The 57,671-nt window shown below is 47.9% G+C and carries 48 protein-coding genes, 7 tRNA genes and 3 rRNA genes (2 of these 58 running past the window's edge); 41 read left to right on the plus strand and 17 right to left on the minus strand.

Features of this window, described 5'->3' with window-relative positions; translation table 11 throughout:
• From DCC85_RS06910 to DCC85_RS06945, 8 genes are all read left to right on the plus strand, one after another.
• Positions 1–114 carry the 3' portion of a 4-hydroxy-3-methylbut-2-enyl diphosphate reductase gene (locus tag DCC85_RS06910; protein ID WP_108467764.1) on the plus strand. Its footprint begins 846 nt before the window's first position, so the window shows 114 of its 960 coding nt (coding positions 847–960); its start codon lies beyond the left edge, outside the window; its stop codon occupies positions 112–114.
• A 199-nt stretch (positions 115–313) separates the two neighbouring features.
• Positions 314–1,375, plus strand: coding sequence for a cobalamin B12-binding domain-containing protein (locus tag DCC85_RS06915; protein WP_108464917.1), 1,062 nt, complete (start codon positions 314–316; stop codon positions 1,373–1,375).
• A 48-nt stretch (positions 1,376–1,423) separates the two neighbouring features.
• The gene (locus tag DCC85_RS06920) at positions 1,424–3,178 is read left to right on the plus strand and encodes an ATP-binding protein (protein WP_108464918.1); all 1,755 of its coding nucleotides are present in this window, start codon (positions 1,424–1,426) and stop codon (positions 3,176–3,178) included.
• A 232-nt stretch (positions 3,179–3,410) separates the two neighbouring features.
• Positions 3,411–4,454: a 3-deoxy-7-phosphoheptulonate synthase gene (gene aroF, locus DCC85_RS06925; protein ID WP_108464919.1), complete on the plus strand. Its 1,044-nt coding sequence runs from the start codon at positions 3,411–3,413 to the stop codon at positions 4,452–4,454.
• A gap of 261 nt (positions 4,455–4,715) precedes the next feature.
• Positions 4,716–6,140, plus strand: coding sequence for a type I glutamate--ammonia ligase (gene glnA, locus DCC85_RS06930; protein WP_108464920.1), 1,425 nt, complete (start codon positions 4,716–4,718; stop codon positions 6,138–6,140).
• 418 nt (positions 6,141–6,558) lie between these two features.
• Positions 6,559–7,650 (plus strand): 3-phosphoserine/phosphohydroxythreonine transaminase, encoded by a 1,092-nt coding sequence (gene serC, locus DCC85_RS06935; protein ID WP_108464921.1) that lies wholly within the window; start codon positions 6,559–6,561, stop codon positions 7,648–7,650.
• A gap of 118 nt (positions 7,651–7,768) precedes the next feature.
• Positions 7,769–8,233: a tRNA (uridine(34)/cytosine(34)/5-carboxymethylaminomethyluridine(34)-2'-O)-methyltransferase TrmL gene (gene trmL, locus DCC85_RS06940; protein ID WP_108464922.1), complete on the plus strand. Its 465-nt coding sequence runs from the start codon at positions 7,769–7,771 to the stop codon at positions 8,231–8,233.
• A gap of 121 nt (positions 8,234–8,354) precedes the next feature.
• A complete protein-coding gene (locus DCC85_RS06945; RefSeq protein WP_108464923.1) occupies positions 8,355–8,609 on the plus strand; it encodes an AbrB/MazE/SpoVT family DNA-binding domain-containing protein in 255 nt (84 codons plus the stop codon).
• A 90-nt stretch (positions 8,610–8,699) separates the two neighbouring features.
• Here the strand turns inward: DCC85_RS06945 and DCC85_RS06950 are convergent, their stop codons facing one another.
• Entirely contained in the window at positions 8,700–9,767 is a 1,068-nt protein-coding gene (locus DCC85_RS06950) for a phosphodiester glycosidase family protein (protein ID WP_108464924.1), read from the minus strand.
• On the minus strand, positions 9,764–10,174 hold the full coding sequence (locus DCC85_RS06955; RefSeq protein WP_108464925.1) for a hypothetical protein: 411 nt from the start codon (positions 10,172–10,174) through the stop codon (positions 9,764–9,766). The genes DCC85_RS06950 and DCC85_RS06955 overlap by 4 nt, the downstream gene beginning before the upstream one ends.
• Before the next feature lie 215 nt (positions 10,175–10,389).
• On the opposite strand from DCC85_RS06955, the gene DCC85_RS06960 reads away from it, so the two are divergent.
• On the plus strand, positions 10,390–11,553 hold the full coding sequence (locus DCC85_RS06960) for an aminotransferase-like domain-containing protein (protein ID WP_108464926.1): 1,164 nt from the start codon (positions 10,390–10,392) through the stop codon (positions 11,551–11,553).
• A 6-nt stretch (positions 11,554–11,559) separates the two neighbouring features.
• Here DCC85_RS06960 and DCC85_RS06965 read toward each other — a convergent pair whose 3' ends face one another.
• Positions 11,560–12,312 (minus strand): DUF2161 family putative PD-(D/E)XK-type phosphodiesterase, encoded by a 753-nt coding sequence (locus DCC85_RS06965; protein ID WP_108464927.1) that lies wholly within the window; start codon positions 12,310–12,312, stop codon positions 11,560–11,562.
• 255 nt (positions 12,313–12,567) lie between these two features.
• Here DCC85_RS06965 and DCC85_RS06970 point away from each other — a divergent pair, with 255 nt between their 5' ends.
• A complete protein-coding gene (locus DCC85_RS06970) occupies positions 12,568–14,463 on the plus strand; it encodes a PrkA family serine protein kinase (RefSeq protein WP_108464928.1) in 1,896 nt (631 codons plus the stop codon).
• A 92-nt stretch (positions 14,464–14,555) separates the two neighbouring features.
• On the opposite strand, the gene mntA is transcribed toward DCC85_RS06970, so the two are convergent.
• Positions 14,556–14,918, minus strand: a complete 363-nt coding sequence (gene mntA, locus DCC85_RS06975) for a type VII toxin-antitoxin system MntA family adenylyltransferase antitoxin (RefSeq protein WP_108464929.1) — start codon at positions 14,916–14,918, stop codon at positions 14,556–14,558.
• Between the two features lie 333 nt (positions 14,919–15,251).
• Here mntA and DCC85_RS23630 point away from each other — a divergent pair, with 333 nt between their 5' ends.
• Both DCC85_RS23630 and DCC85_RS06985 read left to right on the plus strand, forming a co-directional pair.
• Positions 15,252–16,256 carry a globin-coupled sensor protein gene (locus DCC85_RS23630; protein WP_108464930.1) on the plus strand — a complete coding sequence of 335 codons (1,005 nt, stop codon included), beginning with the start codon at positions 15,252–15,254 and terminating at the stop codon, positions 16,254–16,256.
• A gap of 343 nt (positions 16,257–16,599) precedes the next feature.
• A complete protein-coding gene (locus DCC85_RS06985; RefSeq protein WP_108464931.1) occupies positions 16,600–17,397 on the plus strand; it encodes a glycosyltransferase family 2 protein in 798 nt (265 codons plus the stop codon).
• 180 nt (positions 17,398–17,577) lie between these two features.
• Here DCC85_RS06985 and DCC85_RS06990 read toward each other — a convergent pair whose 3' ends face one another.
• Both DCC85_RS06990 and DCC85_RS06995 read right to left on the minus strand, forming a co-directional pair.
• Positions 17,578–18,642, minus strand: coding sequence for a HEAT repeat domain-containing protein (locus tag DCC85_RS06990; RefSeq protein ID WP_108464932.1), 1,065 nt, complete (start codon positions 18,640–18,642; stop codon positions 17,578–17,580).
• Between the two features lie 135 nt (positions 18,643–18,777).
• Complete coding sequence (locus DCC85_RS06995; RefSeq protein ID WP_108464933.1) at positions 18,778–20,238, minus strand: SpoVR family protein; 1,461 nt, start codon at positions 20,236–20,238, stop codon at positions 18,778–18,780.
• A gap of 104 nt (positions 20,239–20,342) precedes the next feature.
• Between DCC85_RS06995 and DCC85_RS07000 the strand changes: the two genes are divergently transcribed.
• Positions 20,343–20,861: an acyl-CoA thioesterase gene (locus DCC85_RS07000; protein ID WP_108464934.1), complete on the plus strand. Its 519-nt coding sequence runs from the start codon at positions 20,343–20,345 to the stop codon at positions 20,859–20,861.
• 6 nt (positions 20,862–20,867) lie between these two features.
• On the opposite strand, the gene yhbH is transcribed toward DCC85_RS07000, so the two are convergent.
• Positions 20,868–22,022 (minus strand): sporulation protein YhbH, encoded by a 1,155-nt coding sequence (gene yhbH, locus DCC85_RS07005; protein ID WP_108464935.1) that lies wholly within the window; start codon positions 22,020–22,022, stop codon positions 20,868–20,870.
• Between the two features lie 274 nt (positions 22,023–22,296).
• Between yhbH and DCC85_RS07010 the strand changes: the two genes are divergently transcribed.
• The 13 genes from DCC85_RS07010 to DCC85_RS07070 all read left to right on the plus strand — a co-directional run bounded on the left by DCC85_RS07010 (position 22,297) and on the right by DCC85_RS07070 (position 31,869).
• Complete coding sequence (locus DCC85_RS07010) at positions 22,297–23,901, plus strand: amidohydrolase (protein WP_108464936.1); 1,605 nt, start codon at positions 22,297–22,299, stop codon at positions 23,899–23,901.
• Between the two features lie 45 nt (positions 23,902–23,946).
• Positions 23,947–24,639: an L-serine ammonia-lyase, iron-sulfur-dependent subunit beta gene (gene sdaAB / locus DCC85_RS07015; RefSeq protein ID WP_108464937.1), complete on the plus strand. Its 693-nt coding sequence runs from the start codon at positions 23,947–23,949 to the stop codon at positions 24,637–24,639.
• Positions 24,640–24,666: 27 nt separating this feature from the next.
• Positions 24,667–25,533, plus strand: a complete 867-nt coding sequence (gene sdaAA, locus DCC85_RS07020) for an L-serine ammonia-lyase, iron-sulfur-dependent, subunit alpha (RefSeq protein WP_108464938.1) — start codon at positions 24,667–24,669, stop codon at positions 25,531–25,533.
• A gap of 358 nt (positions 25,534–25,891) precedes the next feature.
• Positions 25,892–27,448 (plus strand): 16S ribosomal RNA (locus DCC85_RS07025).
• Between the two features lie 394 nt (positions 27,449–27,842).
• Positions 27,843–30,772, plus strand: a 23S ribosomal RNA gene (locus DCC85_RS07030).
• A 231-nt stretch (positions 30,773–31,003) separates the two neighbouring features.
• Positions 31,004–31,120: ribosomal RNA gene (gene rrf / locus DCC85_RS07035) — 5S ribosomal RNA — on the plus strand.
• Together the 16S, 23S and 5S rRNA genes with 7 tRNA genes alongside form the textbook arrangement of a ribosomal RNA operon.
• Before the next feature lie 51 nt (positions 31,121–31,171).
• Positions 31,172–31,248, plus strand: a tRNA-Ile gene (locus DCC85_RS07040).
• Positions 31,249–31,339: 91 nt separating this feature from the next.
• A tRNA-Ala gene (locus tag DCC85_RS07045) sits at positions 31,340–31,415 on the plus strand.
• 40 nt (positions 31,416–31,455) lie between these two features.
• A tRNA-Met gene (locus tag DCC85_RS07050) sits at positions 31,456–31,529 on the plus strand.
• A gap of 9 nt (positions 31,530–31,538) precedes the next feature.
• Positions 31,539–31,611 (plus strand) — tRNA-His (locus DCC85_RS07055).
• Positions 31,612–31,627: 16 nt separating this feature from the next.
• Positions 31,628–31,702 (plus strand) — tRNA-Gln (locus DCC85_RS07060).
• Positions 31,703–31,706: 4 nt separating this feature from the next.
• A tRNA-Lys gene (locus DCC85_RS07065) sits at positions 31,707–31,779 on the plus strand.
• 15 nt (positions 31,780–31,794) lie between these two features.
• Positions 31,795–31,869, plus strand: a tRNA-Gly gene (locus DCC85_RS07070).
• A gap of 128 nt (positions 31,870–31,997) precedes the next feature.
• On the opposite strand, the gene DCC85_RS07075 is transcribed toward DCC85_RS07070, so the two are convergent.
• The gene (locus DCC85_RS07075; RefSeq protein WP_108464939.1) at positions 31,998–33,080 is read right to left on the minus strand and encodes a permease; all 1,083 of its coding nucleotides are present in this window, start codon (positions 33,078–33,080) and stop codon (positions 31,998–32,000) included.
• A 178-nt stretch (positions 33,081–33,258) separates the two neighbouring features.
• Here DCC85_RS07075 and selD point away from each other — a divergent pair, with 178 nt between their 5' ends.
• The gene (gene selD / locus DCC85_RS07080; protein ID WP_108464940.1) at positions 33,259–34,308 is read left to right on the plus strand and encodes a selenide, water dikinase SelD; all 1,050 of its coding nucleotides are present in this window, start codon (positions 33,259–33,261) and stop codon (positions 34,306–34,308) included.
• A gap of 77 nt (positions 34,309–34,385) precedes the next feature.
• Positions 34,386–35,435, plus strand: coding sequence for a tRNA 2-selenouridine(34) synthase MnmH (gene mnmH, locus DCC85_RS07085; RefSeq protein ID WP_108464941.1), 1,050 nt, complete (start codon positions 34,386–34,388; stop codon positions 35,433–35,435).
• Between the two features lie 53 nt (positions 35,436–35,488).
• Here mnmH and DCC85_RS07090 read toward each other — a convergent pair whose 3' ends face one another.
• Positions 35,489–37,183 carry a M3 family oligoendopeptidase gene (locus tag DCC85_RS07090; protein ID WP_108464942.1) on the minus strand — a complete coding sequence of 565 codons (1,695 nt, stop codon included), beginning with the start codon at positions 37,181–37,183 and terminating at the stop codon, positions 35,489–35,491.
• A 173-nt stretch (positions 37,184–37,356) separates the two neighbouring features.
• Between DCC85_RS07090 and DCC85_RS07095 the strand changes: the two genes are divergently transcribed.
• From DCC85_RS07095 to DCC85_RS07115, 5 genes are all read left to right on the plus strand, one after another.
• Complete coding sequence (locus DCC85_RS07095; RefSeq protein ID WP_108467765.1) at positions 37,357–37,977, plus strand: TVP38/TMEM64 family protein; 621 nt, start codon at positions 37,357–37,359, stop codon at positions 37,975–37,977.
• Positions 37,978–38,078: 101 nt separating this feature from the next.
• Positions 38,079–38,642 (plus strand): DUF420 domain-containing protein, encoded by a 564-nt coding sequence (locus DCC85_RS07100; RefSeq protein WP_108464943.1) that lies wholly within the window; start codon positions 38,079–38,081, stop codon positions 38,640–38,642.
• 148 nt (positions 38,643–38,790) lie between these two features.
• The gene (locus tag DCC85_RS07105; protein ID WP_108467766.1) at positions 38,791–40,434 is read left to right on the plus strand and encodes a sensor histidine kinase; all 1,644 of its coding nucleotides are present in this window, start codon (positions 38,791–38,793) and stop codon (positions 40,432–40,434) included.
• Positions 40,431–41,186, plus strand: a complete 756-nt coding sequence (locus tag DCC85_RS07110; RefSeq protein WP_108464944.1) for a LytR/AlgR family response regulator transcription factor — start codon at positions 40,431–40,433, stop codon at positions 41,184–41,186. The genes DCC85_RS07105 and DCC85_RS07110 overlap by 4 nt, the downstream gene beginning before the upstream one ends.
• 134 nt (positions 41,187–41,320) lie before the next feature.
• On the plus strand, positions 41,321–42,559 hold the full coding sequence (locus DCC85_RS07115) for an L-lactate MFS transporter (RefSeq protein WP_108464945.1): 1,239 nt from the start codon (positions 41,321–41,323) through the stop codon (positions 42,557–42,559).
• Between the two features lie 65 nt (positions 42,560–42,624).
• Here DCC85_RS07115 and DCC85_RS07120 read toward each other — a convergent pair whose 3' ends face one another.
• The 3 genes from DCC85_RS07120 to DCC85_RS07130 all read right to left on the minus strand — a co-directional run bounded on the left by DCC85_RS07120 (position 42,625) and on the right by DCC85_RS07130 (position 44,953).
• Entirely contained in the window at positions 42,625–43,344 is a 720-nt protein-coding gene (locus DCC85_RS07120) for a 3-ketoacyl-ACP reductase (RefSeq protein WP_108464946.1), read from the minus strand.
• Positions 43,345–43,637: 293 nt separating this feature from the next.
• Positions 43,638–44,486, minus strand: a complete 849-nt coding sequence (locus tag DCC85_RS07125; RefSeq protein WP_108464947.1) for a DegV family protein — start codon at positions 44,484–44,486, stop codon at positions 43,638–43,640.
• 32 nt (positions 44,487–44,518) lie between these two features.
• The gene (locus tag DCC85_RS07130; RefSeq protein ID WP_108464948.1) at positions 44,519–44,953 is read right to left on the minus strand and encodes a hypothetical protein; all 435 of its coding nucleotides are present in this window, start codon (positions 44,951–44,953) and stop codon (positions 44,519–44,521) included.
• Between the two features lie 175 nt (positions 44,954–45,128).
• Between DCC85_RS07130 and DCC85_RS07135 the strand changes: the two genes are divergently transcribed.
• Entirely contained in the window at positions 45,129–45,503 is a 375-nt protein-coding gene (locus tag DCC85_RS07135) for a DUF423 domain-containing protein (protein WP_108464949.1), read from the plus strand.
• 71 nt (positions 45,504–45,574) lie between these two features.
• Here the strand turns inward: DCC85_RS07135 and DCC85_RS07140 are convergent, their stop codons facing one another.
• The 3 genes from DCC85_RS07140 to mtnK all read right to left on the minus strand — a co-directional run bounded on the left by DCC85_RS07140 (position 45,575) and on the right by mtnK (position 48,531).
• Positions 45,575–46,099 carry a hypothetical protein gene (locus tag DCC85_RS07140; protein WP_108464950.1) on the minus strand — a complete coding sequence of 175 codons (525 nt, stop codon included), beginning with the start codon at positions 46,097–46,099 and terminating at the stop codon, positions 45,575–45,577.
• A 153-nt stretch (positions 46,100–46,252) separates the two neighbouring features.
• On the minus strand, positions 46,253–47,311 hold the full coding sequence (gene mtnA, locus DCC85_RS07145) for an S-methyl-5-thioribose-1-phosphate isomerase (protein WP_108464951.1): 1,059 nt from the start codon (positions 47,309–47,311) through the stop codon (positions 46,253–46,255).
• Entirely contained in the window at positions 47,311–48,531 is a 1,221-nt protein-coding gene (gene mtnK, locus DCC85_RS07150; RefSeq protein ID WP_108464952.1) for an S-methyl-5-thioribose kinase, read from the minus strand. The genes mtnA and mtnK overlap by 1 nt, the downstream gene beginning before the upstream one ends.
• A gap of 202 nt (positions 48,532–48,733) precedes the next feature.
• Between mtnK and DCC85_RS07155 the strand changes: the two genes are divergently transcribed.
• From DCC85_RS07155 to DCC85_RS07185, 7 genes are all read left to right on the plus strand, one after another.
• Positions 48,734–49,210: a Dps family protein gene (locus tag DCC85_RS07155; protein ID WP_108464953.1), complete on the plus strand. Its 477-nt coding sequence runs from the start codon at positions 48,734–48,736 to the stop codon at positions 49,208–49,210.
• Positions 49,211–49,539: 329 nt separating this feature from the next.
• Positions 49,540–50,328, plus strand: a complete 789-nt coding sequence (gene sufC, locus DCC85_RS07160; RefSeq protein ID WP_108464954.1) for a Fe-S cluster assembly ATPase SufC — start codon at positions 49,540–49,542, stop codon at positions 50,326–50,328.
• 18 nt (positions 50,329–50,346) lie between these two features.
• Positions 50,347–51,654, plus strand: coding sequence for a Fe-S cluster assembly protein SufD (gene sufD / locus DCC85_RS07165; RefSeq protein WP_108464955.1), 1,308 nt, complete (start codon positions 50,347–50,349; stop codon positions 51,652–51,654).
• Positions 51,651–52,865 carry a cysteine desulfurase gene (locus DCC85_RS07170; RefSeq protein ID WP_108464956.1) on the plus strand — a complete coding sequence of 405 codons (1,215 nt, stop codon included), beginning with the start codon at positions 51,651–51,653 and terminating at the stop codon, positions 52,863–52,865. Before sufD ends, DCC85_RS07170 begins: the two co-directional genes overlap by 4 nt.
• Positions 52,865–53,278 carry a Fe-S cluster assembly sulfur transfer protein SufU gene (sufU, locus tag DCC85_RS07175; protein ID WP_108464957.1) on the plus strand — a complete coding sequence of 138 codons (414 nt, stop codon included), beginning with the start codon at positions 52,865–52,867 and terminating at the stop codon, positions 53,276–53,278. Before DCC85_RS07170 ends, sufU begins: the two co-directional genes overlap by 1 nt.
• 14 nt (positions 53,279–53,292) lie before the next feature.
• A complete protein-coding gene (gene sufB / locus DCC85_RS07180; protein ID WP_108464958.1) occupies positions 53,293–54,690 on the plus strand; it encodes a Fe-S cluster assembly protein SufB in 1,398 nt (465 codons plus the stop codon).
• A 456-nt stretch (positions 54,691–55,146) separates the two neighbouring features.
• Positions 55,147–56,013 (plus strand): fibronectin type III domain-containing protein, encoded by an 867-nt coding sequence (locus tag DCC85_RS07185; protein WP_108464959.1) that lies wholly within the window; start codon positions 55,147–55,149, stop codon positions 56,011–56,013.
• 432 nt (positions 56,014–56,445) lie between these two features.
• Here DCC85_RS07185 and DCC85_RS07195 read toward each other — a convergent pair whose 3' ends face one another.
• Complete coding sequence (locus DCC85_RS07195; protein ID WP_108464960.1) at positions 56,446–56,553, minus strand: sporulation protein YjcZ; 108 nt, start codon at positions 56,551–56,553, stop codon at positions 56,446–56,448.
• An 83-nt stretch (positions 56,554–56,636) separates the two neighbouring features.
• On the minus strand, positions 56,637–57,671 hold the 3' portion of the coding sequence (locus DCC85_RS07200) for an HD-GYP domain-containing protein (RefSeq protein WP_108464961.1). It continues 9 nt past the right edge of the window; 1,035 of the gene's 1,044 nt are visible here — the last part of the coding sequence; the start codon falls outside the window, past its right edge — the gene reads right to left on this strand; its stop codon occupies positions 56,637–56,639.

The raw sequence follows: 57,671 nt of genomic DNA on the forward strand, positions 1-57,671 counted from the left end.
TATTTAGAGCAGTATGACCCTGCTGATCCGGATACGTGGGAGAAGCGGAGAACGGTTAATATGAAGAAGCTATTGCCGCCGGTTAAGGTGAAGACTACGAATACACCGCAATGAATTTAGACTGGATACAAGACATCATTCGCATTAAATTAACATTTTTATGTAAAATCTCCTATGGTCTAATAAAGTAATGTATAATGATAGGGAACGCCTGGAAATACAGGTGTCCCTTTTTGTTTTTATATAAGATATCAATTGGGTTATCAATGAATATAGAGATAGACCTCGGAGAATCAGGGGGCTTGTGAGCAAAATGGAGATGACAGACACTTCTGTAGGAGACAAGCTGCTTGAGCAGGCTGAAGATTTAGCCGTGAAGATTTCTGACAGGCAGTATGAGCTTAATCCTGAGCTGCAGGACCGCTTTGGACAAATGGGCAAAATACGTACGATTCAAGATTCGCTATACAGTCTAAGGTATCTCGCTGAGAGTGTGTTGATGAACAGTCCTGCACTATTTCTGCATTATATCTCCTGGCTTAAGATTCTGTTAAAGGGATATAAGGTGTCAGATGAGGATCTTAGCTTGAACCTAAGGATTATGCACGATGTGTTGAAGAAGCACTTCTATCATTCGGATAAATCCCTGATCCTGCATCATTTAGAGATTGGAATGAGCCAATTGGAGGCAGTGGAGGACCTGCCAACCTATCTGCTGGAAGACAACCCGCTGTTGGCCGAAGCTCATGCTTATTTGCAGGCACTGCTGAATGGCGATCGCAATAGGGCATGGGAAAAGATAGAGAAGCTAGTCAAGGACGAGGTCCCTGTTCAATCCATCTATATGTTCATATTTCAGCCCACTCAGTACGAAATCGGACGGCTGTGGCAGCTCGGTACGATTAACGTGGCTCAGGAGCACTTTTGCACCGCTGTTACGCAGTCGATTGTGTCCAGGCTGTATCCTTATTGGATACAAGGCAAGGCAGGAAAAAAGTATAGCATGGTAGCTGCTTGTGTGGGGAATGAGCTTCACGAGATTGGGCTTCGTATGCTCACAGATTTTTTTGAGATGGAAGGGTGGAATACCTATTATCTTGGAGCCAACGTTCCGAGCCGCAGTCTCGTTCAGACTATTGGTCAGCAGAAGGCAGGCTTGGTAGCGATATCGGCAACGATGACCTATCATGTGCATCTGGTACGTGACTTGATTGCTGAGATCAGGCGTGACCCGGCTTGTCAGAATGTGAAAATCATCGTAGGCGGTTTACCGTTCAATATAGACCCGAGTTTATGGATGGAGGTAGGGGCAGACGGTTATGCACCAAATGCGGAGGAAGCGCTGGAGACGGCTAACCGTCTTGTCTCTGCTTGAGGGTGAATTGCAGTTCCTCTAAAGACGCCAAAAAAAGGAGGCGTAACGATGAAAGAGGCACGTGAACCCATAGGAGAGGTTTTGGTATTAAGAAAGACGATTGAACATCTCTCGGATGAAATTATTCGCAGCAAGGAATATGAAGAAAGAGTTCTTTCGGAATTTTCATCCATGAATAATGAATTGGTCACACTACAGCGAATGCTTGCCAAGAGCAATGCTGAGCTGGCGGAGGCGCGGAAGGAAGCGGACCTTGCGAATTTGCAGAAAAGTTCATTTATAGCTTCCATGAGCCATGAGCTGCGAACACCCATGAATGGGATCATTGGAATGGCGGAGCTGCTATCCCTTACGGAGCTTGACGCGGATCAGCACAGGTCGCTGGATATCATTCGGAATTCGACTCTGCTCTTGCTGCACTTAATTAATAACATACTGGATCTATCCAAAATTGAAGCCGGGCAAATGAAGCTGGAGATGGGTCAGGTTCATCTCCCATCCGTTCTTCGGCAAGTGTTTGGCCTGCTTGAATTTAGGGCAACTCATAATAAGAATAAGCTGGTCATGAGGCTGGATCCTTCTCTCCATCTGCTTCAAGGAGATTCCCAAAGGCTTACTCAGGTATTGCTTAACCTTACCGGAAATGCAGTAAAATTCACCCAAGGTGGAAAGGTAGAGGTCAGCATTACAGTGCTTCAGGATATGGAAGAGGCCCAGCAGCTGCGCATAGAGGTGCAGGATACGGGAATTGGTATCTCGGCAGAGAATCAGTCTAAGCTGTTCAAGCCATTCGTCCAAGCCGAGATTGCCTCGCGTGGACAATATGAAGGAACGGGTTTAGGGCTGTCCATCTGTAAATCTATGATTGAACTTATGGCTGGAGCCATCGGTGTGAATAGTATAGAAGGAGCAGGGTCTACTTTCTGGGTGGAGATTACGCTCCTGAAGGATAATTCAAAGACCCATAGTGCAGTGGAAGAATCCGAAGTTGTGGAGGGGGAAGAGCAGCAAGAGGAGCTTGTAGCTACCGATGACTCTGCACAAATCGCTAGACAGCCAGGATTGTTACCCGGCGGGCAGAAGCTGCTGCTGGCCGAGGATAATCCGATCAACCGTCAGGTCATCCTTTTGCAGCTGAAGAAGCTTGGAATTGAGCAAGTGACCGTTGCGGAGAATGGCAGGGAAGCTATAGCTGCAAGATTTGAAGGTGAACACCGATTGATTCTGATGGATAATCAGATGCCGGAGATAGATGGATTGGAAGCGACTCGGGAGATCAGAAGGCGGGAGCAGGAGGAAGGCAAGTCTCGGATTCCCATTATAGCGATGACAGCGAATGCTATGGTGGGCGATCGGCAGAAATGTCTGGATGCCGGTATGGACGATTATATTGCGAAGCCGGTGACGCTCGAAGCTCTTCATCATATGCTTGCAAGCTGGATGGCGACGAACAAAGACGCAAGCAGTCTTCTTAACCTGCAAACGGTGAGTGAATTGCTGGACCTGAGCGACCATGGGGACGCTTCGATTCTGCAGACCCTATTGGAGCTGTTCAGAGAGGAAACTCCCCAGAAGCTGGCTGAGCTAAAGAGATTAAGCGGCTCATACGATTATACGGCACTGGCATCAACGGCTCACAGCTTGAAATCGGGCAGCCTAAGTATGGGAATGGCCTATCTTGCCTCGCTCTTTGAAGAGATTGAACGGCAAGCGAAGCGAGAGAATGTAGCAGATCCCTTTTTGATGAAGCAGATTGAGCAAATTTATGAAGACTCCTGCACGGCATTAGAGGAGTATTTATAACAAGCTTAAGTGGAAGTGTTAATAAATATACCTGCAGAGCGAAAATCCTCCTATTTTAGTGATTAAGCTAAAAGAAGGGGAACGGAGCACTGCAGGTATATTTGCGCTTGACGAGAGAAGGGCAATTTGGTATAGTTGCTTTATTGGATAAAAGCATAAAAGCTTAAAAGCGTTTAAGTGTAATAGATATTAGCCTAAATATATTCTGTCATTATAGAAAGGAAGTAGAATTATGATCGTGATTACATCATCCAAGGTGTCGGAAGACAGAATTCAAGAGATCGTTCAAGTGATTGAGCGGGAAGGAGTTCAAACCCATGTCTCCCGGGGCAGTGACCGGACGGTAATTGGATTAATCGGCAGGATTGAACCTAAGCTTGCGGAGCATCTAAGACAACTGAAGGATGTAGAGCAGGTTGTCAAAATTTCAAAGTCTTATAAACTGGCTAGCCGGGACTTTCATCCGGAGAATACGGTGATTCGGGTAGGAGATGTAGAAATTGGCGGCGATCAGCTGGTTGTCATGGGCGGTCCCTGTGCGGTGGAGTCACCGGAACAGATTGATGAAATAGCACGGTTGGTGAAAGCGGCTGGCGGGCAGATATTACGCGGGGGGGCTTTTAAGCCGAGAACCGGACCTTACAGCTTCCAGGGCGTAGGTGTAGAAGGGCTTATTATGATGGCTGAAGCAGGCAAGAAGCACGGCTTGCTGACGATTACAGAGGTTATGACACCCGAATATGTAGACATTTGCGCAGAGTATGCCGATATTCTGCAAGTAGGCACACGGAACATGCAGAATTTTGACCTCCTCCGTAAGCTGGGAAGCTGTGGCCGTCCTGTGCTGCTTAAACGGGGATTTAGTGCGACCTATGACGAGCTGCTTAATGCTGCCGAATATATTCTTGCCGGGGGCAATCCGGATGTGATGCTATGTGAGCGGGGGATTCGCACTTTTGAAACTTATACCCGCAATACGCTCGATCTTTCGGCCATTCCTGCTCTTCAGCAGCTGAGCCATCTTCCGGTTATCTCCGATCCAAGTCACGGGACGGGACGCAGAGAGCTGGTAGAGCCTATGTCCAAAGCATCTGTGGCTGCTGGTGCAGACGGCTTAATCATTGAAATGCATACGGACCCGGATAATTCTATGACTGGGGATGGTGTTCAATCTTTATTCCCTGATCAGTTTGCCAGACTGCTCAAGGATTTGGAGAAGCTGGCACCTATTGTAGGGCGTCGCTTTGATTCCCCAAGCTTGGTTCTGGAAAGTTAATCCTTACGGCAGCAGCTTGTTCACTACTACAATCCTAGAGAGCATCTATTAACCCTTCCAGCGGGGCTGGAAGGGTATATTGGCTTTCTGGAAAAACCTTGTACATAATGTGATAATACCTAACATTGCATTATAAAAATACCTTACATAACTATTGACGATAGCAGGAACATGGATTTATAATGACGACAACATAAAATTAAAGTATGAACGTTAATCGTAGCAAGACGCTTTAATGTTCGTGATTGGGAGGAAATGAGGATGTCGGCACAGCAGGTTTTGAAAATGATTCAAGAACAACAAATTGAGTGGGTGGACTTCCGTTTTGTCGACTTGAGCGGTCGTTCCCATCATATTACTCTGCCTGCCAAAGAGGTGGATGAGGAGACTTTTGTGAATGGGGTAGCCTTTGACGGTTCGTCGATTCCAGGATTCCGTGGAATTGAAGAATCCGATATGGTAATGATGCCAGATCATGGCTCCGTTTTCGTTGATCCGTTTACGGCTCATCCAACACTTAACGTCCTTTGCGACATCTATACACCTGAAGGTGAACGTTATGAACGCGATCCGCGCAGCATTGCAGCTCGTGCTGAGAAATATCTGCAAGATAGCGGTGTGGGTACTCATGCGAACTTCGCACCTGAATCGGAATTCTTCATTTTTGACGATGTCCGCTTCGAGAGCGGTATGAACCGTTCTTTCTATTCTGTGAATTCGGATGAAGCGAGCTGGAACTCCGGCCGTGACGAAGACGGTGCCAATCTTGGATTTAAGGTCCCTGTGAAGGGCGGCTATGTGCCGGTTGCGCCTACGGATAAAGGTCAGGATCTAAGAAGTGAAATGTGCCGTTTGCTTGAAGAAGTGGGTCTTCGCGTTGAACGTCACCATCACGAGGTAGCTACTGCAGGACAAGCGGAAATCAACTTCCGTTTTGATACATTAGTGAAGACAGCCGATAACTTGATGGTTTACAAATATATCGTTCAGAACACAGCACAGAAGTATGGCAAGACAGCAACCTTTATGCCTAAGCCTTTGTTCGGAGATAACGGCAGCGGCATGCACGTTCACCAGTCCATTTTTAACGGGGACACGCCTCTGTTCTATGAGAAAGGTGCCTATGCTAACCTAAGCGAAATGGCGCTGCATTATATCGGCGGCATTCTGTATCATGCCCCTGCACTGATCGCATTTACGAATCCGAGCACGAACTCATTCAAACGTCTTGTACCTGGCTATGAAGCGCCAGTAAACCTGGTATACTCCAAAGGGAACCGTTCTGCAGCAGTTCGAATTCCAGTCGCTGCAGTAACACCAAAAGGATGCCGGATCGAGTTCCGTACACCGGATTCCACAGCTAATCCGTACCTTGCATTCTCTGCAATGCTGATGGCCGGCCTTGACGGCATTAAGCGCAAGATTGATCCTACCAAAGAAGGCTACGGACCGTTTGACAAGAATATCTATGAATTGTCTGATGAAGAGAAGAAGAACATCCGCAGCGTACCTGGATCTCTGGAAGAGGCTTTGGACGCTCTCGAAGCAGACTGTGGCTTCCTGACTGAAGGCGGCGTATTTACAGAATCTTTCATTAAGAACTTCATCGAATTCAAGCGCAATGAAGCTAGATCGGTATCTACAAGAGTTCATCCGCATGAATACAGCCTGTACTTTGATCTGTAAGATCAAAGGTTAAGTCCAAAGGACGTTCTTTTATAATTCATGTATCGCACCTCTTATGAGATTGGAATACCCCTTTTTTGGGGTTATCCGATCATTTCAGTAAGAGGTGCTTCCTTTTACGGGATCACTTGCTCACAATAAAGCATTAATGTGTCAATTCTGCAAAATGTTAATTGAACTACTTAAATCAACTTGCTGGATTTGAGGTTTGTTGCTATGATTAAGCCTAACTATTAGGGTCTATCGAAGCCCGGTTGTTCAATTTGCAGCAGTGCAGTTCTGTTAATCTGCATAGATTGAACTAAAGTTATGTGTTTACCTTCCTGTATAACGGCGCAATAAGGCCTATGGCATTCATTTCTTTAGTTCATTCTATATAATTTGCTAAAATTTGCGTGAGAGAGGATGGGAGAAACACTTGAGTAAGAGAGCTTATAACTTTAATGCAGGTCCTGCGGCGCTGCCCTTAGAGGTGTTGGAGCGCGCACAGGCAGAGTTCGTGGATTTCAAAGGGACAGGGATGTCCATTATGGAAATGTCTCATCGCGGCAAGGTTTACGAAGAGGTTCATCATGAGGCTCAGGCCCGCTTGCTCAGTTTGTTTGGCAATCCTCAGGGGTACAAGGTGTTATTTCTGCAAGGCGGTGCCTCGACACAATTCGCTATGATTCCATTGAATCTCCTGACCGAAGGCAAGACGGCCGGATATGTCCGAACAGGCAGTTGGGCGAATAAAGCGCTAAAAGAAGCGAAGCTCGTAGGCAGCACTTTTGTGGCCGCATCGTCAGAAGAACAGAAGTATATGTCGGTACCGGATCTCAGCCGGCTGGAACTGCCCGATAATGCTGCATATCTCCATGTAACATCTAATGAGACGATTGAGGGCACCCAGTTTAAGAGCTTTCCTGATACAGGGAAGGTTCCGCTTATTGCAGATATGTCCAGTGATATCTTGTCCCGTCCTTTTGATTTGACCCAGTTCGGCATGATATATGCGGGCGCGCAGAAGAATCTTGGACCATCGGGCGTGACCGTAGTGATCGCAAGGGAGGAGCTGGTGTCATCTTCTCCAGAGCATCTGCCAACTATCTTCCGGTATGACACGCATGCCAGTAATAACTCCCTATACAACACACCGCCTTCCTTCTCCATTTATATGGTGAATGAAGTGCTGAAATGGATTGAGGAGCAGGGGAACTTAAGCGGCGTGCAGCAGAAGAATCATGAGAAGGCTCAGCTGCTCTATGATACTATTGATGATAGTGAGGGCTTCTTCCGGGGCTGCGTAGATCAAGCTAGCCGTTCAGAAATGAACGTTACTTTCCGTCTGGCGTCTGAGGAACTTGAGAAGGAGTTCATCAAAGCGGCGGAACAAGAGGGCTTTGTCGGTCTTAAAGGTCACCGCAGCGTTGGAGGACTTCGTGCTTCGATTTATAATGCGGTTCCTCTTGCAAGCATCCAAGCACTGGTTGACTTTATGAAGCATTTTCACGGTAAATACAGCAAATAAGGTAGAAATCATAGCCCTTCCACGATCAGTGGGAGGGTTTTATCTGCTTTTTCAGGATAAGCTGATATAATAGAAAAGCGCAGCTTAGCCGCTAACTTAATGAAGAGGTGTTAAGAATATGGCATTGCATATTGTTTTGGTTGAACCTGAGATTCCGGCGAATACCGGAAATATTGCACGTACTTGTGCTGCCACGGGAACTCATCTGCATTTGGTAAGACCGCTTGGCTTCCGGACAGATGATGCGACATTAAAACGGGCTGGCTTGGATTACTGGTACGCTGTTCATATTGAATACCATGACTCTTTTGCAGAATTGCAGGAGTTGTATCCTGAAGGACGTTATTTTTATGCTACGACAAAAGCCGACAAATACTATCATGATTTTCAGTTCCAAGATGGGGATTTTCTTGTATTCGGAAAAGAAACGAAGGGATTGCCGCCTGAATTGATTGCTGCTAACCGGGAAACCGCCATGAAGATGCCTATGACTGACAAGGTACGCTCCTTGAATTTGTCTAATTCGGCAGCAATTGTCGTATATGAAGCGCTCCGGCAGCTTAATTTTCCGAATATGACTTAATTATTCTGAAAGTTTACAAAAAATATTAAAATCCGGCAGGATTCGAGACATTTATCGCGAAATATATAAATTAAAGTATTTCCGCTTTTTGCTAACTTTTTTGGGAGAGGTGTCTTTTATCATGAAACCTGCTGGTGTGGTCCGCAAAGTGGATCAACTGGGTAGAATTGTATTGCCCAAGTCGCTTCGCAAGCGATATCAAATGAACGAGGGGGATCCTGTCGAAATTTTGGTTCAGGGGGACCACATTATTTTGGAACGTTATCGGCCAAAATGTGTATTTTGCGGATCCATGGAAGAAGTAAATGAATTTAAAGAACGTATGATTTGCAAACAATGTTTATCAGAAATGACTCAGCTACCCCAATACGGTTAATTACAGCCGACAAACTGTGAACCTACATACTGGTCGTTAAGGAGATAAACCAAGAGCACCCTCATGTGGGGTGCTCTTTCTTTAGTTCTATTATTTATAGAATAAAAAGTGCGTTGGAACGGGGCGAAGGGCGCCATCGGAAGGATGATTTACGACTCTACCATTAAGGATCAACGATGTAGAGCCTCCTCCATCTAAATTATAAGCATCCACTACCCCCATATTCACCATTTTGTTCTGCAGCTCTTCAAGTGTTGCTCCGGATGTTCCGCCTTCATTGTAGCCATCCACCACCAGAATAATTAGCTGATCATCCTTATAGTTCCCGATAACCGTTCTTGGAGCACGGTAGGGGGATTGCTTCCATTTGTCGGGAATGACAGTCTTGCTGCCGTTCTTAAGCAGGACGGGCACAAAACTTGCTCCAAAGGCGGGCTTATACCGGTCGAGATCCTGCTTGCTGTAAAATTTACCGCCAATAAGTTTGCCGCTCTCACTAATCCCCACAAAGCTTAAGTCCTTATAGCTGGGTTCAAAGCCCACTACATACTTACCGTTCATCACAGTGGTGCTGAGCGGGTACCTGCTGCCTCCCGCATCCGCAAAGCCGCCGGCGTTAATCCCGGCCACGGCTCCGTGGCGTTTGACGGCCGCAAGCGTAGTCTCCGCACCGCCCAGCTTGTCCTTGCCCAGGACCATCTTCATGGCTTTAGGATTCTTCAGTTTAACTTTCATGGCATAGCCGCGGTACGTTCCCGGGTTCATCTTATACAGCTCAATGCGGATATTATCGGACTGAACATACTCTACAGGAACGCCTAATTTGGAGGTAATACGCTTGTTATAAATAGTCTCCGGTCTAGCGGCTTGTGCCGCTGTGGTCTTCACAATGTCACTCATAGCCTTTGTGGTCTGCATGTAAAGAGCTGTAGTTTTGCGTATGGAAGAAACCGCCTGCTTGGCCGTTTGCTCCGCCTGAGACAGTCCTTCTGTCACCATGCGAGTGCGTTCCTTAATGTCTACATCAGGCACAACTTTAGGAGCTGCGCTGTTCCAGTTAAGCTGACTGCTGCTGATCCAGAGCACCAGGAGAAGACCGAAGAAAGGAGCGGTCGCGAGCAAGAAGAACCGGTTTACTTGTTTGACTTGTAGGTTCATTTTAACAAATCCATCTTCTTCTGCAGCTCCGCCAGCTGCTTCTTCACTTCACTTAGCTGTGTATAGAGTTTGTTGCTGTTATCGGTCTTATTGCTTGCATTATCCTTCGTAAAGGTTAGCAGCTCATTCAAAGAATCCACCTTGCTCTGCAGGAGGGCAACATCTTCATTCAAGGCGGAGAGCTGGGCCCCGTAATCGGCTCTCATAGCAGCTGCTTGAGCCTGCCACTTCACATCAAGCTCATGTAGCATGGACTTCTTCATATGCTGGCTGTAACCATAAGCGGCAGCAATACCGGCGCAAATCAGCAGTACCCATAAGACAAGGAAAGCTTTCACGGAAGGACGGCGATTTCTCTCGTTGCGAGGAGCCGAAGCTGCAGGAACAGGCTCCGTATCGTAAGGCATATTATCACCTCGGTCATTCCTAATTTTTTACCAGACTACATTCTATCATGCGTCTATTTATTTCGCAAAAAAGCGACATGGTTCTCATAGCGCGTGCATATATAGGGTTTGCCTGCAATAGAATGAGAGAGAGGTTAGAACTAAGCTCTTATCTGAAGAAATAATACAAATCTAGAAGGAAAACATAGAAGCTTTGATAGGAAGGGGAATCGAACATGAATCAAGACGAATTTAGCGAGAGACTTAGAAGCATTACTTCCAGTGGGCCACAGCTAATCTCTCTGGCGGAGGAGTGCCCTGATCCGGAGCTTGTTCCTTGGGAGCCGCTGAGAGCAGCAGCGGCTGAAGCTTTACGCCCGGCGAATCCTCACAGCTGGCCTGAGCTCCCGCTTGGCGGCGGGCCGCTGCGAGAATGGCTTGCGGCTGCGCTGAAGGGACCGGCTGGCGATGAGATCAGCCCCGGGCAGCTTCTCCTTGCCGGGAGCGGGCTGGCCGCGCTGAACCTGGCGCTGCACCTCTGGGCCGCGCCAGGCGGGGCGGCGGCGGTGCAGCTGCCGGCCGAGCCAGCGATGCTGAGGCTGCTTGCCCAGCATCGCCTTCATCCCGTCGCTGTTCCAGCGGACAGCGACGGCATCGAGCCGGCGGCGCTTCGCCGGGCCGCCGCCAGCGTGAAGCCCGCGCTGATCCTGGTCACGCCGCCAAGCGGCGGGTGGACAGTGGCGCGGGGAGAAGCGGTGCTCCGGGTAGCCCGTGAGCACCGGGTGCCGGTCCTTGAAGCTCGAGGACCGGGGATAACCAGGTGGCGCGCCGTAGGGCCGTCGCTGGTCGAGCTCAGCAGGCTGGACGGAGGTGGCGGCGTGATCGAGTTCGGCTCGCTGGAGCCGCATCTGCCGCCGCTTGGCTGGCTGCGGGCTGCTCCAGAGACCATTGCTGCGCTGAGTGCAGCTGTCCCGTCGTTTAGCCCGGAGGGATTCAGCCTGAACGAGCTGGTGCTGAAGCGGCTGGTCACGGCTTCAGCCAGTTCATTCTCATTGGCTGAGTATGAAGCCAGTGTGTACCGCGAGTATGAAGCGCGCAGCTTCATGCTTCATTCGCTGCTGAATGAAGCAAGCTGGCAGGGGGTTCAGGTTGTTCAAGACAATGGGCGTTCACTCTGGGTGAAGCTTGCGGCAGGGATGGATGCAGAGGCGCTGCTAAGGGCCTCGCTTCGGGAAGGGGCACAGTTCGAGTCAGGGAAGGAGAGCTGGCTTCAGGGCCGGGAGGAACTTGAGCGAATGATTCAGCTGGTGTATACATCGAACAGCCAAGCTAGGTTGGTTCAGGCTGTAAGCAGAATTAAAGGTGCCTATCTGGACTTTCAGGGGAGGTTGTCCAACTAACGGATGCTAATTATCGCATTCCGGTGCTAATCCAGCCGCCGCAAGCTTCCGGCTCTCCAGCAGCTCTGCATACTCAATCAGTGCCTGACGGCCCTCTTCGGTCAGGATGTACCTTCCCCGGGAGATGCGGCGGAACCATCCATAGAAGTTACGCTGCAATATAGAAGCCGCATTTCCGACACCGCTGTGGGCTTTAATTTCACGAGGGGATAAATCAATGCCGCCGCGGAGAGCATCGGCCACCAGCAGAGTCTTCTCTCGGTAGGCTGTGACAAGCTTCCGCCCATTGCTTCCGCCTACGTTGTAGTCACCGCTGCGCTCCCTGAATTCATGGGCTAAGCGGTTGACGCGATGCTTGATGGGCTTGGGTAGAGGAGTGCCATCAGCGGGTTCAGCCGGGCTGCACAGCACTTCAACAAAGGCGGGCTTTGTCTTATATACAGTGATGGTAATCAGCCCAAGTCCCAGTCTCGTACATAGCTGAGCGATTTCCCGCCATCGCTGGTTATGTGCCCCTTTCTTGGCCCGGTTTCGCTCGACAGCCAGATAGACTTGGGAAGTCAGACGCTGGCGCTGCTGCCCTTGCAGGAGTAGAGCCAGATTGAAGGTTTTCTTAATTTCTACAACGAGCGGCTCGTCTGCCCCCGGCTTGAATCCCACGAGATCACAATGCTTGACCTCCCCTTTAATCTCATACCCGCGACGTTCAAAAAATTGCTTGAGCGGCAAATATAACTCGGTCTCATGCTGAACTGCCATGCTGAGTTCTCCTTTGATTTTCCTAGTGATCATCCATCTTTTATCTTAACATATTTGCCCTGGATCTGACCCTTCTTCACATATCGCTTCATGGAAATCCCTTCAATGCTGGTATGGATTTTCGGCAATTTCTTGCGCCTTCTCGCATAGTTATGTAATACCCTTTTTACAATTTATCTTTAAGAAACAGCACTTTGCAGGCTTATAGCGGCAGGTAGGATGCGAATACAAAGAGAAGCACAGGAGGTACCGAGCATGGATATTTTCGAACGCATTTCGGCTTATCGGGCGGAGAACGATGCGCTGGCATGGAGTGGCACGTTCAAGGATTATGTTGAACTGCTCCGAAAGGATCCCGCACCTGCCATGACCGCACATGCCCGGGTGTATGAGATGATTCGGTCCTATGGGGTTGAAGAGGTGGCCGGTCACAAGAAATACAAGTTTTTCGAGCAGGAGATATACGGTCTTGATCTTGCACTGGAGAAGCTGGTCGAGGAGTATTTCCATTCGGCGGCCAAAAGGCTTGATGTGCGCAAGCGGATTCTCCTGTTAATGGGTCCTGTCAGCGGGGGGAAGTCTACCTTGGTGACCTTGCTGAAGCGCGGGCTTGAGAAGTTCTCGCGGACTCCAGCTGGAGCCGTATACGCCATTGAAGGTTGCCCGATGCATGAAGATCCGCTTCATCTGATTCCTCATGAGCTGCGTCCGGCCTTCGAGGAAGAATTCGGCATCCGGATCGAGGGCGAGCTTTGCCCGGTCTGCCAGTTGAAGTTAAGAACCGACTATGCGGGAAATATTGAGCGGGTTCGTGTCGAGCGCGTCCTGTTCTCCGAGGCGAATCGTGTCGGCATCGGCACGTTCAGCCCCTCTGATCCGAAATCCCAGGATATTGCCGACCTTACCGGAAGTATTGATTTCTCAACGATTACGGAATACGGCTCTGAGTCTGATCCGCGGGCATATCGGTTTGACGGCGAGCTTAATAAGGCTAACCGGGGGCTTATGGAGTTCCAAGAAATGCTGAAATGTGATGAGAAATTCCTGTGGAACCTGCTCTCCCTGACCCAGGAAGGCAATTTTAAAGCCGGGCGATTCGCGCTGATTAGTGCGGATGAGCTTATCGTTGCGCATACGAATGAGGCGGAGTATAAGACCTTCATTGCGAATAAGAAAAATGAGGCCCTTCAGTCCAGAATGATCATCATGCCGATCCCCTATAATCTCAAGGTATCAGAGGAAGAAAAGATTTATGCCAAATTGATTGCCCAGAGTGATATGAGTCATATTCACATTGCTCCGCACGCCCTGCGGGCCGCAGCGATTTTCTCGATCTTAACCCGCTTGAAGGAGACGAAGAAGCAGGGAGTGGATTTGGTTAAGAAGATGAGGCTCTATAACGGGCAGGAAGTTGAAGGTTTCAAGGATGCGGATCTGAAGGAGCTGCAGCATGAATATCTGGACGAGGGAATGTCAGGGGTTGATCCAAGATATGTCATTAACCGGATTTCCAGTGCGCTTATTAAGCAGGATCTAGCCTGCATCAATGCGCTTGATATTTTGCGGGCGATCAAGGACGGGCTTGACCAACATGCCTCAATTACAAAGGAAGAACGGGAACGTTACTTGAACTTTGTCGCCATCGCCAGGAAGGAATATGATGAGCTCGCTAAGAAGGAAGTGCAGAAGGCGTTCGTATACTCTTTTGAAGAGTCGGCCAAGACCTTGTTTGAGAACTACCTGGACAATATTGAAGCATACTGCAGCTGGACGAAAATTCGCGATCCTCTAACCGATGAAGAGATGGACCCAGATGAGCGGCTGATGAGATCCATTGAAGAGCAGATCGGCATTTCGGAGAACGCCAAAAAGGCGTTCCGTGAAGAAATTTTGATCCGGATTTCCGCATACTCAAGAAAAGGTAAGAAATTTCAGTACCACCATCATGACCGTCTGCGTGAAGCAATTGAGAAGAAGCTGTTTGCTGATCTTAAGGATATTGTAAAAATCACCACATCCACCAAAACCCCGGATGAGAATCAGCTGAAGCGGATCAACGAGGTAAGTAAACGCCTGATGGATGAGCACGGCTATTGCCCCGTATGCGCGAATGAACTGCTGCGCTATGTCGGCAGCTTGCTGAACCGCTAATTCTAATCAAAGGCCCTATGGTTTCCCGTATGAAGCGGGCAATCCCATAGGGCCTGATCTGGCTATATTCGATGTAAGGAAGTTTAAACGGCTTAGCCTTGAGCCTGCAATACATAATCTTTGAGTGCCTTTTTTAGTATATATTGGCGGTCTAAGGGCCTTTGATCATAAAGCAGCTTGCCTCCGCTGACAATTTGGGTCTTATAGAAGGGAGCGGCTTGAGCGAAGTTCACCAGGGCAACCTCGCGGCACAGCAGTTGCTCCAGCTCTTTTTTAACCGATGTATGAATTTCAGGAGCAGGGGAACTGTCAGTCAGATAGGCGATGTCAACATTGCTGTCTTGTCTTAGGGATGCTTGGGCGGCGGAACCGAACAGAATAATAGAATATGCGCGGAAATGGCGGACAAGGTAACGGACAATATGCGTCTTTTCCTCGGGGGTTAACCCATTCACTAGAATCCTCTCCTTTTGGATGAGTATTAATCGTCACGGAATGACGTTTCTTTTCTATACATTATATAAATTTCAAGAAAATGTAAACTAAAATAACATCAAATTACAATTCAATATTTGTTCCAGGTTTGAAAAACAATTTTTATGGAGGGCTGTTGGGCTGTTCAACTAAGGAAGTGAAGCTATTTTAGCTTGTGATTTAAATAACTTAACATGTATACGTTTTTATATATGACATTAGTTCTTTATACCCATTACCCGGGAAGGGGATATCTCTATAATGATAAATGTTCTTGAATTTACCAAATTTTAAAGATAGAAGGGGACGACATCATGATTCAGCTCTCAAAGGCAAGGCAGAAGCAAATTGATTTTATGGGGATTACCGAACAGGACTTGGGTTTACTTCAGGAGCATCGGACGGTTTTTCAAGAAGTTGTCGAAAAGGTGGTTGATCAATTCTACATTCATTTAGAACATCAACCTGAACTTATGGAGATCATTAATAAGCATTCAACGATAGACCGATTGAAGGAAACGCAGCGAGATTACTGGATGTCCATTACGGAAGGGCAGCTTGATGATGCATTTCTTGAACAGCGTCTTAAAATCGGGCTTATCCACTCGCATATCGGTCTGTCTACTGACTATTATTTAGGCAGCTATATGGTGTATCTTGATATTGCAACCCAGCTGCTGCAGTCGGCAATGCCGGATGGCTGGTATCCGGTTGTTCATGCCCTAAGCAAGATGTTTAATCTCGACTCCCAGCTTGTGCTTGAAGCCTACAATAAGAAAGAGAAAGGCATACTGAAAGACCTGGCTGATGAGCAAGAGCATATGCTGCAGGCTGTCACGGGGGCTGCACAGGAACTAACCGGAATGATTGTGGAACTGAGCAGCAGCGCTCAAGCCATTGCGGAAACTGCGGAGACGGCGGCCCAATCGCAGGAGACCTCCCACGCCCTAATCGAGGAACTGAATGGAGATGTCGAGGAAATTGTAAAGATGAACACGCTGATCCGTAACATTTCAGAGCAAACCCAGCTGCTGGGGCTTAATGCGGCAATTGAAGCGGCGCGGGCTGGGGAAGCCGGAAGAGGGTTTGATGTGGTAGCCAAGGAGGTTCGCAAGCTGGCCGAGAACTCCAAGGGGGCAATGTCCCAGATTCAATCTCGTGTCGACGGGATTATAGCCAGATTACATAGAGTACAGCTTGAGTCCGAACGAACCAATGAAGGTGCTAGAAGACAAGCCATACGTTCCAAAGAGCTCTCTTCTTTTGTGGGTATGATGGAGAAGGTGGCAGCCGAGCTGAAGGAAATGCAGCATAATTAGTTGGAAGTCAATCACTCATAAATGAAATTAAAGGCCTCGCTTATTTTGTTAAGCGAGGCTTTTTTATTGCCTTTCGTTTGGCAAAAAGGGCTGTGCAGCTATGGGATCAGACTATACTTCTACTGCGACTCTATGAATATAGTAAATAGAATTCTGGAGAGTCAGATATTTAAGAGAGGAGGAGATCATACCGCTGAGCCAAGACCTGCCAGGCAAACGTTGACATCACAGAAATCTGTGAAGCCATATTCTGCACCCACAGCAGGGGAATTGGGACTGGGCCGTGTGCAGGTCCTGGAACCGCTCGGGGAACGAGCCCGGGAACCTAAAGGAGGATGCAGGAATGGAGAAGGTGACAATCGTTATTCCTACCTATAATAATGCGCCTTATATCCAATTAGCACTACAGTCGATATATCGCCAAACTTATAAACATTGGAAGCTGCTGATTATTGATGACGGGTCTACTGACGGAACAGTTGCTAGGATCAAACCGCTAGTAGACCTTTCACGAACACGTGTGAAAATACTCAAACAAAACTCTGGCATCTGTCGTGTTCTTAACTATGCTTTACAGCAAATTGATACCGAGTATTTCTTGCAGGTTGATGGAGATGACTGGATTGAGCCGGAAACTTTAGAGATAATGGTTCATGCAATGGAACGCAGTTCGTCTAGTACGGCGCTGGTTTATGCCAATACAATGCATTGGTATGAAAAAGCGGGAAAGCTTAGATTCCATAAAGTTGTGAAGCCTCGCAAGTTTCACAGTCGCTATGAATTTGCTATGTATGACCCGATGGTTCATCCCCGGTTTTATAGGACTTCCTGTGTGAAAAAGGTTGGGGGATGGGAAATCGATACGCTGACCTGGGGGAGGATGATGGAAGGACGACGCCTATTGCTCCGGCTGCTTGATCGGTATTCGTTCGGCTATATTGATTGTAATTTATATCATTTTCGTTATCATCAAACCAATCTTAGCCTAGACCAGAATGCGCCTATATACAATCAATTGAGGAAGCTGTATACCGATAAAGCTCTGCAACGTTGGGGTAATCTGTATACCGCTGAAATGGTGGGGCCAACTCAGTCATGGCAATCGCTTCGCCTGATACCTAAAATTCCAAGAAAGGGGTGAATATGAATATGCAGCAGCAGCATGGGGGTGATCACTTAATACACAAGGAGCCTACCTGATAGTTTTTTATGGGTAACTTGTGGTATATAAACGGCCGAATCAGAGCATGGGGAGTGATTCCTATCGTGCCCGGTTCGGCCGTTTGGTTCTGCGCAGGAAAAGGTAAAGTTGCTTATTTAGTCAAACATGCCGCCGGGCGTCTTTATGTTCGATTTCTTTGCGCCAACGGGAAAGCTCAGGAATTTCCACCTGATTCATGATGCAGTTAATGTATAAAGCTTCTCTAAGATCAAGATACTCATCATCGAATCCCATCTCAATCATTTTAGCCACAACAGGAACGCTTTGTGCGGAGCCTAAGCGGCACAATCCGCTGGCAAGCTTGGTAGCATGAGTCAAGTTCCGCTCTTTCTGCAGCAGCTGGAGCAGGGACGATTCTGCGGATGATGCAGACATGCGGCCAAGCGCTTCAGCGGCATACAATTTGAAATAATCATCAGCTTCCTGCTCATAACGCGAGGTCAACCGGGCGATGACTTCATCGCCTCCAATGCGTACTAAGGCATCAAGGGATTGCTCTACGAGAAGATCGTTCTCGCTTGTTAAGAATTCAATCAGCAGGGGGACGGCGGATTCCAGCTTCATTCGTCCGGCTGCTTGAGCGTAGTAAGCCGTTGTATAATCCTCAAGGTCCTCCCGATTGTGATCCTTCAGCTTGCCGATGACCTGCAGTTCAGCCAGGGCGCCAGTTTGCACCATTTGCGTGATGAGATAGTCTAAGTAGTCATACTCTAAGTCCCCGTAATCTAATCCGCGGCTGGCTTCAAGCATCTGCTCAAAGGCTGCTGTAAGCTCTTCGGCAGATAAAGAAGCGATACCCATATGTACCTGTGCTTTGGTGCGAATCTCCTCTGGCAGATGCTCCAGCTCGGATGATACCTGTTCAAGCAGACGGGGAGAGCTGCTGAGCAAGATTTGACTCAGGAGATCTTTTTGCATATCTTTGAGGTCATCGGAAAGAAGCAGCTTTACGATCTCTGCAACCGTTTGAGAGCTTTGGGGGAAATGAATGGCCCAATGAAGATATACTGAACCGGGATTTTCCGTGCGGCGAAGCTTGTCCAGTACTAGCTCCATAATTCCATCTGTATATTGATAGCTCTCTGCAAAATATTGAATGGCTCCGTTGCTTACTAGTGCATCGGGATGCAGCAAGAACGGTTTAACCTGCTCGGGTGTAAACATGAGTAGAAGTCATCCTCCCTCTAATGAATTGACTGCTATGTAGATAGGTGTCTTATTATAACATAGGTGACCGGAAGTCAAACATAAGGCTGCTCTATTGGACTGTTCTGCGGTCCGTTAGGGCAGCCCCTATGCTCAAATCATTTTCCGGTAATGTTTTTTTCCGTCATAAGTGAATCGAGCTCTTTGCCCTTCAATGACTGTCTCCAGATGAACGGAGTGTCCCCAAAGGGAATATACGTAGGGCAGCGTGCGCTCCAGATATTTCAGGTCCAATTCAATACCTTCATATTGATGCTTCATAAGCAGTTCCCCGGCATGGTTGAAATCACCGTTAACGATCACAATATAAGGAGAGCCTCCATTTACGCGGGAATAGACGAGTTGATCTCTAACATTCTCCCAGGCTTTATCCGTGATCGTCCATTCATGACCCTGCTTCTCAAATACATAGAGGTCCAAATCCCGGACCAAGTCTTTGTTCAGATAATTGCGGAGGAAAGAGGTATCCATATCAAATTCACGCACCTCGAAGATCTTCTCTCTGCCCTTGCCGGGTTCTCTTCCGAGTCTCTTCTTCTCCTCATCTGTAGGATGGTCCCAGCGATGCTCAATGTTCTCAAAAATCTTCAGGCCCAGGTAATAGGGGTTCAGACTCTGTGTGGACGGTTGGACCACCGAAGCGTTCAGCTTGGCGAACTCAATGGTGTCCTCACTCGTCAGATCCAGCTCGCGAATAATGCGCTGGTGCCAGTACGAAGCCCAGCCTTCGTTCATGATCTTGGTCTCCATCTGTGGCCAGAAATACAGCATCTCATCACGCAGCATGCTCATAATATCGCGCTGCCAGTCTTCGAGCACCTCCGAATATTCCTGGATGAACCACATCATATCCTTCTCGGGCTCAGGAGGGAAGGAGATGCGGTCATGCATGCTGCCTGCGTCTTCGCTGCTGTTCTCTTCCTCTGAAGCTGGCCTTGCGTCCAGACCCCAGAGGTCGCTATATTCACCCTCAGGCTTGGGATTTCGCCGCTGCTGCTTGGCCTGCCGTGTTCTCTCTTCCGTCCATCGGCGCTTATCCGAAGAGCGGGACCGGATCACATGAGGATCTACATGCTCCTGGATGGACAGGACGGCATCGATGAACTCCTCAACAGCTTTCGTACCATGGATGAGCTCATATTCGGCAATCCGCTCGGCGGTAGCAGACATGCTCTCTACCATATTCCGATTGGAGGTGGAGAAGCGAACATTGTTTTTGAAAAAATCACAGTGGGCAAGCACATGAGCGACAATCAGCTTGTTCTGGATGAGTGAATTGCCCTCCAGTAAAAAGGCATAGCAAGGATTGGAGTTAATGACAAGCTCGTAAATTTTGCTGAGCCCCAGATCATATTGAAGCTTCATTTTGTTGAAGGATTTCCCGAAGCTCCAGTGTTTAAACCGGGTTGGCATCCCGTATGCCCCGAAGGTATAGATAATGTCCGCCGGACAAATCTCATAGCGCATGGGGTAATAGTCGAGGCCAAAGCCGTCTGCAATTTCGGAGATTTCGGAGATAGCTCGTTCTAACGCAAGAAGTTCGTCATGATTCATAGCGTTCCTCCTGGATAATTTCTAAGGGCCGGTAGTATACTTGAACCAAATTCGGAGAAATTTGTTGAATGAAGTCAAATAACTTGGAAAGAAGGCATGAAGGCATGGAGAAGAAATATGTGAGAGAAACCCGCTGTTTTAAAACGGCCCGGGTATTTCCGACAGATGTTAATAATCACAACACCTTATTTGGGGGCAAGCTGATGTCCTATATTGATGATATTGCCTCGATTGCGGCCTCCAAATGCTGCCGGGTCAATACGGTAACGGCCTCAACAGATTCGGTGGACTTTCTCCATCCGATTAATCCAAGTGATTCCGTAAATTTGGAGGCTTTTGTTACCTGGACAGGACGCAGCTCGATGGAGATCTTTGTTAAGGTCATCCGCGAGAATCTGGTGACAGGGGAGAAGCTGATTGCCGCTACCTCCTTCCTGACCTTTGTGGCTATAGATGAGAAGGGTCAAAAAGTCATGGTGCCTGAGATCATTCCTGAGACGGCAGAGGAGCTGAAGCTGCACGAGACGGCTGCATCAAGGGCGGAAGTCCGGCGCCACCGCAGGGAAGAGAGCCGTAAGCTCGCGGCCTATCTGACCACGGATTACCCTTGGGAAATGTCCTGATTCGTCCTAGGCTGTCCCCTGTCTTTTTTGAAAGAAATGCTTCAAGGCCGTATAGACCTCAGCGCGTTCCTTGATCACATAATGCATGAACTCAGGTCTCTTAATGTTGCGGTAAGCAGACATCAGGGTGCTCCCCCGGTTATACTGATTGATCTCCCCATAGCCGAAAATGTTGCACCGCTGCAGCAGCTCGTCAATGAGCTTCACACATCTCTCATTATCCGAGGTTAAGTTATCACCGTCCGAGAAGTGAAAGGGATAAATGTTGTAGCTTGAAGGGGGATAGCGGGCATCGATGATTTCCAGGGCTTTCTGGTATGCTGAAGAGCAGATCGTACCTCCGCTTTCTCCGCGGTTAAAGAAATCCTCCTCAGAAACCTCTTTAGCTTCCGTATGATGGGCAATAAAGATGATCTCTACCTTCTCATATTGGCGGCGGAGAAACCGGGTCATCCAGAAGAAAAAACTTCTTGCACAATATTTTTCAAAAGATCCCATGGATCCCGAAGTGTCCATCATGGCGATAATCACAGCGCTGGAATGGGGGATCTTGATCTCCTCCCAGGTCTTGTATCTTAGATCATCCGGTGAAATTCCATGTACTCCAGGAGCGCCTTGTCTGGCATTTCGCCGCAAATTCTCAAGGATTGTTCGTTTTTTGTCAATGTTGGACATGATCCCTTTTTTACGTATGTCGTTGAAACGGATCGAATCTGTCTCCAGCTGCTCATTGTCCTTCTCCTTCATATATGGGAGCTCAAGCTCTGTAAACAATATATCCTCCAGCTCATCAATGCGAACCTCGGCCTCAGTTACATCAGCTCCCGGCTGGTTCCCGGCTTCTCCGCCTTGGCCAGGCTTGGTAGGGCGTTCTCTAGCCAACACGTCGCCTACCTGGGAATCCCCGTCTCCTTGCCCTACATGCTTTTGTTTATTGAAATTATGGACGAAGCGGTATTCCTCCAAATTTCGCAGTGGTATTTTAACAATCTGCCTCCCATCGGACAGGATAATATTCTCTTCTGTGATCAGATCCGGCAAATTTTCTTTTAAGGCATCTTTGATTTTTTGCTGGTGGCGCTGCTGATCTTGGTATCCTTTACGATGCAGCGACCAGTCCTCTCGGGATACGATAAACTGGTGTTTATTAGAGAATGGCATAGCAGGCACCTCCTGATCTATAATTTGCTGTTTCAAGGCGAAGCTATTGTAAGAAAAGTATATTCATAAGAGGGAGCGTTATGTGAGGGAGTAAGTACGAATTGAGGCAACTTTGTCTCTTCGTAAAAGGGTTAGAGAAGAATGGTGTTAACGCGAAAAACGCGATCACTTTCTGAATGGGAGCTGTGGATGTATAATCTTATCAGCAGGAGCATATAGAGACACGTTTGTGTGCTTTAATAGAGACTTTTATATAGTAGAGAGGAGCCGTTCTATGACAGCAGGGACTTTATTTATTAACGGGAAATTTCCGCCTGGAATTGCGAACACGCATACACAGGTTGACGCGGTCTATGTAGAGGACGGAATGATTCGTGAAATCGGCCGTGCCGCAGATTTGAAGCTGCAGCTGTCAAGTCAGACCTACCGAATCATCGATTGGAATGGAGCTTATGTATTGCCAGGCCTTGCTGACTCCCACATGCATTTGGGCATGCATGGGATGAAGCTAACGATGCTGGATTTCTCCGCTGCAACCTCGAAGGCAGAAATGCTTCAGCTTCTTACGGAGCGGGCAAGACTAACTCCAGAAGGGGAATGGATTCTGGGGCTGAACTGGAATGAGAACAATTTTAGTCCTGCAGTTGCTCCTACAATTGAAGAGCTGGATGCAGTGACAGATCGGCATCCAGTCTATTTGACGCGCACATGCTTTCACGCCTTCCTGGCCAACACGGAGGCATTTCGCAGAGCGGGCATTACGGATCAGACTCCTGAGCCTGCTTCAGGCGCATTTGGCCGGGGCGAGGATGGCCGGTTAAACGGCTGGATCTATGAGGAAGCCTGCCAGCCTTTTATCAAAGTGCAGCCAGAGCCGGATTATACAGCTAAGAAAAATGCGCTGAGAGTAGCCTGCCAGGATGCGTTGCGGCTTGGATTAACGGCCGCGCATACAGAGGACTTAAGGTTTATCGGCAGTCTGGAGACGATGCTTCAAATTCACCGGGAGCTACAGGAAGAAGGCCTCCATTTTCGAACACACCAGCTTGTTTACCATACATTTTTGGATGAAGCTGAAAGTTTGGGGATCAAAGCGGGCCATGGAGATGAGTGGTTGAAGATCGGCGCTGCCAAAATATTCTCAGACGGAGCAATCGGAGGAAGAACTGCATATCTGCTTGAACCCTATAGTGATGCGCCTCATACACAGGGGATGGCGATTCAGCCGCTGGAGCGGCTAAATGAGATCACTCGCCGTGCAAGAAGCTTAGGTTACCCGATTGCAGTCCATGCCATTGGCGATGCAGCTGCCGATATGACGCTGCGAGCGATGGAGACTCATCCGCTTACCAAGGAGTTCCCTTTGCCAGATCGATTGATCCATGCACAAGTGCTCAATCGTGCGCTTGTGGACCGAATGACCCGGCTGCATCTTGCGGCCGATATTCAGCCACGCTTTGTTCCCAGTGACTTCCCTTGGGTTATGGAACGAGTAGGGAAGGAGAGAACCGAATATTTGTATGCATGGAAGAAGCTGCTGCAAGCCGGGATCGCTTGCGCTGGGGGAAGTGATGCGCCGATTGAACCGCTGAACCCGTTTCTCGGACTCCATGCTGCAGTGACAAGGCGTCAACCTGGAACAGACTTTGAGGGGTTTCTTCCGGAAGAGAAGCTCAGTATAGATGAATCTATCCGGCTGTTTACGGTGGGAAGCGCTCAAGCAGCTGGGGACGAGCATGTACGAGGAGCCATCAAGCCAGGAATGGCGGCGGATTTCACGGTAGTAGACCGGGATATTTCCATGGATTCTGAGGAGCTGCTTCGTGTGCAGGTGCAGATGACAGTTGTTAATGGTAAAGCAGCATATTCAGCAAGTTAAGTATTATAATAGAGAAGTTTGATATAGATCGTGGAGGTTGTTCGCATGCGCTTTAAAGATGTATTCTCAATTATCGGACCTGTGATGGTTGGACCGTCCAGCTCTCACACTGCTGGTGCCGCCAGAATTGGTAGGGTAGCTAGGCATTTGCTTGGCAAGCAGCCGGAGGAGGCGGTTATTACCTTTTACGGTTCATTCGCTGCAACCTATCAAGGGCACGGAACGGACCGGGCGATTGTGGGAGGATTGCTGGATTACACGACCGATGATTCACGCATCCCTACAGCCTTGTTAAGAGCAGAGGAGGCAGGGATGACAGTCCGGTTTGAAGAAGGGCGCGGAGGAATGCGGCACCCTAACACAGCAAGGATTGAGGTGACTTGCGATGGGGGACAGACCAAGCTGTCCATCATCGGGATTTCCATCGGAGGAGGAAATATTGAGATCCAGGAAATTGATGATTTTAATATAAAATTAACCGGAATTTATCCGACTCTTGTCATCCGGCACTTTGATTTACCGGGAGTTATTGCAGGAATAACCCGAGAGCTCAGTACCCATGGTGTCAACATTGCACACATGTCGGTGGATCGCAAGAGCCGCAACGGACTCGCGATGACTGTAGTGGAACTGGACGGACATGCTGATGAGTCCGCTATTCAACATCTGCAGGAGATGGAATCCCTCAAGTGGATTGGACGGGTCGATTTATCGGAACCAAGCGCTGTATCAAATTAGGAAGAAGAAAAAATCAGGAGGATAAGAATGAACTTTAGCACATTGGAGGAGCTGGCTGCTCTTTGCCGTGAACAGAACAAAACCATTGGAGAGTTAATGGTGGAGGAGCAGGCGAGAGAATCGGGCCGTTCTACAGAGCAGGAGTTTGCCACTATGGCAGACTATTATGAAGTAATGAAGGAGGCGGTACGCCGGGGGTTGAATGAAGATACGACATCTCCTAGCGGCCTTACAGGACTGGATGCACAGAGAGTCATGACCATGGCATCCAAGCAGGAGTTAAGCTTGGGCGGACCGGCAGGAGAAGCGCTGGCATATGCGCTCTCGGTCTCGGAAGTGAATGCCTCGATGGGGCGGATTGTGGCAACGCCAACTGCCGGATCCTGCGGTGTGATTCCAGGGGTATTCGTAAGCAGTCAGCAGCGGTTCGGATGGACCGATGAACATATGGTGTATGGATTGTTTGCCGCAGGGGCTATCGGCTATGTCATTGCCAATAACTCCTTCATCTCTGGAGCTGAAGGCGGGTGCCAGGCTGAGATTGGTTCTGCAATCGGGATGGCTGCCGGAGCTTTGGTTGAGCTGCGCGGAGGATCCCCGGAACAGGCCGTTCACGCAGTTGGTCTTGCCCTTAAAAACACACTCGGACTGATCTGCGATCCTGTCGGAGGGCTTGTTGAGGTGCCTTGTATTGTCCGTAACGGTTTTGGAGCAGTAACTGCACTGGCTGCTGCGGATATGGCTATGGCTGGTGTACGCAGCGTTATTCCATCGGATGAGGTGATTCAGGTTATGATGGAAGTAGGCTCGTCTATGCCTGAAAAACACCGGGAGACAGCCAAGGGCGGACTCGCTCAAACCCCTACAGGACGTAAGATTATGCAGGGGTTATAATGAGGTTTAAAGACCTGCCCTTATAGGCAGGTCAATTTTTTTGAAAAAAAATCTTGATAATTAACTTTAATTTGTGTTATATTATTATTCCGGCTGTTGAACAAGAGTTTGGCTGGATATGTTGGTGCAATCGAGAGACAGTTGAGTTAAAAAAAACTTCTTGCATCTTGCTTGCTGACATGTTATGATATAAAAGTTGACGCCGACGAGTTCGGTTGAGACGAAAGAACAGTTTGATCTTTGAAAACTGAACAACGAGTGAGATATAAATGAGAATTAACGGATGAATTTCAAGTCCATCTCGATTTGAAATTCGATCCTTTCTCGTCAGTTTCAAAATGAGTCACAAGCTTTACCTTTATTGGAGAGTTTGATCCTGGCTCAGGACGAACGCTGGCGGCGTGCCTAATACATGCAAGTCGAGCGGAGTTATTTAGAAGCTTGCTTCTAAATAACTTAGCGGCGGACGGGTGAGTAACACGTAGGCAACCTGCCTGTAAGACTGGGATAACTACCGGAAACGGTAGCTAATACCGGATACACAAGTTCCTCGCATGAGGGACTTGGGAAAGACGGAGCAATCTGTCACTTACGGATGGGCCTGCGGCGCATTAGCTAGTTGGTGGGGTAACGGCTCACCAAGGCGACGATGCGTAGCCGACCTGAGAGGGTGAACGGCCACACTGGGACTGAGACACGGCCCAGACTCCTACGGGAGGCAGCAGTAGGGAATCTTCCGCAATGGACGAAAGTCTGACGGAGCAACGCCGCGTGAGTGATGAAGGTTTTCGGATCGTAAAGCTCTGTTGCCAGGGAAGAACGCTTGAGAGAGTAACTGCTCTTAAGGTGACGGTACCTGAGAAGAAAGCCCCGGCTAACTACGTGCCAGCAGCCGCGGTAATACGTAGGGGGCAAGCGTTGTCCGGAATTATTGGGCGTAAAGCGCGCGCAGGCGGCCATTTAAGTCTGGTGTTTAATCCTGGAGCTCAACTCCGGGTCGCACTGGAAACTGGGTGGCTTGAGTGCAGAAGAGGAGAGTGGAATTCCACGTGTAGCGGTGAAATGCGTAGAGATGTGGAGGAACACCAGTGGCGAAGGCGACTCTCTGGGCTGTAACTGACGCTGAGGCGCGAAAGCGTGGGGAGCAAACAGGATTAGATACCCTGGTAGTCCACGCCGTAAACGATGAATGCTAGGTGTTAGGGGTTTCGATACCCTTGGTGCCGAAGTTAACACATTAAGCATTCCGCCTGGGGAGTACGGTCGCAAGACTGAAACTCAAAGGAATTGACGGGGACCCGCACAAGCAGTGGAGTATGTGGTTTAATTCGAAGCAACGCGAAGAACCTTACCAGGTCTTGACATCCCTCTGACCGGTACAGAGATGTACCTTTCCTTTACGGACAGAGGAGACAGGTGGTGCATGGTTGTCGTCAGCTCGTGTCGTGAGATGTTGGGTTAAGTCCCGCAACGAGCGCAACCCTTAACTTTAGTTGCCAGCAGGTCAAGCTGGGCACTCTAGAGTGACTGCCGGTGACAAACCGGAGGAAGGTGGGGATGACGTCAAATCATCATGCCCCTTATGACCTGGGCTACACACGTACTACAATGGCCGGTACAACGGGAAGCGAAGGAGCGATCTGGAGCGAATCCTAGAAAAGCCGGTCTCAGTTCGGATTGCAGGCTGCAACTCGCCTGCATGAAGTCGGAATTGCTAGTAATCGCGGATCAGCATGCCGCGGTGAATACGTTCCCGGGTCTTGTACACACCGCCCGTCACACCACGAGAGTTTACAACACCCGAAGTCGTTGAGGTAACCCGCAAGGGGGCCAGCCGCCGAAGGTGGGGTAGACGATTGGGGTGAAGTCGTAACAAGGTAGCCGTATCGGAAGGTGCGGCTGGATCACCTCCTTTCTATGGAGAATCGTCTTCGGTGGTGAAGACATTCAAATATGGGTTAACCTTGAGTTAACCAACCATCTCACTCGTTGGTCAGTTTTGAGAGCTCAAACTCTCAAAATGGATCTGCATGATTTCATCAACCCAATCGGATTGACCGAAATTCACACAGGTCGCAGTTTCTTCGAAACTGCTTTGATCCTTGAAAACTGGATAACGAAACGAAATTGCGTTTTAGAAACATCTCTTTAGCTGAAACTTGTGATCGAAGAGAACAAGTGAAGTGATAGCTACAGAGCGAGGTATTTTGGAGACGATCGATCCTTTGTGAGTGGGTTTCAACCTTGATTCATTTCAATTGAGAAACCAAGGAACAACAGAGCGTATCGGCCCAAAATCCGAGCGATTAGGTTAAGCTATTAAGAGCACACGGAGGATGCCTAGGCGCTAGGAGCCGAAGAAGGACGTGGCGAACAACGATACGGCCTCGGGGAGCTGTAAGCAAGCTTTGATCCGGGGATGTCCGAATGGGGAAACCCGGCTGGTGTAATAGCCAGTCACTCATACCTGAATACATAGGGTGTGAAGAGGCAGACCAGGGGAACTGAAACATCTAAGTACCCTGAGGAAGAGAAAACAAGAGTGATTCCGTCAGTAGCGGCGAGCGAACGCGGAACAGCCTAAACCAGAGAGCTTGCTCTCTGGGGTTGTGGGACGTCTCACATGGAGTTACAAAGGAACAGGTTAGTTGAAGAGGTCTGGAAAGGCCCGCCAGAGAAGGTAAAAGCCCTGTAGGTGAAAATGTGTTCCCTCCGAGACGGATCCCGAGTAGTGCGGGGCACGTGAAACCCCGTATGAATCTGCCAGGACCATCTGGTAAGGCTAAATACTCCCTAGCGACCGATAGCGAAGCAGTACCGTGAGGGAAAGGTGAAAAGCACCCCGGAAGGGGAGTGAAACAGAACCTGAAACCGTGTGCTTACAAGAAGTCAGAGTCCTCTATATGGATGATGGCGTGCCTTTTGTAGAATGAACCGGCGAGTTACGTTCCCGTGCAAGGTTAAGGTGAAGAGCCGAAGCCGCAGCGAAAGCGAGTCTGAATAGGGCGAATTGAGTACGTGGGCGTAGACCCGAAACCGTGTGATCTACCCCTGTCCAGGGTGAAGGTGCGGTAACACGCACTGGAGGCCCGAACCCACGAACGTTGAAAAGTTCGGGGATGAGGTGGGGGTAGCGGAGAAATTCCAATCGAACTCGGAGATAGCTGGTTCTCCCCGAAATAGCTTTAGGGCTAGCCTCGGAAGAAAAGAGTCGTGGAGGTAGAGCACTGATTGGGTGCGGGGCCCGCCAAGGGTTACCAAGCTCAGTCAAACTCCGAATGCCATGGACTCATATCCGGGAGTCAGACAGTGAGTGCTAAGATCCATTGTCAAAAGGGAAACAGCCCAGACCATCAGCTAAGGTCCCCAAGTGTGTGTTAAGTGGGAAAGGATGTGGAGTTGCACAGACAACCAGGATGTTGGCTTAGAAGCAGCCACCATTTAAAGAGTGCGTAATAGCTCACTGGTCGAGTGACTCTGCGCCGAAAATGTAACGGGGCTAAACACACCACCGAAGCTATGGCTTGATATGAATGTATCAGGGGTAGGGGAGCGTTGTATGTAGGTTGAAGGTGTACCGTAAGGAGCGCTGGACAGCATACAAGTGAGAATGCCGGTATGAGTAACGAAAAGATCAGTGAGAATCTGATCCGCCGAAAGCCTAAGGGTTCCTGAGGAAGGTTCGTCCGCTCAGGGTAAGTCGGGACCTAAGGCGAGGCCGAAAGGCGTAGTCGAAGGACAACAGGTGGAAATTCCTGTACCACCGTAAACCGTTATGAGCGATGGGGTGACGCAGCAGGGTAGTGACGCGGACTGATGGATGTCCGTCCAAGCAGTGAGGCTGGTGTGTAGGCAAATCCGCACACTTTAAGGCTGGGCTGTGATGGGGAGTGAAAATTACAGTAGCGAAGGTCATGATCTCACACTGCCAAGAAAAGCCTCTAGCCAGGTGAAGGTGCCCGTACCGTAAACCGACACAGGTGGGCGAGAAGAGAATTCTAAGGCGCGCGGAAGAACTCTCGTTAAGGAACTCGGCAAAATGACCCCGTAACTTCGGGAGAAGGGGTGCCTCGGTAGGGTGAATAGCCCGAGGGGGCCGCAGTGAAAAGGCCCAAGCGACTGTTTAGCAAAAACACAGGTCTGTGCGAAGCCGCAAGGCGAAGTATACGGGCTGACGCCTGCCCGGTGCTGGAAGGTTAAGGGGAGCGGTTAGGAGTAATCCGAAGCTGTGAACCGAAGCCCCAGTAAACGGCGGCCGTAACTATAACGGTCCTAAGGTAGCGAAATTCCTTGTCAGGTAAATTCTGACCCGCACGAATGGCGTAACGACTTGGGCGCTGTCTCAACGAGAGATCCGGTGAAATTTTAATACCTGTGAAGATGCAGGTTACCCGCGACAAGACGGAAAGACCCCATGGAGCTTTACTGCAGCTTGATATTGGACTTTGATACGATTTGTACAGGATAGGTGGGAGCCTAGGAAGCCGGAGCGCCAGCTTCGGTGGAGGCGACGTTGGGATACCACCCTGATCGTATCGGAGTTCTAACCTGGTACCGTAATCCGGTGCGGGGACAGTGTCAGGTGGGCAGTTTGACTGGGGCGGTCGCCTCCTAAAGAGTAACGGAGGCGCCCCAAGGTTCCCTCAGAATGGTTGGAAATCATTCGAAGAGTGCAAAGGCAAAAGGGAGCTTGACTGCGAGACTGACAAGTCGAGCAGGGACGAAAGTCGGGCTTAGTGATCCGGTGGTACCGCATGGAAGGGCCATCGCTCAACGGATAAAAGCTACCCTGGGGATAACAGGCTTATCTCCCCCAAGAGTCCACATCGACGGGGAGGTTTGGCACCTCGATGTCGGCTCATCGCATCCTGGGGCTGAAGTAGGTCCCAAGGGTTGGGCTGTTCGCCCATTAAAGCGGTACGCGAGCTGGGTTCAGAACGTCGTGAGACAGTTCGGTCCCTATCTGTCGTGGGCGTAGGAAATTTGAGAGGAGCTGTCCTTAGTACGAGAGGACCGGGATGGACGCACCGCTGGTGCACCAGTTGTTCCGCCAGGAGCACAGCTGGGTAGCTAAGTGCGGAAGGGATAAGCGCTGAAAGCATCTAAGCGTGAAGCCCCCCTCAAGATGAGATTTCCCAATTAGTAAGACCCCTTGAAGACGACGAGGTAGATAGGCTGGGGGTGGAAGTGCAGCAATGCATGGAGCTGACCAGTACTAATCGGTCGAGGGCTTATCCTAAAATAACCCCACAAAGTGAAGAAAAGGCTTCGAGGCTGATTCCGAATACTTTGCGGGGACCCCGAGAAGATCTAAATCACAATTTCGTTTCGTATCCAGTTTTCAGGTGATCAAACATCTGAACAATTGTGGGTCGATATCATGATTTGATATTTACTCGCAGGCTGTTTTTGAAGGTGGGTTATTTTCCTTGATGAATTTCAGGGAGCGATAGCGACCGGAAAAAACCTGTTTGGTGGCGATAGCGGAGGGGTTCCACACGTACCCATCCCGAACACGACCGTTAAGCCCTCCAGCGCCGATGGTACTTGGACCGCAGGGTCCTGGGAGAGTAGGACGCCGCCAAGCGAATTCCCTGATGGGAACTTTGTCTCGCCGATGATTCGGCAGATTAGATAAGGGCCCTTAGCTCAGCTGGTTAGAGCGCACCCCTGATAAGGGTGAGGTCGGTGGTTCGAGTCCACTAGGGCCCACCATTCTCTAACTTCCATCAATTGAGTGTATAGGGAATCCGAGAAGTATCGGAATGAATCGCAAAGTTGCACATCACTTTTTGGGATGAGATATGGGGCCATAGCTCAGCTGGGAGAGCGCCTGCCTTGCAAGCAGGAGGTCAGCGGTTCGATCCCGCTTGGCTCCACCATATATAAATTACACTAGTTCTAATGGTGTATTATTACTGACGCGGGGTGGAGCAGCCCGGTAGCTCGTCGGGCTCATAACCCGAAGGCCGCAGGTTCAAATCCTGCCCCCGCAATTGAATATGGCGGTCGTGGCGAAGGGGTTAACGCACCGGATTGTGGCTCCGGCATTCGTGGGTTCAAGTCCCATCGATCGCCCTTTACATAATAAGATTGGGGATTAGCCAAGCGGTAAGGCAACGGACTTTGACTCCGTCATGCATAGGTTCGAATCCTATATCCCCAGCCATTGTGGGTCATTAGCTCAGTTGGTAGAGCACCTGACTCTTAATCAGGGTGTCGAAGGTTCGAGCCCTTCATGACCCATTTAAGGTAGTATTAGCGGACGTGGCTCAGCGGTAGAGCATCGCCTTGCCAAGGCGAGGGTCGCGGGTTCGATTCCCGTCGTCCGCTCCATTCGATCAATCTAAACACTGCAGATGAACTGCAGTGTTTTTTTATTTACGGGGAGCATTCCTATGCTTCGATAACAAATACAGCCTATAACCCCGCTATACGTCGGTTATAGGCTGTATTTAAGTAAACTATAGGAATAGCATTCCGGCTATACCGGAGAGTATGCCCAGCACAACAACAGAAGAAGCAACAAAGAGGATAACCCGTCTTGGATAGGACCGGGCAATCATCAAGAGCGAAGGCAAGCTTACGGCAGGTAGGGTGAGCAGCAACGCGCCAGCAGGGCCTGCCCCCAGACCGAAAGACATAAACGTTTGAATTATGGGAATCTCTGCAGCCGTAGGAATGACAAATAACATGCCCGCAATTGCAAAGCCGATGATCACAAGTAGGTTATTCCCCTCCGCTATTCCAGCAGCAGGGAAGAGCCATACGCGTAGAGCGCCCAATATGAGTACAAAAATAATATAGGCGGGTACGATGCTGAGCAGCATGCTCCAAATGCTCTTGATCCAGCGAGTAAGGAAGGGACCGTTCTCAACAGTATCGGTCTCGGCAGCTGCTGCAAGCACCTCGTCAGGAATATCCGATTTATCGGCAAAGCGGTTGGCGAAGTAGCTTACCCCAAAAGTGAGCAGAATCCCGAACACCAGCCGAAGCATAGTGAACTTCCAAGACAGTACAAAAGTCATGAAGATCAGTGTGGCCGGGTTAATCGTCGGATTGCCTAACCAGAAGGCCAGGCTCGCCCCTACGGAGACGTTCTTTTTACGAAGGCCTACAGCAAGGGGAGCTGCACAGCAGGTACACATCATAGCTGGCAAGGAGGCGATTCCTGCAAGAGCTGTGCTTTTAAAATTAGCTTTGCCCAGCACCTTAAGCAGCCAGCCGCTTGGCAGCAATACCTGAACCAAGGAACCCAGGAGCACGCCAAGAACAGCTGCCTTCCAGACCGCTTTGAAATAAGCAACCGCATAATCCCAAGCAAGAATCCAGGACGGGGCCGAGGAAGTATCCACGTTCCCTCCGAGGATGGAAGAGCCCAAAGTGTGGTCTGTAATAGCTTTAAGGGCTTTACCGTAGTAAGGCCACCATTTGACGTAGCTCAATCCTGCAGCGGCTATGATCACAAAAAGAATAGCCAGTACAATAACTCTTGGGCTACGGTGAGATTGTACCGAGGAATTCGATGCACTGGATGTGTGTGTCATGACAACCTCCATATTTAGTTTTTTATTCCCAGAAGAATAGTATAACACAATATATATGAGTTTTTGCGTGATTTTCATGTAGTGGTATACTATTAGAGGATGGTTCGTGAGTTCACATGTGAATTAGCTCAAAGTTATATGATCTATATATTTCATTAGGAAAGAAGGAAATTCCCTTATGGAACAACCTAATCAAATTAAATTAACTTCACTTTCTTCTAAAGGGGGATGCGGCTGTAAGATCGGTCCGGCCGATCTGTCTCAAGTGTTGCGGAGTCTGCCTCCAGCTGAATATAATCCTAATCTGCTTGTAGGGCTAGATACCAGTGATGATGCAGGCGTGTACAAATTGACGGATGATCTTGCCATCGTACAAACGCTGGATTTCTTTACCCCTATTGTCGATGATCCTTACTCATTCGGTCAGGTAGCTGCAGCGAATGCGATCAGCGACATTTATGCGATGGGCGGAAAACCGCTAACAGCCTTAAATATTGTTGCCTTCCCTATACACACACTGGAAAAGTCGATCTTAACAGAGATCCTGCGCGGTGCTGGAGACAAGATGAAGGAAGCGGGTGTCACGCTGGTTGGCGGCCACTCCATTGATGATAAAGAGCCAAAATTCGGCTTAGCGGTGACGGGAGTGGTTCATCCCGACCGCGTGCGCACCAACGCAGGAGCGAAGCCTGGTGATAAGTTGATTCTAACAAAGCCTATCGGTGTGGGGATCTTGACGACTTCGATCAAAAAAGATCAACTAAGCGCGGATGAAGTGGCTGAAGTTACTCGGGTTATGGCTACGCTTAATAAAACAGCGGCGGAGAAGATGGAGTCTTATACAGTTAGTGCTTGTACGGACGTTACCGGCTTTGGTCTGCTCGGACATGCTTCGGAAATGGCCAAGGGCAGCAACACAGGCTTGGTAATTTATCATGAAAAGGTTCCTTTCCTGCCTAGGGTACGTGAACTAGCCGAGGCCGGATTTGTACCCGGAGGCACGAAGAACAACTTTGCACACCTTGAAGGGGATATTACTTTCCCAGAGGAGCTGGATTCCATTGGACAATGGATGCTTTGTGATGCCGTAACATCGGGAGGGCTGCTAATTGCTGTTTCGGCGGCGGAGGCCGATTCGCTTCTTCAAGATATGCTTGAAGCCGGTGTAGAAGCAGCTCTGATTGGTGAAGTGACCGCAGAGCATCCTGGACATATTAATGTTGTTTAATGTGGAAGGAATAAGGTCTGTAACAAGTAAACAAAACACCAAAGAATAACAAATAATAGCTGCAAGGAGCGATGAGTTTGTTTCAGGATATGGATGTAGAAGAGCTTCTTGCGAAGCAAGATCAGCATGAAATAGTACCAATAGATGTACGTTCACCATCAGAATATCGAGAAGCAACCATTCCGGGAAGTCTAAATATCCCGATCTTTACGGATGAGGAGCGGGCAGAAATTGGAACATTATATAAGCAGGTTAGTGTAGAAGCCGCTAAGAGTCGGGGACTGGAGATCGTATCAGCTAAACTGCCTGACTTTATCAAGGCTTTTCAAGCGATTCCTGGTAAGAAGGCTGTATTCTGCTGGCGAGGAGGCATGCGCAGCCGGACAACAGCCACGTTGTTAGGGCTCATGGGAATCAAGGCATACCGGCTTAACGGAGGTTTTCGCTCTTATCGCAGATGGGTTGTAGAACAGCTTGAACAGTACACGGTCCAGCCACCAGCTTATGTGCTTAACGGCAATACGGGCAATGGTAAAACATATATTTTGCAGCAGCTTGAGAAGCAGCATTATCCTGTGCTGGACCTGGAAGCTATGGCCGGGCACCGGGGTTCTGTATTTGGAGGAGTTGGATTAACGTCTCATAATCAGAAAAAATTTGATTCAGCCCTTTTAAAGCGTCTCCTTCAGCTGCAAGATGCATCTTGCGTGCTGTTTGAAGCCGAGAGCAAGAGGATTGGCAAGATTGCTCTGCCGGATTTTCTTCTCTCTAAGAAGGATGCGGCCGTGCATTTCTGGATTGAACTCCCCATGGATCAGCGGGTTCATCAGATTCTGATGGATTATCGGCCGGAGGAGCACCAGGAGGAATGTATGCGTGCTTTCAGAAGAATCAAGGAACGTATCCATACACCGATCGCGGCAGAGATCGAGAAGTTCCTGCAAACCGGGCAATATGCAGAGGCCATTCCTCTATTGCTCAAGCACTATTATGATCCAAGATATGAACATACTGCGCAGACGCTTGCGGAAAGCCAGCTTGTCCGAATCACGGCCAAGGATGCGGATGAGGCAGCAGAGCAAATCAGGCAGTATCTCAGTCGTGAAGGCGTTATTCGCCAAGCATAAAGAAAAGCGGTCCCCCTCAAGGGCCGCTTTTCTTGTACATTAAATTCAGTATTTTATAGTGCTTTATCATCTACCCCGTTTAACCAGCTCTCAATGTCTCCGATAACAGAGGCAACACAGCCATCTTCAAAAGGAGAAATCAGCCCAGCAAGCTTCACAAGCTCGGTAAAGGACTTGCTGCCGCCTGCGCGGCATAGATTGAGGTAGTCGCTCCATGCTGATTTCCAGTCTTCGTTGGACCGTTTCCAGAACTGGAAGGCACAAATTTGCGCCAGAGTATAATCGATATAATAGAACGGTGTGCGGAAAATATGAGCTTGTTTATGCCAGAAGCCGCCGCGCTCCAAGTATTCATTCTCATCATAATTACGATGAGGCAAGTATTTCTTCTCAATGTCTCTCCATGCTTGTTTACGCTCTGCCGGAGTCGCCTCAGGATTGGCATATACGAAGTGCTGGAATTCATCCACGGCAACCCCGTACGGAATAAACTGCAGGGAATCTGCCAGATGGTCAAACTTGTATTTATCTGTGTCTTCCTTGAAGAACAGATTCATCCAAGGCCAAGTGAAGAATTCCATACTCATGGAATGAATCTCAGCAGCTTCATAGGTTGGAAAAGCATATTCAGGCACTTTGTAGTGACGGCTGGAGTATACTTGGAAAGCATGTCCGGCTTCGTGTGTCAGTACATCGATATCCCCTGAAGTTCCGTTAAAGTTAGAGAAGATGAACGGAGCTTCATATTCACTGATATAAGTACAGTAGCCGCCGCCTTGTTTACCTTTCTTGCTGACGAGATCCATCAGATCGTTCTCCAGCATGAAGGTAAAGAATTCATTCATTTCAGGAGACAGCTCTTCATACATCTTAGCGCCACCTGCAACAATCCAATCCGGATCGCCTTTAGGCGTTGCGTTGCCGGATTTGAATTTGAAGTTCTCATCATAGTAGCTCAGCTTCTCAAGCCCAAGCCGCTCTGCCTGGCGTTTCTTCAGGCCTGAGGATACAGGGACAATATGCTCCAAGACCTGTTTGCGGAAATTGCTGACCATATCCGCATTATAATCGGTACGTGTCATGCGGTCGTAGCCCATCTCTACAAAGCTTGGGTAGCCCAATTTCTTGGCCATCCGCGTACGGACCTTAACGAGCTCATCGTAAATACGGTCAAGCTCAGCTTCGTTCTCTGCCATGAACTGGTATCTGGCTTCGGAAGCACGCTTTCTCATGTCCCGGTCTGTAGACAATTCGAAAGGAGTAAGCTGGGTAAGGGTACGCTCTTCGCCTTCAAACGGAATCTTGGCAGAAGCGATCAGCTGGGAATATTCTGTAGACAGCTTGTTCTCAAGCTGAAGGTCTTCGATAATGTCCGGACTGAATGTGCGGATCGAGACTTCTGCCAGCCGGAACAGCTGCTTGCCCCACTTCTTCTCCAGCTCGGAGCGGAATTTGGAATTAACAAGCGCTTTGTAATATTCGGTTATGTACTCCTCAATTACAGGCCCAATCTCATCCATGTACTCCTGTTCAGCTTTGTAGAATTCGTCGTTAGTATCAATAGAGTGGCGTACGCTGACAAGCGTCTCCATGGTGCCGACTTCACTGCGAAGCTTGTTGATGGATTCCAGGGTTTTATCCTGCTCTTCAAAGCTGTCGGCAGCCTTAAATTCGGTAAGCAATTCATTGAACTGCTGTTTTACTTTGTTAAGGTCTGGACGGACATACTGATATTCACTAAACTTCATAACCAATCTTCACCCTTTCTGTACAATCTATTTTCTATTATATATAATCTGAATGACAGAATACCAATAAAGTTTAATTAAATTTAAATTTATGCACTGTTATGGTTAAAGTGCTCAAATTCACAAGGCTTGACGAGAGGGGAATCAACCACTTGCGTTTTCCGCTTAGCATAATGTCGTATTTAACAGAGGAGAATATAAGGGACTTCATAGAAGCCTATCGATCATGGGGTCCTCTTCCAGGTATACTTCTGACCTTCCTGAAGTCATTTATCCCCCCGCTGCCTACGATTGTTATCGTGGGTATTAATGCAGCGGTATACGGGATGTGGCTCGGATTCCTGTATTCCTGGATTGGCATGGTTGCCGGATGTCTAACGACCTTTATGCTGGTCAAAACAGTCGCTTCATCCCGGTATGTTAGGAAATGGACGGATAAAGCGAAGGTCCGGCGGAGCATGGAATGGGTACGGCGCAACGGGTTCGGCTATGTATTCTGGCTTAGTATATTTCCAGTGGGGCCCTTTGTCGTAGTCAATATGGCTGCAGCAGCTGCCCGGATGCGCACAAGCTCCTTTATAACTGCTATTGCTTTTGGCAAGGCAATCATGGTTCTGGCCATTTCGTATATAGGTCATGATGTATCCCAATTTATTAAGCATCCTTACAGGCTGATTTATGTGCTGCTGTTTGTCGCGGTGTCGGTCTGGGCAAGCCGAAGAATTGAAGCCTATTTTGCAGCAAAAGCAGGGCGGGGAAAAGGAACGCTGAATCCTGAAGAACAAGCATCTTGAGACTTTAGCGGAAAAAGTCAGATTATTGTCACTTAACAGCACGTTTATGATGCAGATATAATTGACATAGACAAGAACTCGATAGGAGAGTTGGTGAATTCATGAATAAAACTGCCGATAACAAGGAGTACTCCGCAAAAACCAATAAGAATTTTGCAGGGCTTATCATTACAATCTCGGTCATTGCGAACATTATTATCCTTCTGCTGTTCTTCTCACCGATTGGCTATGAAGGAGCTGTTCAGTTTGATTTGACTATTTTCCCTAGACTGAACGCAATTTTTAACAGCTTCACGTTCATTTTTCTAGTGGCAGCACTGATTGCGATCATTAAGAAGAATGTGAAGATCCACAAGGTGTTTATTCTGCTAGCATTTACAACAACCTTGCTGTTTCTGGTGTCCTACCTGACGTTCCATTACATTTCACCAGAGACGGCGAAGTATGGTGGTGAAGGCTTTATTCGCCCCATTTACTTCTTTATTCTGATTACGCACAGCTTCCTTGCAGCCATCGTCGTACCTCTGGCGCTGTTCGCCTTGGTGTGGGGATGGACCATGCAGATTGCTAAGCACAAGCGGATCGTCCGCTGGACAATGCCGATCTGGTTGTACGTTAGCTTGACAGGCGTAATCGTATACCTCATGATGGCTCCGTACTATTAATGGGCCAGTGAAGAGAATCAGCAGCAGCCCCGTTTCTTCCAGGCCTTGCCGGAAGAGACAGGGCTGCTGCTTTGTCTAGAGGAGTAAGATATCGAGCTATTAAAGTCAGTAAGGTAAGGGGGATATGCGATTGAACGAACCATTCGGAATGCTGCTTCAGCTGTTTGAGAGAGCAGCACTGCTCTTGATTTGTCTGTTTTTTCTGACAAGGATTGCAAGGTTTAGGGAGCTTCTACAGAAGCGGACCTTCTCTCGTCAGGAGCTTACGATCGTAACGCTGATTTTCTCGGCATTTGCTATATTTGGCACCTATTCTGGAATTAATGTAGAAGGGTCGCTGGTTAACGTAAGGATTATAGCGATCATGTCCGGGGGAATTTTATTTGGACCCTGGGTTGGAGGAATTACGGGAATTGTATCTGGGATCCACCGTTATTTTATTGATATTCATGGAGTGACTTCAATCCCTTGTCTAATTACAAGCATCGCTGCGGGCTTTGTCTCAGGTTTTATCCATTTGAAAATAGCTAAGAGGCATCGCTGGAGTGCCGGTATCGTTGCCGGGATGGTGTGCGAGGGATTAACCATGCTGCTGATCCTGCTGCTTGCAGAGCCCCCTGAGCTGGGAGCCGATATTGTCTCGCGCATTGCAGCTCCGATGATCCTGGGGCAAATTAATGTGGGCTTAATTGTTCTTCTGGTTCAAAGTGTTGAAGGTGAGAAGGAGAAGGTAGCTGCACAGCAGGCAAAGCTGGCGCTCGATATAGCGAATAAGACGCTGCCTTACTTCCGCTCGATCAATCGAAATTCACTAAATACGATATGCAGTATTATACGGGAGGAAATTGGAGCCGACGCGGTGGCCATAACCGACACTCGTTATATCCTTGCTTATGTTGGTCTAGGAGAAGAGAAATACAATATAGGGCATGAAATTATCACCGAAGCGACCAAAAGAACCATTTCGAGCGGTGAAATTACGATTAACAACAAGGGGGCGGATGAGCGTACCCCGGAAATTCAGTCCCTAATCATCATACCCCTCAAGGAAAAAGGGGAAGTTACAGGTACGTTGAAAATTTACTACAGCAAGGCTCATAAAATCACCTATTCAATTGAAGCCATGGCTGTCGGATTGTCGCAGATGATCTCTACTCTAATGGAGGTTTCTAGGGTTGAGCAGATTAAAGAGATGGCTAATAAAGCAGAGATTAAAGCGTTGCAGACCAAAATTAACCCCCATTTTCTGTTCAATGCACTGAATGCTATTGCCTCTTCAATCCGAATTAACCCGGACAAGGCTAGAGAGCTGATTATCAACTTATCTGGATATTTAAGATTCAATCTGGAGCTGAACGACGATCTAATTGATATTAAAAAAGAGCTGCAGCAGGTAAGAGACTATGTAGAAATTGAAATGGCCCGGTTTGGGAACAAGCTTAATGTCATCTATAATATTGATGATGTGGAAGTCCGAATTCCAAGCCTGCTTATTCAGCCGCTGGTGGAAAATGCGATTGTACATGGGATTTTGAAGGGGAAGGGATCCGGAACCGTTACAATTACTGTACGGGATGTAGGAGATCGCGTCCGTATTTCCATTGCCGACAGCGGCGTAGGAATTCGAGAGGAGATCATACAGAATGTGTATACCGGTGAAATGCCATCGAATCACATTGGCTTGTTCAACGTGCATCAGCGTGTGCAAATGATCTACGGAGAAGGCCTGAAGATCCGGCGTACGAATCCCGGCACGGAAATTTACTTTTATATAGATAAGGAGACTTCATGAGAGCGATTATCGTGGAAGACGAATTCTTAGCCAGACAAGAACTGGAGTATTTGATCCGTACCCATAGCCAAATGGAAATCGTGGGGAGTTTTGAAGATGGGCTTGAGGTGCTGCGTTTCCTGCAGCAGGAAGAAGTGGATGTTATTTTTCTGGATATCAACATTCCCTCGCTGGATGGGGTGTTATTAGCTCAAAATATCAGTAAATTTTCAAAGAAGCCTTACATCGTCTTTATCACAGCTTATAAGGAGCATGCCGCACAGGCGTTTGAGATTGAGGCATTTGATTACATTCTTAAGCCCTATCCCGAATCAAGAATCCTCTCTATGCTAAACAAGCTTGAGACCGCATATGCGAAGGAGAAGAAGGAGCAGGCTGAATCAGCCAGTCCGGTTAAAGCAGGGCAGGAGAGTCAGCCAATCACGCACACGATTAACTTATGGAAGAATGAGAAGATCATTGTGACAGATATTCACGATATTTATTATGCTTCCGCTCAGGAGAAGGTAACTCAAGTATTCACTCGAAAAGAGGAGTATACGATGCCGATGAGCATTACGGAATTCCATAACAGACTCCCCCAAGATGCCTTCTTCAGATGCCATAGATCCTATACAGTGAATCTGTCAAAAATCAGGGAGATTATTCCCTGGTTCAACAACACGTATCTTCTTCGGCTGAGAGACCTGGAATACGAGGTTCCGGTTAGCCGCAGCAAGGTGAAAGAATTCAGGCAGATCATGCATATTTGACTGCATTTCATTCCGTATATTCTGCATTTCATTCCTGAATTGAATCGCTTACATTCCTCTGGCTGTATACTAGTCTTATCAAACAGGACACAGTCCTAAAAAGACCAACAATGCAGCGAAAGAGGGAGATTGGTATGGGAACCATAAAGACAAACCGCTGGCTCATCGTACTTGGAACAATTATCGTTCAAATGGGCTTAGGAACAATATATACTTGGAGTTTGTTTAATCAGCCTCTAGTGGATAAATTCGGATGGCAGCTGAGCGCTGTCTCTATTACATTCTCGATTACTAGCTTTGCCTTGGCATTCTCAACTTTGTTTGCGGGTCGCATCCAAGAGCGTGTCGGTCTTCGTAAGCTGATTGCAGCGGCAGGTGTGGTTTTAGGAGCAGGTCTTATTCTTAGTTCTCAGGCATCCTCGTTGGGGATGGTGTATTTGCTGGCGGGAGTAGTTGTTGGATTTGCTGATGGAACAGCTTATATTACTTCATTATCTAATTTGATTAAGTGGTTCCCGGAACGTAAGGGACTGATTTCAGGGATTTCGGTAGGCGCATACGGGACGGGTAGTTTGATCTTTAAATTTGTAAACGGATCTTTTATTGATGCGGTAGGTGTTTCTAGAGCCTTCATGTTTTGGGGAATCATCGTGATGGCAATGGTCATTCTGGGATCGTTCTTAGTTCGGGAAGCCACAGCTCAAGCAGCAGCCAAGGCTGATCAGAAGCCGGGAGCTGAGAAGCGTGCGGTAAAAGATTATACAGTGAAAGAAATGCTGCGCACCAAGGAAGCTTATCTGTTATTCGCGATTTTCTTCACTGCATGTATGAGTGGGTTGTATTTGATTGGGATTGTCAAAGATATCGGAGTGAAGATGGCCGGGCTGGATTTGGCTTCTGCAGCCAATGCTGTAGCAATGATTGCGATCTTCAATACAGCCGGACGAATTGTCTTGGGAGCCCTGTCTGATAAGGTTGGACGATTGAAAGTTGTAGCCGGCGCACTACTCGTAACTGCTATTGCCGTGATGATTCTCAGCTTTGTCCAACTAAATTATGGATTGTTCTTCGCTTGTGTTGCAGCTATTGCTTTCTGTTTTGGGGGGAACATCACAGTATTCCCTGCCATTGTAGGCGACTTCTTCGGACTTAAAAATCATAGTAAGAACTATGGTATTGTTTATCAAGGCTTTGGGCTTGGCGCTTTAGCTGGTTCCTTCATTGCCATCTGGCTTGGAGGTTTCCAAGTGACCTTTATGGTAATCGCTTTGCTCTGTGCGATTTCTTTCCTCATTGCATGTACTATTAAGGCTCCAGGCAGCCGGGAGCGTAAGCGCCGTGAAAGATTGCAGCTTAAAACAAAGCTCGGGTAATGAAATACAGCCCGCAGGTACAAGTTGTTTAACTTGTACCTGCGGGCTGTTTGCCGTGAAGAGCGTTATTGCGGGTTGGTTGTCCAAATCCCAGCAGCTTTTACGAATACGCGCGGAGGAAGTTTCAAGGTTGCCAGTGCCAATTCAGCAACATCCTCTGGCTGCATCATGCGGTCCTCGTCACCGATCTTAAGGCCGGCTCCAGAAGCCAGTTCGGTATTAACCGTGCTAGGCGTAAGTGCTGTTACACGGATGTTGGATTTGCGGACCTCTTGCATTAATGCTTCGGTCAATCCAAGTAGGGCGAATTTGGAAGAACAGTAGGCGGAGCCGGTAGCGAAGCCGCGTTCGCCTGCTGTAGAGGAGACATTAATGATGTTGCCGCTGTTTTGCTTAACCATTCCCGGCAGAATAGCACGGGTAATGTAATATGTACCCATCAAATTGACTTGAAGGATGCGTTCCCAATCGCTTGGATCCATTTCAAGCAGGGTGCCGAATTTAGCAATACCCGCGTTGTTGATCAGAATATCAATATTGCCCAGCTCAAGCTGCAGGGAAGCAGCGGCAGCTTCGGCCTGCTCACGGTTAGAAATATCTGCTGCAGCACTGGCTACTTTCACTCCATAAGTGCCCCCAAGCTCATCTTGGAGCTGCTTCAGATCCTCTGCAGTACGGGCAATCAGCCCCAAATTCACGCCTTCCTTAGCCAATGCTGTGGCAATGGCTTTGCCAATGCCTTTGCCAGCACCTGTAATAATGGCAGTTTGATTTCTCAAATCCATTGTTCAAAACTCCTTTTCTAATTGGTCTGATAAAAGGTAACTATTCTTATGATATTACAGCTGTGTACTGAAGTACAAGAATACGCATGAGCAACCTTACTCAAGCCTAACAAAATAGAGCGATTATGCGTGTTTGTTTTTATTGAAATGTCAGTATGTTAATATAAAAGCAAATCAATTACAAGGATGTGTGCTCCTGTGAAGCAGTTTAACTTTCACGGATGTGCAGCAAATAACAAAGACCGCTCTTTTTCAGTTAAGGGCGGTCTTTGTCGTTCATATGACTGTCTTGCTTAATGTTTCAAGTATATGATTCCGATGGTCTTAGGACCACAATGACTGGAGATCACGCAGCCGGCATCTGTAATCAGAATTTCCTTGACCCCGGTCATCTCAAGAAGAGTGCTGCGCAAAGATTCAGCATCTTCCTTCGCCAAAGAGTGGGTCACGAACAAGGTGCCTTTATCCATACGCTCTAGATTGCCCAAGGCGTTGTTAAGCATCTGGTTAAAGGCTTTATCCCGGCTCCCGCGCACCTTGTAGGCAGGAGTCATCTTGCCATCTTCAACCTTGATTACTGGGCGAATCTTCAGTAGGCTGCCTACGAAGTTCTGCATGCCGGAACAGCGGCCGCCTTTATGTAAATAATCAAGGGAATCAATAATGAATTCTGTGTCGACCTGTGGACGAATCCGGCTTAACAAATCCACGATCTCTTCCACCGTCTTCCCCTGCTGGGCTGCACGTGCTGCAGCCAGCACCTGAATCCCGATGCCAGTTGAGAGATTGAGCGAGTCAAATACAGTGACGGCTCCTTCCTCAAACTCCTCGGCAGCGATAATCGCGTTTTGATAGGTTGAAGACAGATGAGAAGAGAGACTGATATAAATGATTTGTTCCCCTCGCTCGATATGAGGGGTAAACGCTGTGATGAAATCAGCGGGTGAAGGAGCCGCCGTCTTAGGCAGCTTGCCTGACTCCGTAACCTTGGCGTACAGCTGTTCAGGGACGAGATCCACCCCATCCCTGAAGGTCTGGTCCTGGAACGTCACATAAAGCGGGACAATACTGATACTATATTCGTTCAGTGTCTCCGGTGAGAGATCACAGGTACTATCGGCAAAAATTTTGATATGACTCATGGTCATCACCTTTCCGCATACTAAATTTACGGTTATGCTCCTCTAACTGCATAGCCAATGGCAGTTAGAATGATTAAGAGTGCGATTGGCAGAAGGCCTACCACGAACCCTATAACGGCAAACCGTTTCTTCCGGTGTTTAAGAGCGAGACCGATGATCGCTAGAATCATACCCACCAGGTTTAGGAAGAAACTGATTATAATGACGATGACTCCGATTACGAAATACTGCTGGTCAGCGACTAAATTATAGAGTTCCTCGGTGCTTCGGTTTACATGTTCATCAAGCCGGCCAAAGGCGGCAAATGCAGAAGACATTCCAGCAATGTAACCGATAAATACAATCAGATTGACAATAAAGGAAGCGATGCCTGGACCGGAATGCTTCAAATCGTAAGAGGCTTCGCGTTCTGCTTGGGGATAGGGAGTAAAGCTGCTTTCATTTTCTGAAGAATGCTGCTGATCCATCTGTTCAACTCCTTGGGTCATAAAGTCTCATTCTTGTCTAATTTTTCAATATATCCGGATAAAAAGCAAGTAACATTTTGCTTTCATGAGAGAGAAGCTGTCACCTATAGCCTGATATGCATTACAATATAAGCAGCTTGTCTGAAATAATATTAGTGAAAAAGGGGAGAGAGCATTGGGAAGAAAATACGTTGCGATTGGGGCAATATTGTCCCTGCTGTCCGTAGCGATTGGGGCTTTCGGTGCCCATGCGCTTAAAAGTGTCTTGGATGAGAGCGCCCAGAAAACATACGAGACAGGGGTTCAGTACCATATGGTGCATAGCTTGGGTATTCTGATTGCAGCCCTGCTTGCTAACCAGTGGGGCGAATCCCGTAAGCTGCTGTGGTCCATGCGTCTATTGTTCATCGGCATTGTGCTGTTTTCAGGGAGCTTGTATGTGCTTAGCATAACGGGGGTCAAGATTTTAGGTGCGATTACCCCGTTTGGCGGGATCGCTTTTATTGCCGGGTGGATTTTATTGGCGACTGCAGCTCTTCAGCGAAAATAACTTCTTTAAAAAGAAGAACAAAAAAAGCGGGCATCCCTTGTTACTTACAACAAGGAGGAATGCCCGCTTTCTTATACATCAAGAATGTCTACAATCTCACTAAGTTTGTAGGTATATACCTGCTTCTCGTCCACATGATAGACGCTGAGCATCTCAGTATCGGCTACATAGTTGAGTATTCTACAAGGAATGTTGACCCGTCCTTTAGCGCCTTCAATAACCAATCTGACCAAGCGGTTGCTTGTGATATAGGATTGCACCCAGTCATTAATTTGGCTTCCTTTCGTATCACGCACCGGTAAGCTTTTGGATGGTGAAGCAGGAACAGCTTGTTCTTTGGATGAGGCTTGTCCTTGATTATCGGCGGCTTTGGACTTGAGAGAAGGCGTCAGCATGGACTTGCGTTTGGCCGCAAGCGAAGCTTCTATAATTTCACCGAGCTCAATGCCGGATTTAATCCGATAGTCTACAATCTCTCCATGATGTCCATTGATTAGCTCTATTAACGATTGAAGTGCCAGCGCGTTGGACTTGCTTTTCACTAAGATGTCGACGTTGAATAGAAAGCCCGTCTCGTTGTTGTTATTGTTATCCATAGTTTCTATAGTTCCCCCAAATCGCGCTTATCTCATCATCCGCTGGTACTAAGGCGGTATTCATAATAATAACATTATTCTATAGGGAAGCCTAGTCCATCTAGAACCTAAATTTTTAAATTTTCGGTCATGTATTTTATGGAAATTTAATTCTTATTTGAATAGTTCAGGCAAATGATCTGCGAATGGAGGGCGGACAATACCTTTTTCCGTAATAATTGCCGTTACATATTCGTTCGGAGTGATATCAAAGGCTGGGTTAAAGACCTTAATGCCTGCAGGAGCTGTCCGTTTGCCAAAGGCCTCTGTAATCTCGCTGTCCGGACGCTCCTCAATCGGAATATCGGCGCCTGTAGGAGTGTTCAGGTCAATGGTTGAGAGCGGGCAGGCAACATAGAAAGGAATGCCATGGGCTTTAGCCAGGACGGCAACACCGTAAGTTCCGATCTTATTGGCTACATCACCATTGGCTGCAATTCGGTCAGTCCCTACAATTACAGCCTGCACCCAGCCTTTGGACATGACATGTGCGGCCATATTATCCGTGATTAGAGTAACATCGACGCCCGCCTGCTGAAGCTCAAATGCTGTCAGACGAGCTCCTTGCAGGACAGGGCGAGTTTCATCAGCAAATACCTTTAGAGGCAAGCCCTTTTCCTGTGCAAGATAAATAGGGGCCAAGGCCGTTCCGTATTTGGCAGTTGCCAATCCGCCAGCGTTGCAGTGGGTTAGGACCCCCATCCCGCTTTCAAAAAGAGGCAATGCATGCTCTCCAATCAGTCTGCATACTTCCTCATCCTCTTGATGGATCAGTACAGCCTCTGCAAGCAGTCCAAGATTTCGGTTCTCCACGTCCGCCTGCTCGGCGTTCAATAGGGCAGCTCTGTCCTTCATTCGGTCAAGCGCCCAGAACAGGTTGACAGCGGTAGGCCTTGAAGTAGCAAGGTAATCGGCGACCCGGGTCATCTCAGCCAGCCATTCTCCCGGCTCACCCGAGAATCTCATGCCCGCCAGCGCTACCCCGTAAGCGGCTGAAATGCCGATAGCGGGAGCTCCCCTGACTTTCATGGAGGCGATAGCTTCCCAGACCTCCTCAGGCGTAGTCAGCTCAAGGAAGACAATTTCGTCAGGAAGCAAGCGCTGGTCGAGCAGGATCAGCTGATTATCCTCCCAGCGGATGCTGAGCAGAGGGCTATTCGTTAAGCTGGTCATTATACTTCTCCTCCTACCGCTTTGGCATTTCTTGCAATCAGCGTGACTTCTTCAATAGAGCTTGCGTAACGTCCCCGCTTAATAAGGGCTTTACCGATGTGAAGGGCAGCTACCTTGGCTTCATGCCGCAGGGTATCATCAGAAATCGTATCCACATCAGCGACATGGGACAAACCTACAATACGGCGAATCATTTTAGCTCCAGTATAACCAATCGTATCCCGAAGCACTTTCTGCAGGTAAATGTCTTGGTAGCCTGGAGTTTTAGCCAGAGGATCGAGCGCATCCTGATTCCATACTTTCCGGAAATTCGTTTCAAATTGCTGCCAGACCTCTTCGACAGACTTAAGCAGCCAGCTTCTGCGTTCACTCAGCACATTCTCGTCCGGACTCCAGCCCGGCTGAGCACAATAATTGAGCAGCAGGTTGGCAAGCACTGCGCCAATATCGAATCCCATGGGGCCATAAAATGCGAATTCGGGATCAATCACCTTGGTAGACTCTTGGGTAATAAAGATGCTCCCTGTATGAAGATCACCATGCAGCAAGGCTTCTCCATGGGTGAGGAATTTCTCGCGAAGCAGGGCAACTTCCAGATGAAGCTCATGATCCTCCCAGAGAGCCTCGGCTTCTTGCCGGATATCTTCGGTGAAGCTGTTGTTTGGTGAATTCCGATAAGGGTCGTCAAAGATTAAGTCTTCGGTAATTTTGCAAAGATCCGGGTTCGTGAATCTGGCTGCCTGAAGCTTCTTCTCTTGTTGATTCATTCCTAAGTCCGAGGTATAGAACAGGCTGTGAGCGATAAAACGGCCAATATGTTCAGCAAAGAGGGGGTAGGTTTGCCCTTCAATAAGCCCTCTGCGCATAATGGTATGATCACTCAAATCCTCCATAATTGTGATCGCAAGATCGTTATCATAACCGTATACTTCCGGTACCAGATCAGGCGCCAGTTGATGTTGAATTTGCAGCGCTTCTCGTTCTATGCGGGCACGGTCAAGACTAAGCGGCCATGACTCGCCAACGACCTTCGCATACGGAAGGGCCTGCTTAATAATGAGGCCTTTACCGTTCTTCGCATCCCTGATATGGAAGACAAGGTTTAAGTTGCCGTCTCCAATTTCTTCACAGGTTAACAGGGCATTTTCTTGAAAAAAATCATCTACATTACGTGCTAAACGGACTGCTTCTTCCGAAGTCAGGGGATGATACAAAGACAAATAAATACACCTCCATAAATGGCGCCTTAACGCTGTTTCAAGCTTATTCAGACTATGCGTTTTGTCACAGTAAAGTTAGTATATCGGAAAAGGATGATTAATTGTATCCTTTTTTTGAACCAGGTCCTCTTTGTTTCGTTAAATGGATGTAAGGGTACAATAAAGTAAGGATGCAATAACTAATGAAAAGCGAGGGATTGACATGGCAAAGACGGAATCCAAGTCTTCTTCTAACAAGACCAAAAGCTCAAGTCTGCAACAAGTTCTAAATGAACAGGTTGCAAATCTAAACGTGCTATATGTGAAGATTCACAATTATCATTGGTATGTGAAGGGCGAGAATTTCTATACGCTGCATGTCAAATTTGAAGAGCTCTATAATGAAATAACACTTAAAATGGACGAGATTGCAGAGCGCCTTCTTACTATTAAAGGCAGCCCTTCCGCTACGCTGAAGGAGTACCTGGAAATCGCTACGATTCAGGAAGCAACGGGCAAGGAGGATCCTCGGGCGATGGTTCAGACGCTGATTGAGGATTTTGCCACGCTGACGGAATCCTTCCAAGAGGGCATTGAGCTTGCCGATGAAGAGGGCGACGAAGCGACCAGTGATCTTCTCACCGGATTCAAGGGAGAAATTGAGAAGCATATGTGGATGCTTCGCTCCTACTTAGGCTAAGAATGCAGTCGTCGCAATTTGCCGAAACGGAGCGCTCAGTTAAGAACAAATATTTTGCGTTAGCCTGTTAGGTTAACGTTTCCAAGGCTTGGCCAACGGATGGTCAAGCCTGTTGCTTTTATGGAAAATGGCAGGTCTTCATGGAATCGTCGTTGATAATACCCTGTAGTTACGTTAAAATATGATTTAAGGCTAATGAGAATCAATGAGAATCACTTAGAATGATTCTAATTTGATACTCATTATGATATAATGCACCAAAGGGGAGACGCCCCTACTAATCGCGTTAATGATGAAATTATGGAATAGATGAAGGGAGTTTGCGTTATATGTCTACAAAATTTGTCATCGAAGGACTCAAAGCGACTGTTGAAGGCAAAGAAATCCTTAAAGGTATTGATCTTGAAATTAAGGGTGGAGAAATTCACGCCATTATGGGTCCGAACGGTACAGGTAAAAGTACCCTGGCTTCCGCATTAATGGGACATCCTAAGTATGAAGTTACTGAAGGCAATGTATCTTTGGATGGGGAAGATGTGCTTGAGATGGCAGTTGACGAGCGTGCCCGTGCTGGTATGTTCCTGGCTATGCAATATCCAAGCGAAATTGCTGGAGTAACCAACTCCGATTTCCTCCGCAGTGCGATCAATGCTAGACGCGGTGAAGGCAACGAGATTTCCTTGATTAAGTTCATTCGTCAAATGGAAGGCAAAATGAAGGACCTTGAAATGAACCCTGAATTTGCCCACCGCTACCTGAATGAAGGCTTCTCCGGCGGTGAGAAGAAGCGGAATGAAATTCTGCAAATGATGCTCCTTGATCCGAAAATCGTTATCCTTGATGAAATCGATTCCGGTCTGGATATCGACGCATTGCGCATTGTTGCCAATGGTGTTAACGCGATGCGCGATGAAGAGAGAGGTTTCTTAGTTATTACCCACTATCAGCGTCTGCTTAACTATATCAAACCAGACTTCGTTCACGTTATGATGCAGGGACGGATTGTAAAATCCGGCGGCCCAGAGCTTGCAGAGCGTCTAGAGAAAGACGGATATGACTGGATTAAAGAAGAGCTCGGCATTGTTGACGAGACTGTCGGCCAAGAGCAAGAGGCCTAAACGGAAGGAGGAATACTGATGAGTACACAAACTGTTCTTCCGGTAGAAGCTTCAGAACTAGCCGCTTTCTCTAAAAACAGCGGTGAACCTGCGTGGCTGAGCGAACGTCGCGCCAAAGCGCTTGAGCAGGCTGGAAGCCTGGAGCTGCCAAAGCTGGAGAAAACAAGAATTGACCGTTTTGATTTGCAGAATTATGGACTGCCGCGTAAGGGCGAACCTGCGGTTTCTGGCAGTCAAGAGCTTCCCGAAAGCATTTCCGATCTCGTTAACCTGAATGAAGGCAGCAATTTGATTGTTCAGCGGAATTCAGGTGTTGTATTTACTAAGCTTGATCCTCAGCTTGCTGCAAAAGGTGTCATTTTTACCGATTTGGAGACGGCTGCCCGTGAACATGAGGAGCTTGTGCGTGAGTATCTATCCTCTGTAATTCCAGCAGATGAGAATAAACTTACAGCCCTCCATACTGCATTATGGAGTGGCGGGGTGTTCCTGTATGTGCCGCGGAATGTGGAAGTCGATGTGCCGCTTCAAGCTGTTTTCCTTGTGGATGATGCGACTTCGGTCTTCTCGCCGCATGTGCTGCTTGTGGCTGAAAGCAACAGCCGTGTTACCTATGTGGATAATTATATTTCAAGTGATTTGAAGCAAAATCTTGTTCATAACGGAGCTTCCGAAGTGGTTGTCAAAGCCGGAGCCAAAGTTCAATATGCTTCCGTACATCAGCTTGGCGGAGAGATCACGGACCTGACTTACCGCCGCTCTCTGATTGAGAATGACGGCAGCATCGAGTGGATCATTGGCGAGATGAACAATGGTGACTCTGTAAGTGAGACCTTGAGCATCTTGAAAGGCAATGGTTCATTGTCCGATGCGAAAGTAATTGCCGTTGGTTCGGGTTCTCAGCGGATGAACTACACCACCAAAGCGGTTCACTTCGGCAAATCATCCGAGAGTCAAATGATCACCCGCGCTGTTATGAGAGAACAAGCCTCCGCGATTATTAACGGAATTACCAAGATTGAGAAGGGTGCTACCAAGGCCAATGGTGAGCAAACCGAGAAGGTTCTGATGCTTAGTCCGAAAGCCCGCGGTGACGCAAACCCAATCCTGTTGATTGATGAAGATGATGTTAAGGCAGGGCATGCGGCATCTGTAGGCCAGGTTAATGCAGAACAAATCTACTATCTGATGTCCAGAGGGATCACCCGTGAACAGGCTGAGCGCCTTGTGATTTATGGTTTCCTGGCGCCTGTAGTTACCGAGATTCCACTGGAGCAATTGCAGCAGCAGCTGCAAAGTCTGGTGGAAAGGAAGCTAGGACAATGAACCCTTCAGTGATAAAGGAGCAGTTCCCTATTCTCCATCAGGAGATCAATGGACATCCGCTGGTATATCTCGACAACGCGGCAACTTCTCAGAAGCCTGTTGCTGTTATCGAAGCTGTTAAGCGCTACTATGAGTGGGAGAACTCCAATGTGCACCGCGGGGTTCATACGCTTGGAAGCCGGGCCACGGATGCTTATGAAGGCGCTCGTGAGAAGGTGGCTCGCTTCATAGGCGCTTCTAGCACCAAAGAGATCATTTTTACCCGGGGTACGACTACGGGGTTGAATATCGTTGCCTCTTGCTACGGCCCTGCTGCAGTGCATGAAGGCGACGAGATCGTGATTACGCAAATGGAGCATCATAGCAATCTGATTCCTTGGCAACAGCTCGCTCTGCGAACCAGGGCAACACTGAAGTATATACCGCTTCAGCCTGACGGCAATGTATCGCTGGAGGATGCGGAGAAGACCATTACCGACAAGACCAAAATTGTTGCTATGAGCTATGTGTCCAATGTACTTGGTGTCGTTAATCGAGTGAAGGAAATCGCCGCCATTGCTCACCGTAAAGGGGCTGTCATGGTGGTTGACGGAGCGCAGAGCACTCCTCATATGCGAGTGAATGTGCAGGATCTTGATTGTGATTTCTATGCATTTTCAGGACATAAAATGTGCGCTCCTACCGGTATTGGAGTATTATATGGTAAGAAGGCGCTGCTTGAACAAATGGAGCCGTACGAATTCGGCGGTGAAATGATCGACGATGTAGGCTTGTACGAATCAACGTGGAAGGAGCTCCCTTGGAAATTCGAAGGAGGAACTCCTATCATTGCCGGAGCTGTAGGGCTTGGTGCTGCCATTGACTTTCTAGAGAGCATTGGTCTGGATGAGATCACTGCACATGAGTCGAAGCTGGCCGCTTACGCGATGGACCGTCTGTCTCAGATTGAAGGCATTAAGCTTTATGGGCCCCGCGAACGTAAGGTAGGCCTTGTTACTTTCAATCTGGAAGATGTACATCCGCATGATGTAGCCACTGTGCTGGACGCTTCCGGTGTTGCCATTCGTGCAGGACACCATTGCTGTCAGCCGCTGATGCGCTGGTTGGAAGCTTCTGCAACAGCACGGGCAAGCTTCTACATGTATAATACAGAAGAAGATATCGACCGTTTGGCGGCCGCCTTAATCCAGACAAAGGAGTATTTTGGGTGATGCAACTAGACGACCTGTACCGCCGCGTTATTATGGATCATTATAAGAACCCGCGTAATCGGGGGAAGTTCGATGAAGATACACTGACCGTTGATCTGAATAATCCAACCTGTGGAGACAAGATCTCTCTTCAGCTCCGCTTGGAGAATGGAGTCGTTCAGGATGCTAAATTCACAGGGGAAGGTTGCTCCATCAGCATGTCTTCCGCCTCTATGATGACCGAAGCTGTCAAAGGCAGATCGGTGGAGGAAGCTCTGGATCTGGCAGACCGGTTCTCCTCTCTGATGAAGGGAGAGAGCGTCGACTTTGATGATTATGAGGACATTGAGGCTTTGTCCGGTGTGAATAAATTTCCGGCTCGTATTAAATGTGCGACGCTGGCTTGGAATGCCCTGAGAAAGGGAATTGAATAAGGAGGTAATAATCCATGGCTAAGAAAGCGCCCGAAATGGAAGAATATAAATATGGGTTTCGCGATGAGCATAAGGCTGTCTTCCAATCCGGCAAAGGCTTAACTCGTGAAATTGTCACAGAAATATCCCGCATCAAGAACGAGCCAGAGTGGATGCTTAACTTCCGTCTGAAATCTCTGGAGCAGTTCGAGAAGATGCCAACCCCTCGTTGGGGCGGCGATCTGGATGAGCTTGACTTTAATGATATTCAATATTATGTGAGACCATCCGAGAAGCAAGGGAAGACTTGGGAAGAGGTTCCTTCCGAGATTAAAGAAACCTTCGATAAACTGGGAATTCCAGAAGCGGAGCAGAAGTTCCTGGCTGGTGTATCGGCGCAGTATGAGTCCGAAGTTGTATACCATAGCATGCAGAAGAACCTGGAAGAGCAAGGCGTAATCTTTATGGATACCGACACGGCGCTGCGTGAGCATCCAGAAATTTTCCGTGAATACTTCGCTACTGTTATTCCTCCTGCAGATAATAAATTTGCGGCGCTAAATAGTGCTGTATGGTCCGGCGGCAGCTTTATTTACGTGCCTAAAGGCGTGAAATGCGAAGTTCCTCTGCAGGCTTATTTCCGGATTAACTCTGAAAATATGGGTCAATTCGAACGGACTCTGATCATTGCGGATGAAGACAGCTTTGTTCACTACGTGGAAGGCTGCACCGCTCCCATTTACAGCACGAACTCTCTTCACAGTGCCGTTGTAGAGATCGTTGTTAAGAAAAATGCACGTGTGCGCTATACAACGATTCAGAACTGGGCACCGAACATTTATAATCTCGTAACCAAGCGTGCGGTTGCGGAAGAGAACGCAAATATGGAATGGGTCGACGGCAACATCGGCTCCAAGCTGACAATGAAATACCCTGCTGTTGTGCTTAAGGGCCGCGGAGCTAAAGGAAGCGTACTGTCCATCGCTGTAGCTGGCAAAGGTCAGCATCAGGATGCGGGTGCGAAGATGATTCACTTGGCTCCAGATACGACCTCTACAATCGTCTCCAAGTCGATCAGTAAGCATGGCGGTAAGGTGACTTACCGTGGTCTGGCTTCCTTCGGTCGTCAAGCTGAGGGGGCTAAATCCAACATTAAGTGTGATACGCTGATCCTGGATAACGAGTCCACTTCAGATACGATTCCATACAATGAGATTATGAATGATAACATTGTGCTGGAGCATGAGGCTACCGTCTCCAAGGTATCAGAAGAGCAGCTGTTCTACCTCATGAGCCGCGGCTTGTCCGAAGCAGAGGCAACCCAGATGATCGTCATGGGCTTTATCGAACCGTTCACGAAGGAACTGCCAATGGAATATGCGGTTGAGATGAACCGGTTGATCAAGTTCGAAATGGAAGGTAGTATCGGTTAAGGTTGAACATATTTTTCATAAAGTAGCAGAGAATCATTCTCAATTTTCTCAGTAACGTGAAGATGTGTCTGCCGTTTTTCACACTTGCGTGTCCGAGTCTTTCGGACACGTATTTTATTATCTCTTCATACAGCAATTTCACCATTTTAATACTTTCTTTTGTATGTATAAGACAGTATGCCATCTCTTGCACCAGATATGAAATCATCTAATGCAGATACATAAACGATCTGCGCAAGTGTGCGGTCTGCACAAAGCTTCAATATGAGGTTAGAACTGCCCTAAAGAGCTCCGATGGCTAACGCTGGCAGAGCCTTTTTGTGTTTAATCGAAATCCAATAAAAAATAAATATGCAAAATATTAGTATATATTTATAAATCAGAAAATATTTGTTTAGACAAGTGATGAGATATGAAATAAATTGAATATATAAATCACAAGGGGGAAATTACTTAATGAAATCTTTCTTTAAGACTTGTTTTATGGTATTTGCATTTTTCTTAATTTCCACACAAATGACATTTGCTGCTGATGTAGATGGGATGCAGGGGGTTAGTCCACCTAAGGGAACAACAGCTACAGGTACAGATACGTATCAAAATTGGGGAGCAGAAAGAGCGATTGACAAAAGCACCAGCACTCGTTGGTTATCTAGCAAATCGTCTGCAAGCCTTGAGTTGAACTTTCCAGAGCCAACCTTTTTGAAGTTTGTACAAATAGCTGCTCACTCAACTCCTAGAGCGAACACTACATATACTGTTTATGGATTACAAAATGGTAATTGGGCAGCTATTAGTACTCCAAATACATTTGAGGTATTTGATAGACTCACGATACTGGATCCAATTGAAGTAACCGCAGGAAAATATGATGCCATTAGGATCAATGCCGTTTCCTCTCAATCATGGATAAACATATATGAGGTAACCATTGGTACTGACCAGACACCAGGAGAACCAGGAACGGAAGAGCCAACGAATCCAGATAAACCTAGCAAGCCTGAAGAGCCCGGAACTGAACAGCCCGGAACTGAACAGCCTGGAACTGAGAAGCCCGGAACCGAGGAGCCAACAACGCCAGAGCAACCATCCGGCAACCGAGCCATCCTGGTAGTCACCATGACAACGGGACTGGAGAAGGAGTTCGATCTGAGTATGAAGGAAGTCAATGCCTTCATCGCTTGGTACGAAGCTAAACAGTCCGGATCAGGCAAAGCCTCATATGCTATTGACAAGCATAACAATAACAAAGGCCCGTTCAGTAGTCGTAAGGATTATATTCTATATGATCGTGTGTTGACGTTTGAAGTAAATGAGTATTAAAAATAATAAGTGTATCCTAGCTTCATCAGCTAATGCTGATGAAGCTTTTTATGTAGAGAGGAAGCCATGGGGGCTGAGTAAATGAAAATCAACGTGTAAATAGTAAAGTCTACCCACCATACTTTGGTAAATCTTTTTTTGATTAGACATTAAATTTAACAAAAACTGGACTCCTCAAAAAGCCCCGCCTTAGTCCAATTATGTATCTTAACTCTGGCCTGTATAGGGGGCTCAAGATAACATACTCTTTGTCCTTGCAAGTCACCAGCCGCCCGCATACCCCGCGAAATGCCTGCTTGTGTTTCCGACTAACTCCATGTTCAATTATTCCGGTCTGTTTAAATAACAGCAACATGAAAAAGAACCTCCTTGTAGGGGAGGCTCTTCTTAGAAGAGGAAGAATCAGGGATTCAAAGTATTAGGAAGCTGGAGTTAGCATTTTACAAAGAATCCAGCTGACAAGATAATAACCAACAAGATGTACAGTACCAGAATTGCACCGGTGGAAGTAAAGCCAACACATGCTCCGCTCATGTTCATTTCCCTCCTTTACTGGCTTTGTTACATCGTATGCACAGGTTTATTCGGAGGTATGGACCATTACCCATATGAGCGGGAGTGGATTATATATAGATTTCTTGGATATCGATCTCACGTTCCTTGGATAGATCTGCAAAGCGTAATTCTGTCTTAACCAGGGGTCTAAAATAGTCTGCTGGATTGTTCATGACAATGAGTCCGGTTTCTCCTGAAGACAAAAGGACTTTCTTACCTATGAAGTTAGGTAGCATATGACGGACCAGAGCCTGTATCGGCTCAGGGCTCAGCTTGCCAAAGCTCATTCGGTACAGCTCTTGAAGCACTGTCAGAAGCTCTTGTTTGGACTGATAAACCCGGTTGGAGGTCATAGCGCTGTATACGTCAGCTACTGCTGTGATTTTGGCGAATGGATGGATTTCCTTGTCAAAAATGCTGTGAGGATAACCGCTACCATCTTCTCGCTCATGATGCTGGAGAGCTACCAGTGCAGTGATCTCGTCCGAGGTGGAATTACGGATAATATCATATCCGTAGGTGGTGTGCTTCTTTACTTCTTCAAATTCTTCAGGAGTCAGGGCTCCGGGCTTGTTCAATATATGAGGGGGAACCATACATTTGCCGATATCGTGCAGATATCCGGCTTTGCCGGCCTTGTAGGCTTCTTCCTTGGGATAACCGAGCCAGGAGGCGATATAGTAAGACAGCATACCTACTTGCAGGGAGTGGTTATATGTATAATTATCCTTCCCGTCAAACAAGAACAGGAGGGAAACAATATCCTTCTGGGACATCAGGTCGCCCATTAACGGTTGAAGTGTGTCGTCAATTTGATCCTCGCTAAAGCGTCCGTTTGATAACGATTCCAAAAAAATCGTCTCAAAAACATCAACGGCCTGATCAAAATGGGGCTTCATTTTCTGCATGGAAGGAGTCATGACAGGCTTGTCGTCTTCCGGGGCAGCATCTAATGGAACGATATCCACATAGTCGATTCCGTGCTGCATCAGCTTTACTATGGCTTCATCTGTGAGGTGAGCACCTTTCTGGAGAACGAAAACACCGTTATTATTGAAGATATCGTTCTCCAGACGGTGACCTGGGGACAGGTCCATCACATG

Origin of the sequence: Paenibacillus sp. CAA11 (assembly GCF_003060825.1) — a bacterium.
In the GTDB taxonomy this organism is placed as follows: Bacteria; Bacillota; Bacilli; order Paenibacillales; family Paenibacillaceae; genus Fontibacillus.

Excerpts from the sequence above, each read along its gene's own strand:
- DCC85_RS07120 (WP_108464946.1), bottom strand. The coding sequence starts at position 43,344 with ATGGATTTGAGAAATCAAACTGCCATTATTACAGGTGCTGGCAAAGGC.
- DCC85_RS06990 (WP_108464932.1), bottom strand. The coding sequence starts at position 18,642 with ATGTTTACACCCGAGCAGGTTAAACCGTTCTTGCTGCATCCCGATGCA.
- DCC85_RS07115 (WP_108464945.1), top strand. The coding sequence starts at position 41,321 with ATGGGAACCATAAAGACAAACCGCTGGCTCATCGTACTTGGAACAATT.
- glnA (WP_108464920.1), top strand. The coding sequence starts at position 4,716 with ATGTCGGCACAGCAGGTTTTGAAAATGATTCAAGAACAACAAATTGAG.
- DCC85_RS07095 (WP_108467765.1), top strand. The coding sequence starts at position 37,357 with ATGTCGTATTTAACAGAGGAGAATATAAGGGACTTCATAGAAGCCTAT.
- DCC85_RS07125 (WP_108464947.1), bottom strand. The coding sequence starts at position 44,486 with ATGAGTCATATCAAAATTTTTGCCGATAGTACCTGTGATCTCTCACCG.
- sufD (WP_108464955.1), top strand. The coding sequence starts at position 50,347 with ATGAGTACACAAACTGTTCTTCCGGTAGAAGCTTCAGAACTAGCCGCT.
- DCC85_RS06955 (WP_108464925.1), bottom strand. The coding sequence starts at position 10,174 with ATGCCTTACGATACGGAGCCTGTTCCTGCAGCTTCGGCTCCTCGCAAC.
- DCC85_RS07010 (WP_108464936.1), top strand. The coding sequence starts at position 22,297 with ATGACAGCAGGGACTTTATTTATTAACGGGAAATTTCCGCCTGGAATT.
- DCC85_RS23630 (WP_108464930.1), top strand. The coding sequence starts at position 15,252 with ATGATTCAGCTCTCAAAGGCAAGGCAGAAGCAAATTGATTTTATGGGG.
- DCC85_RS07195 (WP_108464960.1), bottom strand. The coding sequence starts at position 56,553 with ATGAACATGAGCGGAGCATGTGTTGGCTTTACTTCCACCGGTGCAATT.
- sdaAA (WP_108464938.1), top strand. The coding sequence starts at position 24,667 with ATGAACTTTAGCACATTGGAGGAGCTGGCTGCTCTTTGCCGTGAACAG.
- DCC85_RS07110 (WP_108464944.1), top strand. The coding sequence starts at position 40,431 with ATGAGAGCGATTATCGTGGAAGACGAATTCTTAGCCAGACAAGAACTG.
- sdaAB (WP_108464937.1), top strand. The coding sequence starts at position 23,947 with ATGCGCTTTAAAGATGTATTCTCAATTATCGGACCTGTGATGGTTGGA.
- DCC85_RS07155 (WP_108464953.1), top strand. The coding sequence starts at position 48,734 with ATGGCAAAGACGGAATCCAAGTCTTCTTCTAACAAGACCAAAAGCTCA.
- DCC85_RS06960 (WP_108464926.1), top strand. The coding sequence starts at position 10,390 with ATGAATCAAGACGAATTTAGCGAGAGACTTAGAAGCATTACTTCCAGT.
- DCC85_RS07140 (WP_108464950.1), bottom strand. The coding sequence starts at position 46,099 with ATGGATAACAATAACAACAACGAGACGGGCTTTCTATTCAACGTCGAC.
- DCC85_RS07170 (WP_108464956.1), top strand. The coding sequence starts at position 51,651 with ATGAACCCTTCAGTGATAAAGGAGCAGTTCCCTATTCTCCATCAGGAG.
- DCC85_RS07185 (WP_108464959.1), top strand. The coding sequence starts at position 55,147 with ATGAAATCTTTCTTTAAGACTTGTTTTATGGTATTTGCATTTTTCTTA.
- DCC85_RS07090 (WP_108464942.1), bottom strand. The coding sequence starts at position 37,183 with ATGAAGTTTAGTGAATATCAGTATGTCCGTCCAGACCTTAACAAAGTA.
- sufB (WP_108464958.1), top strand. The coding sequence starts at position 53,293 with ATGGCTAAGAAAGCGCCCGAAATGGAAGAATATAAATATGGGTTTCGC.
- yhbH (WP_108464935.1), bottom strand. The coding sequence starts at position 22,022 with ATGCCATTCTCTAATAAACACCAGTTTATCGTATCCCGAGAGGACTGG.
- trmL (WP_108464922.1), top strand. The coding sequence starts at position 7,769 with ATGGCATTGCATATTGTTTTGGTTGAACCTGAGATTCCGGCGAATACC.
- DCC85_RS06945 (WP_108464923.1), top strand. The coding sequence starts at position 8,355 with ATGAAACCTGCTGGTGTGGTCCGCAAAGTGGATCAACTGGGTAGAATT.
- sufC (WP_108464954.1), top strand. The coding sequence starts at position 49,540 with ATGTCTACAAAATTTGTCATCGAAGGACTCAAAGCGACTGTTGAAGGC.
- sufU (WP_108464957.1), top strand. The coding sequence starts at position 52,865 with ATGCAACTAGACGACCTGTACCGCCGCGTTATTATGGATCATTATAAG.
- DCC85_RS07075 (WP_108464939.1), bottom strand. The coding sequence starts at position 33,080 with ATGACACACACATCCAGTGCATCGAATTCCTCGGTACAATCTCACCGT.
- aroF (WP_108464919.1), top strand. The coding sequence starts at position 3,411 with ATGATCGTGATTACATCATCCAAGGTGTCGGAAGACAGAATTCAAGAG.
- DCC85_RS06995 (WP_108464933.1), bottom strand. The coding sequence starts at position 20,238 with ATGAATCATGACGAACTTCTTGCGTTAGAACGAGCTATCTCCGAAATC.
- DCC85_RS06915 (WP_108464917.1), top strand. The coding sequence starts at position 314 with ATGGAGATGACAGACACTTCTGTAGGAGACAAGCTGCTTGAGCAGGCT.
- DCC85_RS07000 (WP_108464934.1), top strand. The coding sequence starts at position 20,343 with ATGGAGAAGAAATATGTGAGAGAAACCCGCTGTTTTAAAACGGCCCGG.
- DCC85_RS06920 (WP_108464918.1), top strand. The coding sequence starts at position 1,424 with ATGAAAGAGGCACGTGAACCCATAGGAGAGGTTTTGGTATTAAGAAAG.
- DCC85_RS06970 (WP_108464928.1), top strand. The coding sequence starts at position 12,568 with ATGGATATTTTCGAACGCATTTCGGCTTATCGGGCGGAGAACGATGCG.
- DCC85_RS06965 (WP_108464927.1), bottom strand. The coding sequence starts at position 12,312 with ATGGCAGTTCAGCATGAGACCGAGTTATATTTGCCGCTCAAGCAATTT.
- DCC85_RS06985 (WP_108464931.1), top strand. The coding sequence starts at position 16,600 with ATGGAGAAGGTGACAATCGTTATTCCTACCTATAATAATGCGCCTTAT.
- DCC85_RS07130 (WP_108464948.1), bottom strand. The coding sequence starts at position 44,953 with ATGGATCAGCAGCATTCTTCAGAAAATGAAAGCAGCTTTACTCCCTAT.
- DCC85_RS06950 (WP_108464924.1), bottom strand. The coding sequence starts at position 9,767 with ATGAACCTACAAGTCAAACAAGTAAACCGGTTCTTCTTGCTCGCGACC.
- DCC85_RS07100 (WP_108464943.1), top strand. The coding sequence starts at position 38,079 with ATGAATAAAACTGCCGATAACAAGGAGTACTCCGCAAAAACCAATAAG.
- DCC85_RS07105 (WP_108467766.1), top strand. The coding sequence starts at position 38,791 with ATGCTGCTTCAGCTGTTTGAGAGAGCAGCACTGCTCTTGATTTGTCTG.
- selD (WP_108464940.1), top strand. The coding sequence starts at position 33,259 with ATGGAACAACCTAATCAAATTAAATTAACTTCACTTTCTTCTAAAGGG.
- mtnA (WP_108464951.1), bottom strand. The coding sequence starts at position 47,311 with ATGACCAGCTTAACGAATAGCCCTCTGCTCAGCATCCGCTGGGAGGAT.